The following is a 54656-nucleotide window of genomic DNA, read 5'->3' as shown; positions in this document are numbered from 1 at the left end:
ATCGGCACGCATCGACTGGGCAATGGCGAAGATGCCGCCATTATCCTTTGCCGATCCGACCGCGAGGCCGGTATTGATCCGTGTCTGGACCTGTTCCAATTCCATATTGGTCTTGTTCAGGTTTTGCAGGGCGATCATTGCGCCCGCATTCGTGTTGATAGTAGCCATTTCTTGGCCTTTCCCTTTCTGGTCATGTCGCCGGCATTTTGCCGGCCTTTTATCCGGTCACGGGGTTTGCCCGTTCACCGAATTCCCACCCTTCCGCTGGACTAGCGGAAGTATCCGAGGATCGCTGACGGTGCCGAATTGGCGATGGACAGCGCCTGAATCCCCAGCTGCTGCTTGACCTGCAGCGATTGGAGACGGGCACTTTCCTTGGCCAGGTCCGCATCAACGAGATTGCCGATGCCCTTTTCGAGCGCATCAGAGAGCTTGCCGACAAACGTCTTGTGGATTTCCAGCGACTTGGAGCCGGTGCCGAGGCGCGCCAGAGACGCGTTCAGATTGTCCAGAGACGTAGCGATTGCCGTAGCTTGTGTGCTAGCAGCCGCAGCCGTCCCGAAGGACGCCGTTGCCGCAACTGTCACAACGCCACCGCCAAGCGACAGGTTTTCATCCAGCACCGTGATGGTGTTGGAGCCGTCCGCATTGGCGAGAGCCGAGATGCTGGCGACGGAGTTGTCGATCAGATTGGTGCCGTTGAACTCGGCGTTCGACACGATGGTGCTGATCTGATCCCGCAGCGCCTTGAAATCTTCGTTCAGAGCGGTACGCGACGCTGTATCGAGGGAAGAATCCGCACCCGCAAGGGCCTTTTCCTTCATTTCGATCAGGATGTCGGAGATCGCTTCACCGGCGGCCAGAGCGACATCGACCGTCGAAACGGCGAGATCGATCGAATTGCCGACAGCGCGATAGCCTGCCACATCAGCCCGCATGGACTGTGCGATGGCGTAGATGCCGCCATTATCCTTGGCAGAAGATACCGCGAGACCGGTATTGATCCGCGTCTGAACCTGCTCAAGCTCCGAATTGGTCTTGTTCAGGTTCTGCAGAGCGACCATCGCGCCCGCATTGGTATTGATAGTAGCCATTTCTTGGCCCTTTCCATTCTGGTTTCAAAAGCCGGCGTTTTGCCAGCCCGTTTATCCGGTGAGGCGCTTCTGCCCCTCACCGAATTCTGCTATCCCGCTGAATTAGCGGAAATATCCGAGGATCGCCGACGGTGCCGAATTGGCGATGGACAGCGCCTGGATCCCCAGCTGCTGCTTGACCTGCAGCGATTGGAGACGGGCGCTTTCCTTGGCCAGGTCCGCGTCGACGAGGTTGCCGATGCCCTTTTCGAGCGCATCGGAAAGCTTGCTGATGAAGGTGTTGTGGATTTCCAGCGACTTGGAGCCGGTCCCGAGGCGTGCCAGAGAGGCATTGAGATTGTCCAGCGAGGTGCCGATCTGGCTGGCAATATTGTCGGCCTGGGTGGCGGTCGCGAAAGAGGAGGTGGCGGAGATGGTCAGCTGCGTGCCCGTCAGCGACAGGTCTTCCGCCTGCACGGTTATGGTGTTGGAGCCATCGGCATTCGCAAGGGCGGTGATATCACCCGCACCATTGGAAATCAGATTGGTGCCGTTGAATTCGGCATTGGCGACAATCGTGGCGATCTGATCGCGCAGCGCCGTGAAATCCGCATTGAGGGCGGTCCGCGATGCGGCGTCCAGGGATGAGTCCGCTCCGGCCAGCGCCTTTTCCTTCATTTCGATCAGAATGTCGGAGATGGCTTCGCCGGCCGCGAGTGCCACATCGACAGTGGACTGGGCGAGATCGATCGAATTTCCGACAGCGCGATAGCCTGCCACATCAGCCCGCATGGACTGGGCGATGGCATAGATGCCGCCATTGTCTTTTGCCGAGGAAATCTGGAGCCCGGTATTGATCCGGGTCTGGACCTGCTCAAGCTCCATATTGGTCTTGTTCAGGTTTTGCAGGGCGATCATCGCACCCGCATTGGTATTGATGGTAGCAGCCACTTCTTGGCCCTCCCTTTCTGGTCGTTCAACCGGCATTTTGCCAGCAGGGACTTCTGTCCCGGTCACGTACCAGCAAGGGCGGGGCCAGAAAGGTTGCAGCCAGATTAGGAAATTACCTTAGTGATTGTAATTATTGAGAATAATATTCTTGCACTGAAAACGAATCGAATTCGGACCAGGAAATTTTTGCCGGGCAAGGGCGATTTCCGCGGGCAATTCCTGCCGGGCGGTCAAAGATTCCCGGCGTTTAACCGATTCAAATGATTCAAAAAAATACGGGGCCGCTCCGTGGTGGAAAGCGGCCCCGTTTCTTCTTACTGGAAGAAGGAGAGAATCGCTTGCGGCCGCTGATTGGCAATACCCAGCGCCTGGATCCCCAGCTGTTGCTTGACCTGCAACGACTGAAGACGGGCGCTTTCTTTTGCCAGATCCGCATCCACAAGATTTCCGATCCCGGTTTCCAGCGCATCGGTCAGCTTGCTGACAAAGGTGGTGTGAATACCCAGAGCCTTTGACTGCGTGCCGAGCCGTGCGAGGGCAGCATTGACGTTATCGAGCGAGGTCCCGAGCTGGCTGGCGATATTGTCGGCCTGCGTCGCCGTAGCATATGACGCATTGGACGCGATCGTAATCAGCGCACTCCCGGCCCCCAGAGCGAAGTTTTCATCCTGCACCGTGATCGTGTTCGACCCGTCTGCATTCGCCAGCGCGGTGATCTGCGCCGTCGAATTGTTGAGAAGATTGGTCCCGTTGAATTCGGCATTGGCAACAATCGTCTTGATCTGGTCCCGCAGCGCCGTGAAATCTGCATTCAGGGCGGTCCGCGAGGCCGTATCAAGCGATGTGTCAGCCGCAGCCAGTGCCTTCTCCTTCATCTCGATGATGAGATCGGAGATCGCCTCGCCTGCCGCGAGCGCAACATCCACAGCGGATACGGCCCGGTTCAGCGAGTCGGTGACGGCGCCATAGCCGCTCACCTGCGAGCGCATCCTCTGGGCAATGGCATAGATACCGCCATTGTCTTTCGCACCGGCCACTTCGAGGCCGGTATTGATGCGCGACTGGGATTCCTCAAGCTGCATATTGGTCTTGTTCAGATTCTGCAGGGCAATCATCGCACCTGCGTTGGTGTTGACTGAAAGAGTCATTATTGGGGTTCCTCCGTTCTGGAAGTGAATTGACCCCGCATTTTGCGGCGTCTCCAGGACGTTTTGTCCTGCGTGCGAAGGCGCAAGATTCGCGCCATGCGGACGCGCGGATGGCACAGGCTTTTCTTCATTATTTCAGGTGCTTGAAGTTTTTCGGCGGGCAGCCCGGCAAGAAATGTCGGGTGACTGGGCGGCAATCTGTGCCGGACCGGCAGCTCTCGCCTAGCCGGGGTTTGCATACTGCCCACGCTCTTTCGTACCGAGCGTGGGCAGAGGTGTTGCTTCCGAAGCCGCGTCAGTCGTTGGCTGATGCCTTGCTACGCCAGTGTTTCGTGTTGATGCCCGCAAAGAGTAGCCACAGCGCCAACACCCATTCAAACAGAGCGCCCGGCACGAAGAAGAGCATGACCTGCTCTGCCAGAGCCGGATACAATACAATCGCCCCGGCCAGAGTGCCGATCACTGTATAGGTCAGCATGCCCCAGGCGGACAGCCAGCGCGGGATAAAGCGGGAACGGAAAAACAGGGCAAAGAAAATGACGCCGCCAAGGGCCATCGGCATCAGCAAGAGATAGAGCGCCGAGCCGTAAATATCGCGCAGGAACATCACGAGGGCATTTTGCTCTTCGCCCGAGAAACCCGCACCCAGTTCGGGATTTACCACCGCGGCAAAGGCCGCATACTTGAAGATGATGAAGGTTGCGCCCATGGCGGCTTCGATCAGCCGGCAGAAAGCGGCAATCATGGCCCCGCCCTGGCTAACCGATTTCAAAACGACATACATCGCGGCGGCCGAAACACAAACAAAGGTATACATCACCGCCTCGGCCAGAAAGCCCGTACGGAACAGAAATTCGAGTGACTGCAACGCGGCGCTTTCATCTGCCAGCGCGCTGAGTGAAGGGATAGGCCCGAAGGTGATGTATAGGCCGGCCAGCGTATAGATGACGTAAGACAAGCCGGCCAGCCGAGCCATGCGGCGGGCGGTTTTTTCGGTGTGTGGAGTAAACATGGCGGGAGCGCCTCCTTCAAACAATCAGTGATACAGACCGGAATTGATCGCGGCCGTCTGAGAATGGAGGCGGTCTGGCTGGCTGTCGTCCGAATGGGGCCATTCGGACATCCCAAAGGTGCTGAATACGGGCTAGGCCGCGTCGAGCGCGCGGGCGCTGTGAGGGTTTTCGCGATACGTGCTCGGCGGTGAGCCAACATGTTTCTTGAAGGCAGCATTAAAAGTTGATCGCGAGTTGAAGCCGACCTCCAGAGCAATCTCGAGGATGGAGAGATCGGTCTCCTTCAGTAATCGCCGGGCTTCGCTGGCCCGATGACTGTTCACAAAGTCAAAGAAATTGACGCCGAGATGCTGGGAGAGGGTTTCGGAAATGTGGTTCTTGGTCACGCCCGTAATGTCGGAGAGCGCGCGCAGTGACAGATCACTGTCCGCATAAAGCCGGTTCGTATTCAGGGCTCTGATCAGCTTTGCGGCCGTCCGGCTCATGCGTTCATCGGACAGGATCGGACGCCGGGTCTGCGCTCTGGACGCTCGCTCGAAAAGCAGATCCGGTTGCTGCAGACCGAGATAGGCGAAGGCGGCGATGGCGAATGTCTCAATGTAAGCCAGCGCCAGATTGAACGCCGGGATCGACGTCCCGGTCACCCAAAGCACCTGCTTGATCGCGAAGAACACCCAGGCCACAGCGAAGACGAACAGAATGGCGCGGAGCCAGTCGAGGGATTTGCGTTCAATATTCGCAAACTGCTCCATCATCGTCCGCCGGTGACGCATCTGGAGCCTCAGGGCAGCAATCAGATAAAGGGCCGTGAAGCCGATAAAGACCACAAGAGACGCCGTGCAGGTGAATATCGCCATTCTGAAATGGACCGGATTCCGGGTCGCGGGATCCACCAGAGCGAGCTTTTCCTCCGCGCTCAGTCCTCCGAAGGGAAGCCAAACAAGAATGATCAGCACCGGCCCGAGGAGCCACATCCAGTCGAGGCGGCCAAAGCGCGGTTTTTCCGGCGAAACCAATGCGCGGGTATAGAAAAAGACAGCTGGCCCCAAGGCCATCTTGATCACGGAATCCACTCCGACAAGGTGCGGTGCGAGCTCATACGCGCCCGAAATGAGGAGTAGCTGGCCGAGCACATGTATGAGGAGCGCCAGCAGAACCGCGCCAAAGAAAAAGATACGGTCACGACGTTGACCGGAATAGGTCAAGGCCTGGACAAACGCAAAACCGATAGACCCGGCTGCGATGGCGTAGGCGATGGTCAAGAAAGTGTCGGACATGACGGCCAGTTTTCAACGGATTACGGCTCAGGGCAATTGGCAATTACCCACCTTCGTATTCTTGCTCAAAATACCGGATTGCGATTAGCTCATCTCGCATGCGCGATACGATAGGCGTCCAATGCGTGGGTCAGGGCCGCAAGCGATTCATCGGTTCGCTCGGAAACATTCGCGCCAAACAGCGACATCATCACCGTATTGTTGACCATATTGTTCAGGAACTCGCCGTTAGACCGCATGCTGGCGAGATCGCACTCTGTCACCCGAATTTCCATGAGCCGCGAGGCGCGCAGGTCTTCCGGCGATAAACCGCCTTCCGGTTGAGAAACCCTTTGGTGGATGAGAGCAGAATAATTGAGGCTGAGATCGACCGTCTTGCTGCTGAGTTCCCGGGCCACATCTCGCCGGGCCTGCCTTTCCTGTATGAAAGTCGATATAGCGGCGCTCAGTGCCGGATCGCGGATGAATTGACGGTCGCCGGAAGAACTCAGTTCTTCGAGCGCGGGGAGACCAGAAGGATCGTAATTGATCAGATTGGACACAATGATAAAGGCGCATTCGTCCCGGCTGAGCTCGGTTGCGCTCGACTCCGGCCTCAGCTTTTCGAGGACGGTCGCATTTATTACACGGTTGTTTGCATCTCTGCTCGCGATGATGGTGCGCTCTGTCCGGAGGGCTTCGATATCAGCGTAAAGCCGGTCCACAAAAGCCTGCTCTTCGGCCCGCAGCCGCTGATCGACCGCCCATGCATTGATCTGAAAACCGACCACAATACCAGCAATAACAATGACGAACTCCAGCACGACGGCATAGTAGTTCTGCTCACGAATTGCTTTCGATATATTTCCAAGGATCATCTTGTGTCCCCCATTCACGCCAGCCGCTTAGACCGTATCTTCAACGGTAAGGCAAATCGGGTTCGCTTTTTCAAATGCGTGTCGGACGTCGCCAACCACCAATTGCGAAAGCCCTACCCCGCGACAGGTTGCGGTGCGGGCTGGGACTGGGGCTGAAGCCCCTGCATGATGGTCTTGTTGATCTCGATCAATATGTCGATGTCTGCCCCTTCCCGCATGACGGCGGAAGAGTGTTTGGAAACGAAAATCGACAGCGAGATGATGGCGGCGCGCAGGCCTTCGGGCAGCTTGTTGTCCGGCTCCGCGCAATCAATGGCAAAGGCACTCCAGACCCGGCGGTTCCAGTCGAGCGCTTCAGAACGGGTCTTCATGTCCAGCAGATCGGCCTCGGCGGCCTTGATCAGGGCGCGGGTGACCTGCGCGAACAGACGGTATTCCGTCGAACGCGGATCCTCGGCGCGCGTTGCCGCGTTCTGATAAGCGGAAAGAGCCACTATTTCAGCCTCTCGTCTTCGTATTCAATCAGCTTGCGGCAGCGGATCAGCGCCTTGTAATGCTCGCCCGCCATCACATCGCGGGACACCGAAACGCATTGCTGCAGGACTTCCGGCGAGGCGATCGCATTCATGAATTCGGTCATGCGCAGGACGAATTCGTCATAGGCCTTGTCGTCAGGCTTGTCGGACAGATACATCAGCATGATGGGGAAATAAACGCGGCGGGCCGGCGTGGTGACATCGGCCTCATGCATGATGTCCTTCTCGCGCAGGACTGACGCCTTGTTCTGCAGGACCAGCGTTGCGCGGCGGTCGCCATTCTGCATGACGGCGCCATTGAGCACGAATTTCTCGCCGGGCTTGAGCGACAATTTGAGTGGCATACGCCTCCCCCTCATATCCGGGCCAACCGGCCGGTTATGCGCAGGCTAGACAGGGGGAAGTGAAAAAAGCGTTTCGAATCCTACCATTCGATGCGCTGGCCGTCCCACGCGTAGTTGCATCCACTGTCCGCGGGCCCCAATCCCCCCAGGACGGAGAGCAGTTTCCGGGCCGAGTCATCCGGCGTGAACAGTTTTCCTTCCGGCACGCCGCGCTGGAATGGCTGTGACAATCCGGTATCGACCGTGCCGGGGTGCAGCGCCACACAGATGGCCTGCTTGCGCTTGCGCTCAAGCTCGATGGCGAAATTGCGGATCAGCATGTTGAGTGCAGCTTTCGAAGCGCGATAGCTGTGCCAGCCGCCCAGCCGGTTATCGCCAATCGAGCCGACGCGGGCGGACAGCGCCGCGAAGATGGCGGGTACGCCCGGCGGAACAAGTTCGAGGAAATGCCGGGCAATCAGCGCCGGACCGATCGTGTTGACGGCGAAGACTTGCGCCATGGCGGCGGCGTCCAGTTCGCGCCAGCTGCGCTCGGGTCCGAATTCAGCCGTGTGCAAGAGGCCGGTGGCGATCACGGCAAGGTGGACCGGACCGCTTTCTCCGATCCGGTCAGCTGCGGCGGCAATGCTGTTCTCATCGGTGAGGTTGAAGCGGAAATCATGCCGCTTGCGGTCCGTACCGCTGCCCGTGCGGGATCCGGCCCAGACCTCGCCGCAGCGTGGATCTTCGGCGAGCGCGGCAGTCATGGCCGCGCCGATTCCGCCGCTGGCCCCGAAGACCACGGCGCGGTAATTTTCCGGCAGATTTTCCAGCATGACACCTCACCGCTTTTACCCTTGGTGCGAAGTAGCGCGCGTTAACCCGGCATCAAGCGAAGCAGGCCTTTCTGGGCGGGATTTGTGAGAGCCGGAGCGCATAATGCCTGAACTGAAGCTTGAAGACCTGCTGGCCCAGCCCGAAGAAGCCGCCAAGCGCGACCTGGCCGATGCGGCGGCGGTGGATACGGGCCCGGACTTCAAGAGTGCGATCGAGCGTGCCAGTCCGGCGGAGCGCAAGAAATTGCGCAAGATGGCGGAAATTCTGAAACGTGCCGTCAAGCTGGCGCATTCCGGTCATGGCGCGCAAGCGGCCAAGCTGGCCATGCGGGCGCTGGATTTGGACCCGGAAAGCGCGCTGGCGAACCATGTGATGGGCGTGGCGCTGGACGAGCTCGGCCGGCTGTCCCTGGCGCTCGATTTCTACGAAAGGGCGCTGAACGCGGATCCCAATTCCCCGGACATCTATCAGTCCCTCGCGATGACGGCGTGGAAGCTGGACATGCTGCCGGTGGCCGAAAAATTCCTGCGGATTTTCCTGCGCATGCAGCCGGGAAATATCGATGGCACGATCAATCTGGCCGGTATTCTGCGCGATCAGGGCCAGTTCGATAATGCGGTCGAACTTCTGCGCACCACGATCTATGCCAATCCGGAGCATTATGATCTCTGGAATGCGCTGGGCACGGTGCTGATCGAATCCGGCGATCCGGTGCAGGCGGCGACCTTTTACCAGGAGAGTCTGCGGATCAATCCGGAGTTTGCACGGGCCTGGAACAATCTCGCCTATGCGCATGATCTGGTCGGGGATTCGCGCGCCTCCATCGACGCCTTCGACAAGGCGCTGGACGCGGCGACCAGCCGCAAGGACCACGCCATCATGCGCCATGGCCGGGCGCTCTCCTATCTCGGCGCTGGCGATCTGGAGCGCGGCTGGGCGGAATATGCCGTCCGCCTCGACCCTGATTACAAGGACGCGACGCTGTTTGAAATCAGCCTGCCGCGCTGGGACGGGACCGATCCGGCGCAACTGAAAGGCAAGACGGTGGTGATGGTCGGCGAACAGGGGCTCGGGGACGAGGTCATGTTCATGAACACCACAAGGGATGTGATCGACGCCATCGGCCCGGAAGGCGAGTTGCGCATCGCCTGCGAAAAACGCCTGCTGCCACTGTTCCGCCGCAGCTTTCCCGATCTGATGATCGAGGCCCATGCCTCGGCGCGTGTGGAAGGCCGTGACTGGCGTGTGGCGGAAAGTGTGATCAAGGACAAGCCGCCGGCCGATCTGTGGTTTCCGATGGGCAATGCGGCGCGCGCTTTCCGGCAATCGCTTGAGGCCTTCCCTGCCGAACCGGGCTTTCTGACCGCCGATCCCGAACAGGTCGCGCACTGGCAGGCAGAGCTGGCCAGGCTGGGCGGCGGGCTGAAGGTCGGCCTGCTCTGGAAATCACTGAAAATGACCGCCAAGCGGCAGAAATATTTCTCCGCCTTCGAGACCTGGAGGCCGGTACTGGAAATGCCCGGCATCACGCTGCTCAATCTGCAATATGGCGATGTCGAGGAGGATCTGGCACGCGCGGAAAAAGACTTCGGCGTCAAAATCCATCAGCCCGCCGATATCGATCTGAAGATGGATCTCGATGGCGTGGCCGCACTCGGCAAGGCGCTGGATGTGACCCTGGGGCCGATGAATGCGACCGCCAATCTGACCTGCGCCGTGGGCGGTGAGGCGCTGATCGTGACGCCCACCGCACAGGGCTGGTCAAAACTGGGCAGTGACGGCCTGCCCTGGTATCCCACGGCCCGCCTCTTCCACGGCGCCACCTTCGGCGACTGGGCGACCCCGATGAAAGCGATTGCCGCAGCGCTGGCCGGCCGGGCGAAACAGGCGAAAGCGGCGTGAAGGGGCTGACAACCTGCCGCCGGCGCCGCGGGGATGATGTCATGCCCGCCCCGGCCCTCGCAGCTCTGATTTGCCTGATGTCTAAAAGCGGGACCTAGTTTTCCACGCCATTGTCGTCCTGCCGCGTGGCGACGTAGCGCCACACGCCTTCGATCGTCGGGCCGTTGATGTAATGGTGATCCTGGGACACGACGAAGCGATCCTCGGTGATGTCCGAAAATGTCAATGTGGTCTCGAATGCACCGAATTGATCCCGGCTGGAAGGCCAGGTTTCCACCATGCGGCCGTCCTGCCATATAGCGACGCCGCCTGCATTGGTCTGCGCGCCGGCCGGCACCCAGGACACGGCCCAGTTCTCGTTAGCGGTATCGTAGGTCCGCATGGCCGAACCGGTAAAGCCCGTGCCATTCTCGAATTCAATGCGCATATCGGCCTGCAGGGTCTGACCTTCGTGGATGGTGTAGACATTCATGACACCAGAACCCGGCATCAATGATTGATCCGGCTGCATGGTCGCCGCTTCCAGATCCCAGTCGCCGAGCAGGAAATCATACTGGTCAGTCGGTGATGGCAGCGTTTGCGCATCATCGCTGAATGCCGGGACGGAAAGAATGGTAGCGGCGGCGAAGATGCCGATGGTTTTCAAAACGGGCTTCATACTGCAATCCTCTTCAATGTACGGCACGGCCTGAATGTTATCCAAAATGATCATAGACCTACGCCCCCTGGCCCCGGAGCATCTGCCCGTTTTGAAAGCATATTCCAGCGCCTGGCCCAACATGAAATCAGGCCCGCCTCCATCACATGTCCGTGAGGGCCCGGCTCCTCTCCTGCTTTGACCGGCCAACCTGCCGCCAACGTCAACGGCAGCCACAGCTTTACGTGCTTTTTCACCGCCCTATGCTTCCGGATCAGACAATGGGAGCCCGGTTTCATGCGTTTTGAAGGCACAGACAGCTATGTTGCGGATGGCGAATTGCAGGCAGCGGTCAATGCGGCCATCGCGCTGGAGCGGCCCTTGCTGGTCAAGGGCGAGCCCGGCACCGGCAAGACGGAGCTGGCGCGGCAGGTGGCGCAGGCGACCGGCGCGAAGCTGATCGAATGGCATGTGAAATCGACCACCAAGGCGCAGCAGGGCCTGTATGAATATGACGCCGTCTCGCGCCTGCGCGACAGCCAGCTGGGCGATGAGCGCTTCAACGATATTTCCAACTATATCCGGAAGGGCAAGCTGTGGGAGGCGTTTACCGCCGACGAGCGCCCCGTCCTCCTGATTGACGAGATCGACAAGGCGGATATCGAGTTTCCCAACGATCTCCTGCTCGAGCTCGACCGGATGGAATTCCATGTCTACGAGACCGGCGAGACCATCCGGGCCGAAAAACGCCCCATCGTCATCATCACCTCGAACAATGAGAAGGAATTGCCGGACGCCTTCCTGCGCCGCTGTTTCTTCCACTATATCGCCTTTCCTGACGAGGCGACCATGCGCGAGATCGTGCAGGTTCACTTCCCGGATCTGAAAAGCCGGCTGTTGTCGGAAGCGCTGAAGACCTTTTTCGAGATCCGTGAGGTTCCGGGCCTGAAGAAGAAGCCCTCGACCTCCGAATTGCTGGACTGGCTGAAACTCCTGCTGGTCGAGGATATCGATCCGGATCTTCTGGCCGAAAAAGATCCGAACAAGCTCATCCCGCCACTGCATGGCGCGCTGTTGAAGAATGAGCAGGATGTGATGCTGTTTGAAAAACTGGCCTTCATGCACCGGCGGCAACAGCGCGGCCCCTCCGGGCCTTCAGGGCCGAGCGGGCCTACGGGGCCGATGGCCTAGCCCACCAGATCATCAAGATCGGCGTTCAGAACTGTGGCGATCCGGCGCAAGGCGGCCACGCCGGGCTGGCGCTTTCCCGTCTCGATCTGGCTGATATAGGCGCGGCTGAGATGAGCCTGACGGGCCAGGTCCGCCGCTGCAATTCCGCGATACTTCCGCCAGACCCGGACCGGCGTCTCCCCGGCGACGAGCCGCCGGACCATATCGGATGGCAGCAATTCCTCCTCGCCGGAGGCCAGACGCTGCCGGATGCGTTGCCCTTCTGCGATATCGGCGGCTTCGACCAGGGCTTCGTATTCTTCCAGAGCCAGCATCACCATGGTGCCGCCATCCGGGGTGTTGATCGTCTGCATCGCCCTCTCCTATTCGTACACGCTGCCGCGCGAGCCAATTTTCAGAACGGCCAGAACCGCCCCCTGATCGTCCATGATCACCCGCCAGTCTCCCACACGAAGCCGGATGAAGTCGCTTCCCTGCAGCCGCTTCACATTGTTTGCCAGACTCTCCGGATCAATGGCGAACTGGTCGACTTTCGCCATAATCCGCAAAGCATCCGGCCGCGGCATCTTCCGCAACACTTTCAACGCGGATTTCGTGTAACTCACCGACCGCATGACATGATATTAGCTAATAGCTATATTTATTCAAGCTGATTGCTAATATTATCAACCCTTCTGTCCGCAGCAAGTTACGGAGTGCGGTTCGGTCTAACCCTCTGCCAGCAATTCTGCCGCCCGGGCCGCGATGATGCCGCCGAGCGTCTCGAAGTCCTTTTCGCGGGGATTGTTCTCGCGCCAGATGAGGCTGACCTTGCGGATCGCATCGGCGCTGTTGAAGGGACGTGCCTCAACGGCGCGGTCATTGCGGATCTCGCTGCGCTCATAGAGCTGCGGGAAGATCGAAACCCCCATGCCCATGCCGACCATCTGGCGCAGCCCGTCGAGGCTGGTGCCCTGATAGTCATCGAGAATGGTGGCGCCCGATTTCCGGGCGATGGCCTTGACCTGCTCGGTCAGACGGTGCCCGTCCTCCAGCGTCAGGACATCGCGGCCGGCCAGCGCCTGGGCGGTGATATGGCTCCGGCCGGCCAGCGGGTCATCATGGGCGATTCCGAGTTTCAGCGGCTCCTCGAAAAGCGGCAGGACACACAGTTTCGATCCCGGCGTCACGCCGACGGTCAGCGCAACATCGTATTGCCCGGCCTGGAGACCGTCCTCGAGCGCCTGTCCCGTGGTCTCACGGACATAAAGGCGCAGGCCCGGGTATCGCGCATGCAGGACCGGCACGACATAGGGCATGAGATAGGGGCCCAGCGTCGGCAGCGCGCCCATGCGGATCAGTCCGCCTAGGTTTTCAGCACTGGAACGGACCAGTGAATCCAGTTCCGACACGTCCGCGAGGATGCGCCGGGCCCGGATGGCGATCGCCTCTCCCACAGGGGTCAACCGCGCTCCACGCCGGTCCCGGTCGAGCAGGCGCGCGCCGAGCCGGTATTCGAGCTGGCTGATCTGCTCGCTGAGCGCTGGCTGGCTGACATGCAGTTTTTCCGCCGCCGTCCGGAACAGGCCGGTCTCGGCGATGGCGATCAGGGCGGAGAGTTGTTTGAGCGTTGGTTGGGCCATGGTTTTAAATTCGGTATTTCCGATTAATTGTCAAATTTAATTCGATTTGATTGATGTTATGGCGTCGCCCATATTAGCCGTGTCGATTGAAACCGAGTTTAAAAAAAGAAAAGGAACTCAAAATGTTTGGCCGGCTTACCGCGCTGAAATCCCGTCATGCAGCTCTGGAAAAGAAACTGTCCGAAGAACAGTCCCGTCCGCTGCCCGAAAGCCTGGAAATCGCAACGCTGAAAAAGATGAAGCTGGACGTGAAGGACCAGATTCATATTGAAAATTCCGGAAAGCAGGATCGCCTGCGCCGCCGCCGCAGGCGCCGTAACAGCTCTCTGGACTATCCTGCACTGGGCGTCTGACCCCTCGCAAAACCGCCCGGTTCCCACCCTGTCTCTCTCCCCGAGCTTCAGGGTGGTTCAGGGCCGCAAAGCACGCCCCTGTCCCTGTGCTTTGCGGCCCTTTTTCATTGCCAAAGATTCTGGTAAATTCCGCTCCTGTTATCGGGAGAGTGAGATGATTCAGCACGGCTAGATCCGTGCTTCCGGGGCCACCCGCAAGCACCAGATATTCCAGTGAACTGCCTGCTTGTGAGGTCATCTCCATGCCCCTGTCCCCCGACATTCTGCGTCCGGTCGCGGCCGCCCCGTCCATCGTTTTCCTGAAACCGCTCCTGAAGGATCATCCCAAGGCATCCGCCGGGGATTACAGCTATTTTCACAGCTTTGATGATCCGGAAGCCTTCGCCGAAAACATAAAATACGCTTTCGACTTCATCGACGACCGGCTGACCATCGGCAAGTTCTGCTCCATCGCGCACGGGGCGAGCTTCGTGCTCAATGGCGGCAATCATTTTGCCGACCGGCTGTCCACCTATCCCTTCCCGATCTTTGGCGAGGCCTTTGGCGCGCCCGACCCCGGACCCTGGCCGAACAAGGGCGGGATCACGATCGGCCATGATGTCTGGATCGGCTGGGATGCGACGATCCTGCCCGGCGTGACGGTCGGCCATGGCGCGATCATCGCCACCAAGGCCGTCGTCGCGTCTGACGTGCCGCCCTATGCCATCGTCGCGGGCAATCCGGCCAAGGTGGTGAAATACCGCCTGCCCGAGGCCGATATCGAGCGGATGCTGGCACTGGCCTGGTGGGACTGGCCGATAGAGCGGATCGCCGCAGCGTCAAACGCGCTGATGCAGCAGGATGTAACGGGACTTGAGGTGATGGCACCGTAAGCCTGTCTCCGAATTCACATGACCGCGCGCCGCTTGCCGCTAGTCTGGCACCTGTAAAAACGGGGGAGATCATGGCGAAAATTCTGGCCACTCGGCCTGTCCTGCCATCGCTGGATGTGACGGTCAGCCTGAAATTCTGGGAAGAGGCATTCGGCTGCAAAACCTGGCTCTATGACGACGGCAAATTCGGCGGTGTGCAGCGCGATGGATTTGAATTCTACTACTTCTTCACCGACCGGAAAGAGGTCTGCGAATGGACGTCCTGCCGGCTCGATGTCGATGATGTCGATGCTTTCTACAAGATGGCGAAGGCGGCCGGTTGCGTGCACCCGAATGGCGATATCGAGACCAAACCCTGGGGCTATCGTGAATTTGCGGTGCTTGATCCCTATGGGGTTCTCGCTACTTTCGGAGCAGACCTCGAAAGGACGTAATGCTCCACCAGTTCTTCACCCATTTGCGCGCGGCAAAGATCCCGGTCACCACACGGGAATATCTGACGCTTCTGGAAGCGCTGGACAAGGGCGCGGTGCGTCCGGAAATCGACCATTTCTACTCGGTCAGCCGCGCCGCGCTGGTGAAGGACGAGCGCAATTACGACAAGTTCGATGCGGTGTTCGGCCATGTCTTCAAGGGCGTGGAAGCGCTCTCCATCCTGTTTGAAACCGAGGACATCCCGGCAGAATGGCTGCGCCAGGCGATGGAAAAGCTGCTCACCCCCGAAGAGATGGAGGCGCTCGACGCCCTGTCTTTCGAGGAGCTGATGGAAACGCTGAAACAGCGGCTGGAAGAACAGGAAAAGCGCCATGAGGGCGGCTCGAAATGGATCGGCACGGGCGGCACATCGCCCTTCGGCCATGGCGGCTATAACCCGGCGGGCGTGCGCATCGGCGGCGAGTCCCGGCACAAGAAGGGTGCCAAGGTCTGGGAGCAACGCCGCTATAAAGACCTCGACGGTGAGCGCGAGCTGGGCACGCGAAACCTGAAAGTCGCTTTGCGGCGTTTACGCAAATTCTCCCGCGATTCCGCACGCGAGGAGTTTGACCTCGACCACACGATTGATGCCACCGCACGGCAGGGCTGGCTGGATGTGAAGATGCGGCCGGAACGCCGTAATGCGATCAAGGTGCTGGTGCTGTTCGATGTCGGCGGCTCAATGGATCCGTATGTGAAATCCTGCGAGGAATTATTCTCGGCGGCGCGGTCAACCTTCAAGAATCTGGAATATTATTACTTCCACAACTGCATCTATGAGGGCGTGTGGAAATCCAATTACCGCCGCCGGTCGGAGACCATTCCGACGATGGATTTGCTGCACAAATACGGCCGCGACTGGAAGATCGTGATTGTCGGCGATGCTTCCATGGCGCCCTATGAAATCACCCATGCCGGCGGTTCGGTCGAGAGCTGGAATGAAGAGGCCGGCGCGGTCTGGCTCAACCGTATCGCGGCGCAATATCCCGACCTCGTCTGGCTCAATCCGGAACCGGAAAAATGGTGGCAGCACGCCTATTCCATCCGGCTGGTGCAGGACATTATCGGCCCGCACCGCATGTTCCCCCTGACCCTGGAGGGGGTGGACAATGCGATGAAGGAGCTGGGGCGGTAGGTATCCAGGCGCTTGATCCCCTCCCCCCTGTGTGGGGAGGGGTTGGGGGTGGGGGAATACTTGCCAACCACCGCGTTGATCACCCCACCCTGACGGCTTCGCCGTCTGCCCTCCCCATCAATGGGAGGGGAAGTAGCTTCAAAAACAATCAGATGCGCAATTTCAGGCCAGTTCGATGTTCTCGTACTCCGCCGGTTCCAGGCCCAGCTCGCGCTCGACGCGGTGCACCCAGGAACGCACGGCCGGAAAATCCGCCAGATCGAACCCGCCTTCATGGGCGACGCGCGTATAGGCGACGAGCGCGACATCGGCGAGGGTCATGCGTTCACCGACGATGAAATCGCGCGCCATCAGGCGCAATTCCATCACGCCGAGTGCGCGGCGGCCCTTCTGCATCAGCATCGGGTCGATCTCGGCTTCGGGGATGTTCATGAATTTCAGCTGGGCGCGGCGCACGGCGATGGCGGGCTCGTGGGAATATTGCTCCCAGAACATCCATTCCATCATCTTGGCGCGGTCAAAGGCATCCTCCGGGATGAGCGAAGAGCCTTCGGCGAGATAGAGCATGATGGCATTGGACTGGGCGAGGACGCGGCCATCCTCGCGAACCATGCAGGGCACCTGCCCGGCGGGGTTGAGGGCCAGGAAGTCTTCTGTCCGTGTGTCACCGGCGAAGACATCCATCTCGCGCCAGTCATAATCAATGCCCATCAGATCCGCGATCCAGCGGGTTTTCAGGCAATTGCCGCTGCTCGATGCGCCGTAAAGCGTAATTTTCGACATGCCCGAATCTCCTCACTTCCGGCGGTCAGACTAACGCGGCTGCGTGCCGCAGGCCAATGACTTGGCGCTGCGCCCTGAAGGCCATAGAAGGAGAGGCTTTCAATTGCGAACCACAAGGCCGTGACATTGCCCGACGTCAAATCCCCCGAAAACTGCCAGACCATGCCTGAAGTCCGCGAAGGCGTGGACGCAATTGACCGGGAGCTGGTGCGGCTGATTGCGATCCGGACCGGCTATATGGAGGCCGCGGCGCGGATCAAGCCGGATCGGGGCGCAGTGCGCGATGAAGCGCGCAAGCAGGATGTCCTGACCAAGGTCGGGGTCGCCGCTGATGCCGCCGGCCTGCCCCGCGCCATCGCCGAACCGGTCTGGGAGACGCTGGTGGAAGCCTCGATCGCGTACGAGTTTACCGTCTGGGACAAAACGCGCGGCTAGGCCGCCAGAACGCTGTCGATTTCGGCGAACGCGGCATCGGCGGCGCGGCGGACCTCGACAACGGCGATGGGCCAGGCGGCTTGCGGGGCGTCTTCGGCGCGCTGACACGCCTCGCCCAGCTCGAACGCTCCGACCCCGCGCGCCGCGCCTTTCAGCGTATGGGCGGCGGCCTTCCAGGCGTTCATGTCGGTCGCCGCGCTCATGGCACCCAGGCAGCGTTCCGCCTGATCGCGCAGCAGGCCGACCAGCTCGGCTTCCAGCGCCGCATCACCGGCGGTGTATTGATGGAGATGGGCGCGGTCGAAGATCATGCCGCCAGTCCTTGCATCGGGTCAGAAGCCCTTGCGTCTAGCGCATAGCGGTTATGATTTCCTTGCCGGGCGTGGAAACCGTCTTGCTTTTGTCAAATCGGGGCGTATGTTCCGCGGCCTTCCAGCGGGGCCAGCCCCCGCCTGCGACGGCCATGTGCGCCTATAGCTCAGTTGGTAGAGCAGCTGACTCTTAATCAGCGGGTCCAAGGTTCGAATCCTTGTGGGCGCACCAGCCTTCGCTCTCTTCGAGAGCTTCGGCTGGGCAAGCCAGCACGTCGAATTCGAGCGAGGGCTGTCACGCCGTAGCCTTGGCGAAGGCGGACATCGCCCTATCGGCTAGCCAAATCCAACATAATCGCTCGCTATGCGAGCTCCTTTTTCATTGTTTCTGTTACGCGCGACCCGGGGGGCGTGAAACCGGGCGGATCCTGCGTTAGGATGTTACCGGAACCCTTGGCCAGAAATGGAGAGATTTGATGCGCCCTGCCCTTATGCCCCTCGCCTTTCTGCTGGCGGCCGCGCCCGCCGCGGCTCAGGATTTTACCAATGCGGGTCAACTTGATGCCGACGATGTGCTGATCGAGGAATGGGCCATCCCCCATGAAGACACCCGTCCGCGCGATCCTTTCACCGCGGACGGAGAGCGCGTCTGGTTTGTCGGCCAGCGCGGCGATTATCTCGGCTGGCTGGAACCGGCCACCGGCGAGACCGGCCGCCTCGACCTTCCGGCCGGAACCGGACCGCACAACCAGATCGTCGATGCCGAGGGTCATATCTGGATTGCCGGAAACCGTGATGCCTATATCGGGCGTTATGATCCTGACACCGGCCAGTTCATGCGCGTCGAAATGCCCAATGGCGTGCCGCGCGATCCGCACACGCTGATCATGGACCAGAGCGGACAATATCTGTGGTTTACCGCACAGGGCGCCAACAAGATCGGCCGCCTCGATGTCTCGACCTTCGAGCTCGATATTGTCGATGTGGCCACGGACAGCGCGCGGCCCTATGGCATCGAGATCGCTGCCGATGGCATGGTCTGGGTGGTATTGCTGGGCACGAACAAGATCGCCTCAGTGCATCCCGACACGCTGCAACTGACCGAATACACGCTGCCGCGCGAGGGTACACGTCCCCGGCGGATCGGCATCACGGACAATGGCTATGTCTGGTATGTCGATTATGCCGAAGGGTATGTCGGCGCTTTCGATCCGGCCACCAATGGCGTGCAGGAATGGCGCGCGCCGAATGCGGACAACAGCCGCCCCTATGGCATGGCCGTCGATGCACAAAACCGCATCTGGTTTGTCGAGACCGGGCCGGAGATCAATAATTTTGTCGGCTTCGATCCCGTCACCGAAACCTTCTTCTCGCAAACGCCGGTGCCCTCCGGCGGCGGCACGATCCGGCACATGCAGTTTTTCGAGCCCAACGGGGAAATCTGGTTCGGGGCCGATACCAATACGATCGGCCGCGCCGTGGTGATGCCGCAGGAGTGATCTGGCTGGCGCTTCTGTTCGCCGGTGACGTCTATCCCGAGGGCGCGCCCTGGGGACATGCCGGTGCGCCGGGCATGGACAGTTGTCACGCCTGCCACTGGGAGAATGCAGCAGAGGCGGCCTCGCCGCGCCTGTCACTGGACGGGCTGCCACCCCGGTTCGAGCCGGGCGAACGCTATGCGCTGACCGTCACGCTGGCGGGGGCAGGTGATACGAATGGCTTTCAGCTGGTCGCCAGCGCCGGCCGGTTCGAGGCCATAACCGCCACAACCCAGGCCAATGGCGCGTCGATCCGCTCGGTGCAGTCCGCCGGCGTCTGGCCCGTGGTCTGGATTGCCGATGAAACCGGCGCGCCGGTCCGCTTCTGGCTGGCGGTGAATGATGCCAATGGCGATGCGTCCGAGTTCGGCGACCGCATTCTTCTGCAGACATTTGAAAGCTTGCCTGACGACATCAGAATAGAGGAATGAACGATCCCGAATGAGGAGACCCGCCCGTCCTTCTGTGCGACAATGATCCGACCCATCGTGTCCTTGGAGCCGACCCCATGCAAATCGATCAACATTCGACAGCCAGATTCAGCATATCGTCGTCGGCCCTCATTTCTTTTCTCTGCATCACGTTCTTCATCACTTGGGGGCTGATCGGAGTTTACATACTCGCCCCCGAAATGGCGGCTGCCATATTCGGCGAGATCAGCGGCTCGCATCCCTTCTTTTTCCTCGCGACGTGGTCCCCGGCAATCGCGGCTTTCGTCATTCTGTTTATTTATTCAGGCTTGTCCGGCATCCGCACTTTCCTATCCCGGCTCCTGTTGTGGCGATGTTCGCTGGGTTGGGCTGCCTTCATTCTGCTTTTCCTGCCGCTGGTGTTCGTCGCGGGCTCACTGATCAAGGGCGGCCCGGTTCTGGCGCCGCTGCCACCCGAAGGGGCCGGCCCGGTCATGGCGGTCCTGTTCATGATGCTGATGCTGGGCCCGATGGAGGAGTTCGGTTGGCGCGGGGTGATGCAGCCCCTGTTGCAGCGGCACATGGCGCCGATCTGGGCGGGCCTGATCATCGGCGCAACATGGGGCTTATGGCATCTGCCCGCGTTCTTTCTGTCAAGCACGGTCTATGCCGACTGGAATTTCCTCCCTTTCTTCATCGGCAACGTGACACTTGCGGTGCTGGTCACGCCGATCTTCAACAGTGCGCGGGGCAGCCTACTGTGGCCGATGCTGTTTCACTGGCAACTTATCAACCCGTTCTGGCCCGATGCACAGCCTTGGGACACAATCATCCTCGTCGGGGTGGCCGTCATCGTTGTGTGGTGGAACCGTCGCACGATGTTCACCCGTGAAGGGGCGGCGACCGAGGTCATTCCGGGTGCGACGGCCGCAATTCCCAAAGCGGTGGAGTAATCGCATGCGCAAGGCCTTGATCGCAGCAGGTCTTCTAGCGTTGGCAATTACGACCACGCCCCTGATGGCGCAGGAGCGCGTGGATATCACAGCGCGACTGGAGGCGTTGCTAGAGGACTTCCAAGTCCGCTACGCCTTTCCGGGTGCAACCGCTGCAATTGCACTGCCTGATGGAACGGTGGTGTCAGTAGCGGTCGGCCTTGCCGATGTTGAGAATGTGAGGGCTATGACGCCCGAAACACCAATGCTCGCGGCAAGCATCGGCAAGAGCTTCGTCGCGGCGACGATTCTGGCGCTGGAAAGCGAGGGTTTGCTCTCACGGGCCGATCTGTTGTCAGCGCATCTAGGAGACCGGCCATGGTTTGACGCGCTGCCCAACGCGGATGCCATCACCATTGACCATCTCCTGCACCACACGTCTGGTCTGCCAGACCATGTGCACCTGCCCGCGTTCCAGCAGGACTGGACACAGCTCACGACGGACGAAGGCGAATTCGATCCCGACCATCTCGTGGCCTTCGTGACGGGAGAGGAACCGCTGTTCGAACCCGGTACTGCATGGGCCTACAGCGACACGGGCTATGTCCTGCTCGGGCTGGTGATCGAGGAAGCGACCAGGCGGCCCTGGCAGGACGCCGTGGTCACGCGCTTTCTGGGCCCGCTCGGCCTTACGGGAACAATGCCCTCGAGCCTTCGCGACTTGCCCGGGCTCGCCGTGGGCTATGTCGCGTCCGAAAACCCCTTCGGCATGCCCGAATGCACCGCCGACGCGGCGGGGCGGCTGCTGTGGAATCCGGTCGTAGAATCGGCAGGGGGCGGTTTTGCCTCGACATCAGCCGATCTGGCGCGCTGGGGACATCTGCTGTTCGCAGGCGCGGCCATGACACAACCTTATCTCGACCGGTTGCTGGATAGCGTACCAGTCGATCCTGATGCGCCCAGCATTCTATATGGCGCTGGTGTCGCAATTCATGAGAGCACATCGCACGGTTCGGTCTGGGGCCATGGCGGCTGGATCCCCGGCTATGTCTCAAGCCTGCGCCATTATCCCGATCACGGCGTGACAGTGGTGTTCCAGATCAACAGTGATGCCGGGATTGTTGATAACAGTACCGACCTCGTGCCCGAGCTTGAGGCCGCGCTGGCCGATCTTGCAATCGGGTCTTAACAATGACCGCGTGTGCTCTTTGGCAGCATAACGGGGCCGCTGATACGAATGGCTTTCAGCTGGTCGCCAGCGCCGGCCGGTTCGAGGCCATAACCGCCACAACCCAGGCCAATGGCGCGTCGATCCGCTCGGTGCAGTCCGCCGGCGTCTGGCCCGTGGTCTGGATTGCCGGTGACACCGGGGAGCCGGTGCGTTTCTGGCTGGCGGTGAATGATGCCAATGGCGATGCGTCCGAGTTCGGCGACCGCATTCTTCTGCGTGAGTTTGAAAGCTTGCCCTGATGCGGCTCCGGCGCTATGCCGCGCCTCCTCCCACATGCAGGACTGACTCCCATGAATATCGACGCCATCTCCATCGGTGAGAATCCGCCCGAAGATTTCAACATGATCGTGGAAGTGCCGATTGGCGGCGACCCGATCAAGTACGAGATGGACAAGGCGTCCGGCGCGGTCTTCGTCGATCGCTTCCTGCACACGCCGATGCGTTATCCGTGCAATTATGGCTTCATCCCGCACACCCTGTCGGATGATGGCGATCCGATCGACGTGCTGCTGCTCGGCTCGACCACGCTGATCCCGGGATGTGTGGTTCGCGCGCGGCCGATTGGCGTTTTGCTGATGGAAGATGAAAGCGGGCTGGACGAGAAAATCCTCGCCGCGCCGCATCACAAGCTGACGCCCTATTATGACGATGTGAAGGACTATTCCGACATCCTGCCGGCGCAGCTGGCCCGCATCACCCATTTCTTCCAGCACTACAAGGATCTCGAACCCAATAAATGGGTGAAGGTGCAGGGCTGGAAAGGTGCGGATGTCGCGCGCGAGCTGATCGTCAAGGCCATCGCGGCCGGGAAAGCCTAGGACCGGTCCTGCCCCCTCCCCCTTTCCGGCGTTTTGTCGTATCTCTTCGGGCACAAGCCATTCATCAGGAGGAAACGCGTTGAAAAAAGCCGATTATATCTGGATGGATGGCGAGATGCGCCGCTGGGAGGACTGCACGGTTCATGTGATGAGCCATGCCCTGCATTATGGCTCGTCCGTGTTTGAAGGCATCCGCGCCTATGACACGCCGGACGGGCCGGCGATCTTCCGGCTGGAGGATCATATCAAGCGCCTCTACCGCTCGGCGCGGATGTACCGGATCGAGATCCCCTATGACTTTGACACGGTATGCGAAGCCTGCTGTGCAGCGGTTCGCGACAACCAGCTGACCTCGGGCTATATCCGCCCGCTGGCCTTCCGCGGCGCCGGCTCTGTCGGGGTGACGGCGCGCGATACGCCGATCCATCTGATGATCGCGGCCTTCCCCTGGGGGGCCTATCTGGGAGAGGAGGCGCTGAAAAACGGCGTCGATGTGGCGGTGTCGAGCTGGAACCGGCTGGCGCCCAACACGATCCCGCCGGGCATGAAGGCAGGCGGCAATTATCTCTCTTCCATGCTGATCGGTTATGAGGCCAAGGATCGCGGTGTGGCCGAAGGCATCGGTCTTGGCACAGACGGCCTCCTGTCCGAAGGCTCGGGCGAGAATCTTTTCCTGATCGAGGATGGCGTGATCCGCACGCCGCCGGGGGCAGCCTCCATTCTGAAAGGCATCACCCGCGATACGGTCATCAAACTGCTGGCGGATATGGGACATGGCGTGCAGGAACAGGCCCTGCCCCGCGAAGCGCTCTATACCGCGGATGAAATCTTCTTTACCGGCACCGCCGTGGAGGTCACGCCGGTCAAGAAAGTCGATGGACTTGATGTCGGCACGGGCGATTATCCGGTCACGCGTTCTGTTCAGGAGGCGTTTTTCGGGCTTTTCTCCGGAAAGACAGAAGACAGGCGCGGCTGGCTGCGCCACGTAAAGGAGTGATCGATGAAGGTTCAGGATTATATCGCGCTGAAAGGCGAGACCTTTACATCCGACTGGTTTGACATGAGCCAGGATCGGGTGAACCGGTTCGCCGACCTGACCGTCGACCACAATTTCATCCATGTCGATGTCGAACGCTCGAAGGCGGAAACGCCATTCGGTGGCACGATCGCGCACGGTTATTTCACGCTCTCCATGCTCTCGCATCTAGGTGAGACCTGCCTGCCCGCCATTCCGCCGAAGGCGATTCCGATGAATTACGGCTTCGACAAGGTGCGGTTTTCAGCTCCCGTGCCGGTGGGCAAGCGCATCCGCGCGCATTTCAAGCTGTCGAAGGTGGAAGAACGCAAGCCGGGTCAATGGCTCAGCCACTGGGATGTGACGGTCGAGGTGGAGGGGCAGGACCAGCCCGCCATCCGTGCGCACTGGCTGACCCTGTTCATTCTGCCGGGTTGATTACCGGGTTCCAAACTCAAAAGCCGAACGAATTCCCCTCCCCCTTGATGGGGAGGGTGGACGGATCATCAGATCCGGCCGGGTGGGGTGATTGATCATCTCCACCCCCACCCGCCCTTCGGGCGACCTCCCCCATCAAGGGGGAGGGAAAAGACACTGCCGGCCTAATCTTCCGCCAGCTCCTCGGCGCGTTTTTCCAGCCGCAACAGCAAATCCGTCAGCTGCCGGATCTCTTCCGGGCTGAACCCGTCCAGCAAGGCGGCCTCATGGCGCAAGGCGACAGGCGCGACTTCGTCATAGACGCTGCGGCCGGCCGGCGTCAGCGCCAGCAGGGCAGATCGTCCATCGCTCTGATGTTTCTTGCGTTCGACCAGGCCGCGTTCAATCAGGGCGCGGACGGCGCGCGAGACCGTGACCTTGTCCATGGCTGTGGAGGCAGTGAGCGCTTGGGCGGTCAGCCGGTCGGCCCCGCCCAGCACGGCGATCACCCGCCATTGCCAGATGGAGAGGCCGAACCGGGCCTCATAGGAGCGGGCGACCCAGCGGCTGGTGCGGTTGGACGCCACAGACAGGCGGTAAGGCAGATAGGCCTCGAGCCGGAGCGTGACGTCCGCGGGCATAAACGCCTAGGCCAGAACGCCGCGGCGTTGCTGGTCAAGCTCGATGGATTCGAACAGGGCCTTGAAATTGCCCTCGCCGAAGCCCTCATTGCCCTTGCGCTGGATGATCTCGAAAAAGACCGGACCGATCACGGTCTGGGTGAAGATCTGCAGAAGCAGGCCTTCCTTGTTCTCGATATCACCGTCCAGCAGGATGCGCCGCTTTGCCAGCTCGTCCACCGGCTCACCATGGCCCGGTACGCGGGTGTCGATCAGCTCGTAATAGGTGTCCGGCGTGTCCTGGAAGATAACACCGGCCTCGCGCAGCGCATCCACCGTCTTGTAGATATTCTGCGTGGTCAGGGCGATGTGCTGAATGCCTTCACCATTGTAGTCACGCAGAAATTCGGCGATCTGGGACTTGTCGTCCTGGCTTTCATTGAGCGGGATGCGAAGCTTGCCGCAAGGGCCGGTCATGGCCTTGGAGAACAGGCCCGTCTTCTTGCCCTTGATGTCGAAATAGCGGATTTCGCGGAAGTTGAAGACGCGCTCGTAGAAGTCGGCCCAGACGGCCATCTGGCCCTGGTCGACATTGTGGGTCAGGTGGTCAAGAACTTCGAGGCCAACGCCGCCCGTATCGGTTTCGCCGGTCGGTTCGAAATCACCATAGATGTCACCCTTGGCACCGTATTTGTCGACGAGATAGAGCACTGAACCGCCAATGCCCTTGAGGGCCGGAACTTCGTCCGTATCGGTCCAGACGCCATCGCCATAGGCTTCGGCCCCGCGCTTCAGGGCTTCTTCAAAGGCGAATTTCGCGTCCTTCACCCGGAAAGCCATGGCGTTGGCGGACTGGCCGTGGAGCTTTGCGAAATCGGCAGCCTGCCCGGTCTTTTCACGATTGAGGAGGAAGGTGATATCGCCCTGCTTGAAGCGGGTGATGTCCCTGGACTTGTGCCGGGACACCGCCGCAAAGCCCATCGCGCGGAAGAGTTTTTCCAGCGCATCCGGATCCGGGCCGGTATATTCCACGAATTCGAACCCGTCGGTTCCCAGCGGATTTTCAAAAAGATCGGCCATGGTCATGCTCCTTTGATGTCGGCATACAGCGAGGGGGCGTTGCGCCCGCGCCTCGAAATCCTGCCCCCTAATGACGGAATTTAGTTACATTTGCAACTAAATTGTCGCCTCGACGCCGGGTTCGAGGGGCGGTATGCGGAAGTTTATGAACTATCTGTTTGATCCTGCGCCAGTCATTGCCATTCCTGTTGAAGGTGGTGCCGGTTTCCCGGTGAACCGCATCTTCTGCGTCGGCCAGAATTATGCCGATCATATCCGCGAGATGGGCGGTACGGACACCAGCGTCGAGCCGGTCCTGTTCATGAAACCGGCCAGCGCGCTGACATCCGGTCCGGATGTGCCTTTCCCGCCGGTGACCACCGATCTGCACCATGAGGTGGAGATGGTGGCCGCTCTCGGCCCGGACGGCGTGATCGCGGCGGGCGTCGGGATTGATCTCACGCGGCGCGATCTGCAGGCGATGGCCAAGAAGCGCGGTGGTCCCTGGGAAATCGGCAAGGCGTTCGACAATGGTGCGGTGATCGGGCCGCTGCGCCCGGGGCCGCCGCCCGAAAGCGGAGCCATACGGCTCAGCGTCAACGGGACCGTCAGACAGAATGGCGACCTTAATCAGATGAACCGGTCCCTGCCCGAGCTCCTGGCCCTTATCGGCAAGTATTTCACGCTGCAGCCCGGCGATCTGGTGTTCACCGGCACGCCCTCGGGCGTCGGTCCCCTGCTGCCCGGCGATACCGTCGAGGCCACGATTGAGGGGCTGCCGCCCCTGACCTTCCGCATGACTGACCGAAAGGCCTGATCAAATGACCCTGCTGCATGGATACTGGCGCTCGGGCACGAGTTACCGCTTGCGCATCGCGATGAATTTCAAAGGCCTCGATTATGACCAGGTACCGGTCAATCTGAAGGCGGGTGATCAACGCGGGGACGCCTACAGGGCGCTCAATCCGCAAGGGCTTGTCCCGCTGCTGGAGATTGACGGCGCGCGGCTGATCCAGTCACCGGCGATTCTGGAATATCTGGAAGAGACCCATCCGGAACCGCCGCTTCTGCCCGGCACACCGGCCGAGCGGGCCCGGATCCGGGCCTATGCCGCCGTCATCGGCTGCGACATTCATCCGATTCAGAATTTGCGCATCCTGCAATATCTGCGCACCGGATTCGGACAGGATGGTGATGGCGTGACGGCCTGGTGCCAGCGCTGGATCGGGGATGGATTTGCGGCTCTGGAAAAGATGACCGAGGCCGACAATCGCGCAGGGCCCTATCTTTGGGGTCCCCAGCCAACGATGGCGGACGTCTATCTGGTGCCGCAAATGTATAATGCGCGGCGCTTCGGCCTGGCGCTGGACGCTTTCCCCCGTCTTGTGGCGGCTGATGAAGCCGCGCGTGCCCATCCGGCTTTCGAGGCGGCCCGGCCGGAGAACCAGCCGGACGCACCCGAAGACGAACGCTAGCCGCCCGGCGGCCCCGCGGCCGGCACCGCATCCCGGGATTTCAGGATCGGCTGCAGGCGTCCATAGGTCAGCGAGCGCCACAGCCATTCAAACGGGCCGAAGCGGAAAAGGCTGAGCCAGAGCACCGAGAAGATGAGCTGGCCGACCCAGACCGTCACCACCAGCTGGGCCTGCTCCACGCGTTCCAGTGTGCCGAACCAGCCCAGCCCCGGCGGGCCGACAAACAGATAGGTCATGATCAGGGTCTGGCTCAGATAGTTGGTGAAGGCCATGCGTCCGGCAGCGGTAAACGGATAAAGGATCAGTTTGAACGCGCTGATCTTGCTGAGCAGCATCACCACCGAGGCATAGCCGAAAGAGACAAAGAGGCTGGCGACATAGTTTGCCCCCTGATGCTTCCACATATGCGCGAGGTCGAAATTGTCCGCAATCGCGGCATTTCCGGCCCAGCCGGCAATCGGCAATCCAACACCCAGACCGATGGCCGCACACAACAGATATATGGGCATTGACCAGCGGGCGGTGAGAAATCCCGACTTGAACAGGGCCATACCGATCAGCATCAGGCCGAAAGTACGGGCACCGAAAAAGATCAGCCCCATGACCTGACCCAGGGCGGCAAAGCCGGCATTGTAAGGCAACCGGTCGATGAAGCCCGCCTGATAAAGCGCTACCGTGTCCTGCAAATCTTCCGCGGATGGCGCCATTCCCATGGCGACAGGGTCGATCTCGCCGGGAATGAGATTGAAGGTGGAGAATATCCCGATGAAAATCAGCCCGTTGATCGCGATTGCGAACAGGCCCCAGAATAAGAGTTTTGCAACCGGCAGTCCCCGAAGCAGCACCGCCACCATGCCGACCAGCGCGTAGGCCACGAGGATATCACCGAACCAGAAGATGTAGGCGTGGACGAGGCCAAACGCCAAAAGCCACAGCATGCGCGGGTAGTGCTGGCGTGTTCCCTGACTGCGGTCGTCGCCGAGCATCAGGGCGATACCGGCGCCGAACAGGGTCGAGAATATGGTGATGAATTTCACCTCGAAAAATGTGAATGCGATCCACCAGACTGTCTGGTTGGCTCCGGTGAAATCCATGTGTGCGAGCGGATACTGATAGGCGTTGGCGTGCATGGCGAACGCCTGGATATTCATCATCAGAATTCCGAGCACAGCAACGCCGCGCAGCGTGTCGATAGACGAAAAGCGTTCCAGCTTCGGTGCCGCAGCTGTCATGTTGGTTCCCCTGTCCTGTCTTATGGGCATTCTTACCAATATTTCACGTCCCGAAACGGGATTGTGAATTGAATTGTCCCCCTGTTTCAAGCCATAGAGCATGTTTATAGAGGCGATAGATGATTTTTTCGGTGCGAGGGACCGATGTTGCAATTCCTGATGATGCTGATCGAATGGGTGGCGGGCGGTGCCATGATGTTGCTGGGGCTGAGCTATACCGCTCCGGAAGCCTGTGACATGTCCATCGACCTGATCGCGGTCCACTATGTCGAGGACGTCGAGGCAGCGGCTCCGGCCGAGGCCGGTTGTGCCTCCTTCGAGGCCGGCGAAGAGACCGACACGCGGGTTTTCCGCATCTGATTCCGGCAGAACCGACTCGCGCCCTTCGAATAATGAAAAAGCTGCGCTAAGAAGGCAGACCCCGTCGTGATTGCGGGATTTTTTGCATGCAAGGATGATGGCGCACACCATGGCCGATACCGAAACCCGCGAGCGGACCCCTTCCAGCGAAGCGCTGATGGCATCTTTCTCGGAGCCGCACAGCCAGGGCGATGTGGATCATGACCGGCGCTTGCGGGCTCCGGCGGGGCTGCCGCCGGCACGCCGCCATGGCTGGTATATTTTCTTCGGGTTTACCGCCGCACTGATCTGGGCGGCCGGGACCGTGGCCTATCTGACCGCCTATGCCGGCGTCGATCTGACCAATCCGCTGGCGGCCCACACGCCGGCGCAGCTGGCGGGACTGGCGATATTTGCGCTCGGGCCGGCCCTGCTCTTCATCATGGCGGCCCTGATCATCCGTGAATTGCGCCAGACGGTTGACCGGACCCGCGGTGTCGAATCCGCCCTGGCGCGGCTGGCAGCACCGGCGGAAGCCGCCGAAGCGGAAGTGCGCAGCCTGTCCGGCGCGATTACCGGTGAAATCGACCGCATCAATTCCTCGCTGGAAAGCGCCCTCGCCCGTCTTGCCGCGATGGAAGAGGTCATCCGCCATCATGCCGACACGCTGGAACAATCGGCCGGAGATGCCCGCGACCGGGCCGAATATCTTCTGCAATCCCTGCGCAGTGAGCGCGAACGCCTGCAGGAGGTGTCGGATTCCATGGACGACAAGGCGGCACTGATCGCGGCGGCGATTACCGACCAGTCCCGCATGGTGGCGGCGGCCGCAGAGCTGGCCGGTGAAACGGCGAGTGATGCCGAGAAGAAATTGCGTGACAGCGTGGAGGCGCTTTCGGGTGCCGGCAATCTGATTTCCGACAGCGCGCAATCGGCCGCGGGCAAAATGGATGCGCGCGTTGCTGAATTGCGTGAAATATCCTCCCTGCTGGATGAGCGCACAAGCGAACTGGAATCCGCCTATCAACGCCACAAGGAGCGCCTCGGTGAAGCCGGTGAAGGCCTGCGCAAGGAGCAGGAGAAAATCGCCGCCGCGCTGGATTTCCATCGCGCCGAGCTGGACGTGATGGCGAAGACGGCGCGCGAGGGCGCCGACGCCCTCAATGACGCAGCGAAGCTGGGGGCCGGCACGTTCAGCGACACCGTCGATGCCGCTCTGGAGCGTGCCCGGAAAATGGCCGACCAGGTGCGGCAGGAATCCGAGAAGGCAGGCGATGCCCATCGCGAGGCGCTGGAAGCCCTGCAGGCTGCCGCAGAGAATGCCGGAGCTGCATCGGAGGCTGCGACAGCCGCGCTCGACCAGCAAACGCGGATGGTGTCGTCCCGTATCGAGGAGATCAACGAGAAGGCCTTCGACGCCGCCCGCAAGGCCGATGAAAGTTTCGAGGCGCGCCTCAAGGAAGCTGAAAAACTGACCTCACGGGCCGCGCTGGCCGCTGATGAAGCGTCGGAGTCGGTCAAGCGGCGTCTCGCCTCCGTGCTGGAGTCCGCGCGCGAAGAATCCCGGACCATTGAGCGCGAGATCGAAAAACTGACCGACAAGCTGGCAGAATTGCCCGCCGCCGCCCAGTTGCGGGCGCAAGAAGCCTCCGATGCGCTGCGCCGCGGTCTGGAGGGTCTCAATGCGGCGGCGATGGCGGCGGCCGAGGAAGCCCAGGAATTTGATTCCGCCTTCCAGTCCCGCATTCGTCAGAATTACGAATTGCTCAGTGACTTCATGCTGAAAATGGGATCGGTCGCGGGTGGCCGCCGGGCGCTTGATCTGCCGGGCAATGAAGTGCCCAATCCGCTGTCTGGCCGAAAGGCGAAGGCAGATCCGGAGGCTGACGAAACCCCTGCGAAACAACCGGACACGCCCAAGCGCGATACGATTTCCTTCCCGGAAAAGGGCCGCGCCGGGGAACCCGGCTGGCGCTGGAAGGATCTTCTGTCCAATATGCCGGGTAGTGAAGACGACTCCCGCCGCAATGAAGACGACTAGAGTCCGGACCTTCTAGTGTTCGTGGTCCGCGTCGTGATGTTGCGCGACCTGCTCGGCTGTCCATTGCGCGACATCCGCCGCGGCTTCCTGTGACGCCGCATCAAACGCCGCAACAATATCGCCAATGCGGGGAGAGCGGGCCACAGCCTGGGCCCCGATCGCCTCGACAGCGATCAGCCGGCGGTCGCTCATCCGGATAAGGCGGGACCGTATGCGGACCACGGCCGTCGGAGCTGCGTCCGGGCCGTTCAGGTAATTGGCCTCGAAGGACCGCAATTCCGTGGCCAGCTCGAATTCGGCACGCACACCATCTTCGGGCCGCGACGCAATGAGGGAAGGTTCGAATGCGTCCATGGACTCCACGATCAGATCCTGGACCAGCCGGGGAACCGGCGTGATCCACTCCGCCCCTTCGGCAAACACGAGTTCACCACGCTGTTGCGACAGGGCGATCTGGGCTCCGGACAGGGCGCGCGGCGTCAACGGCCGCTGGACTCCGACAATCACAGCTTCATTTCTCAATTCACCGGACGGCTCCGGTGTGGAGAGCCGGTAGACGGTGGCCGGTGTGTTTTCCGGCAGAAGGCTGACACAGCCCGCCAGCAGGACTGACGTGCCCATGAGAGCCACGGTTATGGATTTGCGGATCATTGCGGCACCTCTACTGTCCGGCGTTGTTCTCCGGAGATGAATCCGGTCGGATTATCCTCGATGTCCAGGGCGATGCGGTCGAGCGTACCGATCAGGCGGCGCAGGTCCTCCATGGTGCGGGTCAGTTCGTCGGTTCCCTCACCGGCCAGACGCTCGATGGCGGGCTGCAGTGTGGTCATCAATTCCTGAGCCTGCCGGCCCGCGAGATCGATTTCGAGAGCGGCCCGCGACACGTCCACAGACGCTTGTGTGAGTTCATTATTTGCCAGCCGGCTGGCATCCTGGCCAAATGTCTCCAGCGACCGCGCTGCGGCGCCGACATCGACAGCCGTAGCCTCCAGGGTCCGGATGGTGGACCGCAAATCATCCACAAGGGCATCCTCGCCCGCGAGCCGTTCCGTGATCTCTTCAAGATTCTGGATCGTCGCCGCGACCCGTTCTAGATTGGCCTCGCTGAGCAGCTGGGTCATCTGAACCAGCGCCTGACGGGCCGCCTCAAGCGCATCCTCGCCGCCCGCCACCAGGGATTCAATCTGTGCCTGTTCAGCATAGATGCGCGGCGGGTCCCCCCGGGTTGTGCCTTGCAGGCGCTGGGCCTCTGCCGTGCCGCCCGATATCTGGACATAGGACAGGCCGGTCAGCCCCTGTGGTTCGAGCTGGGCACTGGAATCCACGCGCACGGGTGTTTCTGCCAGGAGGCGGATACGCGCGATCACCCGGTTGGGGTTCTGCGGATCCAGACCGATGTCCGTCACCTCGCCGACCTGGATCCCGTTGAACCGGACCTCGCTCGCCTGACGTAGCCCGCGGACCGGCCCGTCAAAAACAACGTCATAATAGGCATAGTCGCGGTCGAATGTGGTCTGCCCCAGCCAGAGCGCGAAAAACCCGCCGGCGAGGATCAGAAAGACAGCGAAAAAGCCGACGAGGGCGTGATGGGCTTTGGTCTCCATGGCCTAGCCTCCTTGTGCGGCGGCGGCCATGCGCCCCCGCGGTCCGTGAAAGTATTCCTGAATCCAGGGATGCGGATTCTGTTCCAGCTCGCTGATCGGCGCAACCGCCGCCACACGTTTGTCTGCCAGCACCGCCACGCGGTCACAAATCGTATACAGGCTGTCGAGGTCGTGCGTGACCATAAACACAGTCAGGCCCAGCGTTGCACTCAGATCCTTGATCAGCATGTCGAACGCCGCGGCGCCGATCGGGTCGAGGCCGGCCGTGGGCTCGTCGAGGAAAAGTATGTCGGGATCCAGGGCCAGCGCGCGCGCCAGGCCGGCGCGCTTTTTCATACCGCCGGAGAGCTCGGCCGGAAATTTCGGTCCTGCCTCCGGGCCGAGGCCGGACAGCGCGATCTTCATATCGGCGATTTCCGACATCAGCCGTTTGGGCATGCTGACATGTTCGCGCAGCGGCGCCATGACATTTTCCCGGACAGTCAGCGATGAGAACAGCGCGCCATGTTGAAACAGCACACCCCAGCTGGATTCAAGTTCGCGGCGGTCGCTCTCCGACATGGATCCCAGCCGCTGGCCGTTGAAGAATATCTCGCCGGCATCCGGCCGCTTCAGTCCGATAATCGTATTCATCAGCACCGACTTGCCGGACCCCGAACCGCCGACCAGGCCCAGCACCTCGCCGCGCCTTACAGACAGGTCCAGGCCATCGTGAACAACGTGCCGTCCGAAGGCCGTCCTGAGACCCCGGACCTCGATGATGATGTCCTCGCTCATATATCGAGCTCCAGATACATCATGGCGAACAGGGCATCGACGACGATGACCATGAAGATGGACTGCACCACCGAAGCGGTGACGCGGCGGCCCAGCGATTCCACATCACCGCCAACCTGCATGCCCTGCTTGCAGCCGATAATGGCAATGATCAGGCCGAAGACCGGGGCTTTCGACATGCCGACCCAGAAATGGCTCCAGTCGATGGTTTCATGCATGCGGGCGATGAAAAATCCCGGCGAAATGTCCAGCGTCGCCCAGCTGACCATCATGCCCCCGAACAGGCCGGCCATCATGGCGCCGAAGGTCAGCAAGGGGGCCATGAGGACGCAGGCGACGACGCGCGGCACGACCAGGGCTTCATAGGGATCGAGGCCCAGCACTTTCATGGCATCGATTTCCTGTTGCATTTTCATCGAGCCGATCGCTGCCGTGAACGCCGAATCCGAGCGCCCCGCCAGCATGATGGCCGTGATCAGCACGCCGAATTCGCGCAGCACCGCAATACCCACCAGTTCGACCGTGAATACCGATGCGCCGAATGTTTCCAGCAGGTTGGCTCCCATGAAGGCCACCACCGCACCGATGAAGAAGGTCAGGACGGCAACGATAGGCAGCGCATTCACACCCGCTTCTTCCATCACATAGACGGTCGGCGTTACCCGGAAGCGGTGCGGGCGTAACATCAGCGAGAAAAACGTCGTCAGCGTGCGGCCAAAAAATGCGAATGTCTCAAGGGTTTCATTACCAAAGGCTTCCAGCCCCTTGCCGATGCGTTCGAAGGCCCGGACGAAACCATAGCGCTCCTCCGGAAGATCGGGATCGCAGTCGATGACGCGCTCCAGAATTTCACCGATCAGCCGCCGTGCTGTCGGATGATCGCCGCGATAGTGCCAGTCTGCATTCGGTGTGCTGCATTGATGCACAATCCGTCCCAGCAGAAAGGCGCCGGACGTATCAATCCTGCCGAGGCGGCCAAGGTCGATGACAATCAGGCCGGCATCATATCCGGACTCGAGACGCTCGACCTCGGAATAGATGGCCGCGATGGAATGAACGACCCAGTCGCCGATGGGTTCGACGACAATCTTCTGTCCTTCCTCCCGGACATTGATGTCTGCGGCACTTCCCGATGGCATGGATTCGACCCCTTCGGCACCAGTCTTAGGTGATTCAGTCCGGCTTAGGGAGTGCGGACGCGCAACAGTTGCCAGGCGCAGATTCCGCCCAGAGCCGCCGGGATCGCCATGAAGGCAAATCCTGCCCCTGCGAAATGGTCGTAGATGAGCCCGGAAACAGCACTCATCACCGCAAGCGCGATGCCGCCCGACAAGGCCGAATTGGCCGCCTGTGTACTGGCCTGAAGCCCGTCAGGGGCGTGGTCGGCCGCAAACCTGAGAAACCCCAGATAGGCCGCGGCAAAGGTCAGGGCATGCGTGATTTGCAGAATGAATAGCAATGCCAGAGGCGGCGAAAAAGCCGTCAGCGTCCACCGCAGCATGGCTGCGCCTGCCGCGATCATCATCAAATGGGCGGGCTGAAAGCGGGACAGATGCCGCGCCGACAGGGTCAGAAAGACAATCTCCGCCAGAACGCCGGTCGACCAGAGAGCACCGACGGTCTGCGGGGGGATGCCGTCTGCCTGCCAGCTGATGGCGGAAAACGCGTAATAGAATGCATGGCTGCTCTGGATCAGCGCCGAAGCGGCCAGGGCGAGGATGAAAGGCCGGGACAGGAGCAGGCGCAGAGGCGCGCGCTCCGTTCCGGCGGCCGGTTTGACGCGCTCGCCGACGGGCAGGAAATGCGCGGTGGCCACGGTCAGCGCCGCGCCTGCGGTCATCCAGACCAGTGCGGCCTCGCCGCCGAATTGCCCGATCAGCGCGCCGGCCGCCAGATTGGCCAGGATGAAAGTGGCCGAGCCGACAGCCCGGGCCGGGCCGAATGCAAACCCTTCCTTGCGTGACGACCATGAGGCAAAGGCGTCTACCAGGGGGATCTGGCCGCTGAAAATCGCCCCGGCCAAAGCCGAAACGATTGTCAGAAGCACAACATCGCGGAAGGGAGCCATCAGGAGGAAGCCTGCCAGCCCCGCCCAGGCAAAGCCGACCACGGCATCGCGGCGGCGGCTGGATCCGTCCATCCAGCTGGCCCCTAGGGGTGCCAGTACCGTGCGGCCGATCATGCTGCCGGCAAGAGCAATCCCGATCAGTTCGGGCGAGAGTCCGCGGGATTCCAGCCAGACCGGCAGATAGGGCAGAAAGGCACCGAATGCGAAGTAGAATGCGCCATAATGCGCCGCAAAGCGGACCCCCGCCGGATGAATGATCCGCCCGTTCATGGGCGCGGCGATACCCTGTCTGCATTCAAATGGAAAGTCTGTTGCAATCGCGGCTTTGCAGTGCAGCAAAGCGCGGCTAGGTTCGCCAACCCGAAAAGGTGAACAGTGTTCATGGACCGAGCTCTTGCCGATATTGCACCGGAATCGCCACTGGCCGGACGGCCGGAAGGCGAAACGCTGGCACTGCATCCGCGCCGGGTTTTGCTGACCGGCTACCGGTCGCATCCCCATGTCGGCGGACAGGGTGTTTATCTGCGTGAACTCGCCATCGGCCTGCGCGATCTCGGGCATGATGTGACCATCGCGTCCGGCCCGCCCTATCCGGATGTGCCGGGAGGTGTGGAACTGGTCGAATTTCCGGCCCTCAACCTGTTCGAGGAAAAAAACGCCTTTCTGGCGCTGCGTCCGGCGCACCTGCTGTCGAAGGCTGACCGGTCGGAATGGCTGGCGCACAATACCGGCGCGTTCGGCGAATTGCTGGCCTTCAGCTACCGCCTGCAGGCCTGGCTGAAGGATCAGTCCGGGCGGTTCGATGTCCTGCACGACAACCAGACCCTGATGCCGCCCTTTATCGGCATTTCGCGCACCCTGCCGGTGGTCGCCACGATACACCATCCGGTGGCGATTGATCGCGGCTTTGCCATCGATGGCGTTTCCAGATGGTGGGAAAAACTGCTCACCCGCCGCTGGTACGGCTTTACCGACCGTCAGGCGAAAACCGTGCGGCAATTGCCGCATCTGCTGGCGGTTTCAGACGCGGCGCGCGACAGCCATTCCGCGCATTACGGCATGCAGGCCAAACAGGCTGTGGTCAGTTTCAACGGGATTGACCATGATGTTTTCTGCCCGGATGCCGGCACACGCCGGGAAACCCGGCTGATTGCGGCCACCGCCAGCGCCGACGTGCCGATCAAGGGGCTGGATGTCCTGATGCAGGCCTTCGTGCCGCTGGCACAGCAATTCCCGTCGCTGAAGCTGGAGCTGATCGGCCAGCTGCGGGAAGGACGGGCAAAACAAATTCTCCAGAAGGCAGGGCTGCTGAACCGGGTCAGCGCGCGATCCGGTGTCAGCCGCGAGGAGATCGCCGATCTTTATCGCCGCGCCAGCGTCGTGGTCTGTCCGGCCCGGTTCGAGGGGTTCGGCTTCCCGGCCGCCGAGGCGATGGCCTGCGGCGCGCCCGTCGTCGCCAGCGATGGCGGGGCCTTGCCGGAAGTGGTGGGCGAGGCTGGCAGCATTGTGCCGGCCGGGGATGCCGTGGCCCTGGAGACAGCGGTCCGGGCGGTCTTGAACCAGCCCGATATGGCGCGCGAAATGAGCGAGGCCGGAGCCCGCCGGGCCCGCTCTGTCTTTTGCTGGCGGAATCACGCTCTCGCCGCGAGCGCGCTTTACGAGAAAGCGATTGCTGCGTGCTGACCATTGATTTCAAACGTCTGGACCTGCGCGATGGCGACCGGGTTCTGGATCTCGGCTGCGGCCGCGGCCGTCATACGCATGCGCTCTACTGGCATGATGCGCCGGTGCATGTCATCGGGCTGGACCTTTCCGAAGCGGATGTGATGGCGACGCTGAAAAGCTTTGCTGATCTTCCGCCTCCCGATGACTCTCCGCTGCGGATCGGCACACTGGCGGCCGGTAATGCCCAGCGCCTGCCCTTTCCCGACGATTCCTTCGATGCTGTCATCTGCTCGGAAGTACTGGAACATGTCGACGATCCGGACACTGCGATGGCCGAGATCACCCGCGTGACAAAGCCGGGCGGACGCGTCGCCCTGTCCGTGCCGCGCTACTGGCCGGAATGGATTTGCTGGAAGCTGTCCAGCGGTTACCGGTCAACGCCCGGCGGGCATGTCCGCATTTTCCGGCATGATCAATTGCACGCCACGGCACGGCGCAGCGGCCTGCGCAAGACCGCGCATCACTGGGCGCATGCCCTGCACAGCCCGTACTGGTGGCTGCAGTGCGCGGTCTGGGACATCCGCAACGACCATGGACTGGTCAACGCCTACCGGCGGTTTCTGGAATGGGATTTGCTCGAAGCGCCCTGGATCACCCGCACGCTCGAACGCCTGCTCAATCCGGTCATGGGAAAGAGCCTCGTCATGTATTTTGTGAAGCCGGTATGAGCCAGATCATAAACCTTTCGGCTGCCGCCAACCGGATCGAAGCCCTGCAACAGCCGGACGGCGCCATCACCTGGATTGATGCCGGGCTCTGGGACCCCTGGAATCACGGCGAGAGTGCAATGGCGCTGGCCGTTGCCGGACGGGCAGACAGTTGCGCGCGCGCGCTGGAAGCCCTGTTTGACCGCCAGGAATCCGATGGCGGCTGGACCGGCGAGCTGGGCGCCGGCGTGCCTCTGGACGAGACCAACCGGCGGCTCGTGGTGGACAAGCCGGCGACCGCACGGGACACCAATTTCACCGGCTATGCGGCGGTCACCGTCTTGCGCAGCGCCCTCGCCCTGAATGAACCCGGCTGGCTGGACCGCTATGCCGGACCGGTACGGCGGGCCATGCAGTTCGTCCTCTCCTGCCAGACACCGGAAGGCGATATCGTCTGGCGCAAGCCTGATGCGGGAGAAGCCCTCGACAATGTGGATTCGCTGCGGGCGGGCAATGCCTGCCTCTACAAGAGCCTGGAATGTGCCCTCCGGCTCGAAACCGCTCTGGCCGGCGAGCTTCGGGATCTGACGGAAGCGCGCGCACGGCTTGCCGAAGCGCTGCACGACAAGGACTGGCGGTTTGACCGAAAATCCACCGACCGGCGGCGCTATGCCATGGACTGGTATTATCCGGTGCTGTCCGGCGTTCATTCGCGCGAGGAATCGCAGCGGCGGCTGGAGGCGGGCTGGTCACGCTATGTGGTCGAGGGACTGGGCTCGCGCTGCGTCGCTGATGAACCCTGGGTCACGGCCGCCGAAACGGCCGAGCTGGCCCTCGCCTGCCAGGCGGTGGGCTGGACCGGCAAGGCGCGCAAGCTGATTACCGATCTGGCGCCGCTGGCAGCCCGCTCCGGCGGATACTGGATGGGCTGGCAATTCGAAGAAGAAATCCTCTGGCCTTACGAGCGTCCGGCGTGGACCTCCGCCGCGGTCATTCTGGCGGCCGATGCCATCGAGCATCTCTCGCCCGGCTCTGATCTTCTGGTGACGCCGCTCAAGGCGGTCAGTCCGGCCCGGCGCGGCGCAACACCTCCAGCGTCCTGATCCGCTCGACGGGCTCGAAATCGCCGGATTCAACCGCCTGTTTCCAGATTTCATAAGGCGGGCGTCCGCCCTCTGCGGGATCCGGAAAAACATCGTGGATGGCGAGGAAACCGCCCGGCGCGACTTTCGGGGCCCAGCCATCATAATCGGCCTGGGCAGCCGGCATGGAATGTCCGCCATCAATGAAAACAAAGCCCAGTGGCGTTGACCAGTAAGGTGCGATCGCGGCGGATTTCCCAACCAGCGCAATGACATGATCTTCCAGCCCGGCGGCATGAATGGTGCGGCGGAAAACCGGCAGCGTGTCCACCGTCCCGACGATGTCGTCATAAAGCTCCGGATCGAAATATTCCTCGCCCGGTTGGTGCTCCTCGGAGCCGCGATGATGATCGATGGAAAACAACAGCGTGCCGGCCTCGCGGGCCGCGGTGCCCAGATAAAGCGCCGACTTGCCGCAATATCCGCCGATCTCGAGAAACGGACCCAACCGGCTTGTGCCGACCGCATAGCGCGTCAGCGCAGCACCTTCATCAGGGTGGAGAAACCCTTTGACGTCTTCGGGATTCATGGTGCGGTCAGCTGCCTGTCGCGTTGCGCAATTCGCGGCGGCGCGACATCAGGCCATCAGCGGCATTGCCGAGCCGCTCGGAGGCCAGTTCTAATGATCCGATTGCTGCGTCCAGTTGTCCGTCACCCGAGTCATTAATGGTCCGGAAGAGTGCAAGGGCCTGACGGACATCGGTCAGCGCATATTCCAGCGCGCCCAGATCATCGCTGAGGCTGTTGGCGGTCAGGCCGCCGGCTTCAGCAACGGTTTCGCCGTCGCGTGCCAGATTATAGGTCAGGGTCGACGCCTCCGCGAGATCGCGGCGGGCGGTTTCGATGATCATGTCAGGGCCGGCATCGTTGAGCCCGGCCGCCTCATAATAGACTTCCACGGGTGTCGGGCGATCAGAATTGCCGCGGCCAAACATCAGCATTCCCGTCAGGCGTTGCACGGCAGCGCCATGGGCTTCCGCAACCCATCCGGCCTCATGGAATCTGGCGTCCAGGGCGGCCGCATTCTGACGCAAATCCAGTTGGGCTTGAGGCAATTGCCGGTCACCGGAGACAAATCCGGCCGGTCCCGAGGGGGTTGCAACGCACGCTGACAGGCCCACGAGGCAGGCGCAAATCAATCCGGTACGAAACATCATGTACACAACCCATATTGCTGCAGCGGCAGAATGTGCGCCCCTGTGACCAACAAACCATTGTCAGCCCTTGCCCCGCCGTTACTCTGCGGCAAGAACACCCTGTCAATCAAGGTAAATCACAGAGGTTAGCCCTTTGCAAAAAAACGCTTCCCGCCGCGCCCTGTTCCCGCCCATCGAACCCCATCGTCACTTCCGCCTTGATGTGTCCGGAGGGCACAGTCTCTATGTCGAGGAATGCGGACGGGAAGACGGCCTGCCGGTGATTGCCTTGCACGGCGGGCCCGGCGGCGGGGCAAGCCCGATGATGCGGCGGTTTTTTGACCCGGAGAAATACCGGATTGTCCTGTTCGATCAGCGCGGCTGCGGGCGTTCGACGCCTCATGCCTCGCTGGAAAACAACACGACATGGGATCTGGTGAAAGATATTGAAGCCATTCGTGAAGCGCTCGGGATCGAAAAATGGGTGGTTTTCGGTGGCTCCTGGGGGTCGACCCTGTCGCTGGCCTACGCCCAGACCCATGCGGACCGGGCCATGGCCCTGGTGCTGCGCGGCGTTTTTCTGTGCACTCAGGCCGAGCTTGACTGGTTCTATCGCGATGGCGCCAACCGGATTTTTCCCGATGCATGGGCTGATCTTGTTTCCCGTCTTGATGAACAGGAAAAGCAGGACGTTCTGGCCGCCTATCACGCCCGGCTGATGCAGGACGAGGTCCAGGCCCGGCTGGAGGATGCCATCGCCTGGGCTGACTGGGAGAATTCCCTGATTTCCTTTGCGTCTCCGGAACCCTCATCACGCAGCAACCCGGCACGGGCGGACGCCATTTCGCGGATCGAAACCCATTATTTCGTGAACCGGGGCTTTTTCGAGGGCAACAATCAATTGCTCGAAAACATGGACCGCATCCGGCACATTCCGGGCTATATCGCGCAGGGCCGCTATGATGTGATCACACCGCCCGCAGCGGCCTGGACCATCGCCAAGGCCTGGAATGGAAATGCCCGGCTGGAGTTTGTCTCCGATGCCGGGCATTCCGCCGGTGAGCCGGGGACGGTGGACGCGCTGGTGCGCGCCACCGACGATATTGTCCGGCGGTTTGGTTAGCTGCCGAACAGCAAGACCGAAAGGCCCCATCCGAACTTGGCGTCCAGACCCAGGACAAGAATCAGGGTCAGGGCAATGGGAGCAAAGAACCGCAGGACGAAACGGAAGAACCCGAAAAGCAGCGGGGATGCGTGTGACAATTGGGCGTGCGCGATTTTGCGGTCCACAACCCAGCCCATGAAGATCGCCATCAGCAAGCCGGCGAGCGGCAAGGCGATGGAGCTCGACAGGAAATCAAGCAAATCGAAGAAGGGGAAGGAGAAGGCCACCCCTGCGCCGACCAGCCAGATAAAGCCGCCAAAAGTCCAGGCGATCGTGCTCTTGTGGAAGCTGGAGTTTTCCTCGATCCACGCGACGACGGCCTGAAGAAGCGAGATTGACGATGTCAGCGCTGCGATCAGGGCCAGGATGAAGAAGGCGCCGCCGACAATATTGCCGCCCGGCATCTGGGCGAACGCCGCCGGCAATGCCTGGAAGAAGAGCCCCGGACCGGCTGCCGGCTCGATCGAGAAGGCAAAGACGAAGGGGAAGATGGCAAGGCCGGCAATCAGCGCAACGCCTGAATCGGCGGCGGAAATAATGCCCGCTGACTGACCAATATTGGCGTTCTTGTCGAGATAGGAGCCGTAAGTGATCATGATGGCCGAGCCCAGGCCGATGGAGAAAAAGGCCTGCCCGACCGCCTCGAGGAAAGTCTGGCCATTCACTTCAGAAAAATCGACGGCAAAGAGGTAGCCAATGGCGGCCCCCATATCGCCTGCAATCCCGGCATAAACGACCATGCCCAGCAACATGGTGAAGAAGATCGGCATCAGGATGGATGCGGCGCGTTCAATGCCGCCGGTCACGCCCTGCGCCACGACAAGCACGGTCAGCACCATGAATGCGGTATGCCAGCCGAGTACGTTATAACTGTCGGCAGAGAAGGTTCCGAACGCCGCCTCGACCACTTCCGGAGCCTGGCCGGCAAATTCGCCCGAGAACATCTTGAAAATATATGCGGCCACCCAGCCGGCCACGACCGAATAGAAACAGAGTACCAGAATGCCGCCAATCAGGCCGACAAGGCCGGTGACCGCCCAGAGCCGTGAGGAGCCATTGTCCATGGCCACTTTCTGGACAGATCCGATGGCGCTTTTCTGGCCGTAGCGACCCACGGACAATTCCGCCATCAGGATCGGGAAGCCGATCAACAGGATACAGGCGAGATAGATGAGGATGAAGGCGGCGCCGCCATTTTCACCGGCCGTGTACGGAAAGCGCCAGAAATTTCCCAGCCCGACCGACGAACCAATGGCCGCCATCAGGAATCCAAAACGTGACGACCAGTGTGCATGAGCCGCAGCGGCCATGGCAATTCTCCCCAGAAATGCAGCGGAAATCCCCGCCTGAACCGGCGCGGACCCTTCCCCATCCTGACGCAAGGGTCAAGAATTTCTAGCCGTTATCCGAAGAGACCTGCTCCGCGTGGCGGTTCGGCATTGCGATGAATATGGGCGCCCAGAATCAGGCCGAATCCGAAGAGCACCGCCATCATCACGGTGCCGCCATAGGAGATGAGCGGCAGAGGCACGCCGACCACCGGCAACAGGCCGGTCACCATGCCGATATTGATGAAGACATAGAGGGCGAATGTGGTGGCGATCCCCATGACGGTAAGACGCAGAAAGGTTGACTTGCACGCCGCCGCGATGGCGACGGTATTGGCCAGCACCAGCGCATAGATTCCGATCACGGCGAGCCCGCCCACCAGGCCGAATTCCTCGCCCAGAATGGTGAAGATGAAATCGGTCTGCTTTTCCGGCAGGAAATTGAGCTGGGTCTGCGTGCCTTCCACAAATCCCCGCCCGGTCAGTCCGCCGGAGCCCAGCGCGATTTTTGACTGCAGGATGTGATAGCCTGCGCCCAGCGGATCGGCTTCCGGATTGAGGAAGGTGAAAATCCGCCGCCGCTGATAATCCTCCAGTCCGAAGCGCAGGAATGCGGGGATAATGAAGGCCGCGGCAATGGCACCGCCAATGATGATGCGCCAGCTCAGCCCGGCCAGAAAAACAAGCGCCGCGCCGGTTACCAGCACCAGAACCGCCGTGCCCAGATCGGGCTGATGCAGGATCAGTGCGGCAGGCGCGCCGATCAGGAAGGCCGGTACCAGCAGGCCGAAGGCTGAATTGATCTTTTCCGGCGGCAGGTCGTGATAAAAGCGCGCCAGGGCCAGCACCACCGCGATCTTCATGATTTCAGAAGGCTGCATGCGGACCGGGCCGATATCGAGCCAGCGCTGTGCGCCATTGACGCTTTCACCGAAAAACTCGACCCCCACCAGAAGCGAGAGCGCGCCGAGATAGATCGGATAGGCCATGCCCATCCAGAAGCGGGGTGGAAAGAGTGCCACGACCAGCATGATGGCGATGCCGAGGAGGAATCGGATGAAGTGGCGGCTGGCCCAGGGATTCCAGGCTCCCTCGGCCGCCGAATACAGCATGCCCACGCCCACCGCACCGAGCAGGAGAAGCAGAAGCACGACGCTCCAGTTCAGCTCGAACAGCTTTTCCTGGAAGGTGCGCGGGACGGTTTCGCGAAAGACGGCCATCAGGTCGGCTGGCTCCCGGTTGAATTCTGCACAAAGGGTCCGGCCGCCGACGGATCGCGTTCGATCAGCAGGCGCAGGACATCACGGGCGGGGCGGGCAGCCGCCCGGGATCCGCCACCGCCATGCTCGACCACGGTGGCGACCGCATAGCGGGGGCGGTCTGCAGGCGCATAACAGACGAACATGCCGTGATCGCGCAGGCGCCAGGGCAATTCATCCTGCGTGCGGACGCCCGCTTCGCGCTCTGCGGCAGAGATGGAATAGACCTGGGCCGATCCGGTCTTGCCGGCCATTTCCACACCCTCAACGCCCAGGCCGCCAAGCGTGTAATACGAGGTGCCGCCCGGCTCGTGCACGACGGCGCGCAGGGCATCACGGACAATATCGAGATGGGCGGGGTCCTGAACCAGTTCCTGGCCCTGGTCCGCCGGTTGATCGAGATAGAGGCGCGGGCTGACGGAGCGGCCGGAAGCGAGACGCGCCGTCATCACCGCCATTTGCAGCGGTGAGGCCAGCATGAAGCCCTGCCCGATCGCCGTGATCAGCGTTTCGCCCTGCGACCAGCGCTGGCCATAGCGCGAGAGCTTCCACTGCTCGTCGGGCACAATGCCCCGCGAAACACCGGCAAGGCCGATTTCGGGCGCAGAACCGAGGCCGAACTGGCGTGCCGCGCTGGCAATCCGGTCGATGCCAAGGCGTTGCGCCATCTCGTAGAAGAACACATCGCAGGAGGTCTTCACGGCATCGCGGAGATTGACCCGGCCATGGCCCTGACGGCGCCAGCAGTGAAACTCGCGATTTCCCAGCTGTATGCTGCCCGTACAGGTTACGCGTTCGGTGGTGTTGACGACACCGGCCTCGAGCGCGGCCAGCGCCACAACCGCCTTGAAGGTCGAGGCGGGCGGATAGGTGCCCTGCAGCGCCTTGTTGTAGAGCGGGCGGTATTCATTCTGGTTGAGCGCGTTGAAATCGGTTTGCGAAATACCGGTGACGAACAGATTCGGATCAAAGCCCGGCGTGGAGGCCAGCGCCAGGAGGTCGCCGCTTTCCACGTCCATGGCCACGACGGCGGCACTCTCGCCATCCAGCCGCTCATAGGCGAAGCGCTGAATATCGGCATCAATGGTCAGGCGGACATCTTCACCCGGCGTTGCGGGGTTGGACTGTTCGGGCAATTCGCGGATGACCCGCCCGAAGGCATTGACCTCGACCTTGAGCGATCCGGCGGACCCGCGCAGCGTGTCCTCGCGGGCGGCTTCCGCGCCCGTGCGTCCGATCCGGAAGCCGGGATGGCGAAGCAGCGGATCATCTCCGGCATCGGCTTCTGCGGCGGGTTGGACATAGCCAAGGATATGGGCGAAGGCCGGGCCTGAAGGGTAGTCGCGGATTTCGGCGACTTCGGGAATAATGCCGGGCAGGTCCGGGGTTTGCAGATTAATGGCGGCGAAATTGCCCCAATCGAGATCGTCCCGGATCGTGACCGGGCGGAAACGCGGGGCGCGCTGGACATTGCGCAATATCCGCTCGCGTTGCTCCGGCGTGATCTCGATAATATTGCCCAGGCGGCCGAGCGCCTCTTCCACATCGCCGGCCTGCTCGGGGATCATCACCACACGATAGCTGTCCCGGTTATCCGCAACCGGAACGCCAAAGCGATCCAGAATGCGGCCGCGGGAGGGCGGGGTCAGCAGGAAGTTGAACTGGTTGTCTTCCGACAGGACCCGATAGCGCTCGGTCTCGATCACCTGGAGCTGATAGAGGCGGGCGCCGAGCGCGGTAAACACAGCTGCTCCGCCCGCTCCCATCATCAGGGCGCGGCGGGTGAATTTCAGCTGCTGTTCCTGGCGATCCGACTTCATGACATCAGGACCCGAACGTGCCGCGCAAGCTGCGGCGGCGGACAAAGATCACGGCAAACAGGGGGAACATCAAGGCGGAGGCAACGCCTTCGATCAACAGAGGCCGGATTGGCGCCGGTTGCCCGATGGCCAGACTTCCGGCGGCCCAGGCGACGGGGATGGCAATGGCGAGGACGACCAGGAATCGGACCCAGACCGGACCGAATTCTCGGGTCGGGCCATCCTCGTCGCGTGACCGCGCAATCGTCAGCGAGACCAGATAGGCCAGTGCCCAGACGCCGAGCACACCTCCGGTCAGCACATCATTCAGGATACCGACAACGAAAATTACGATGGGCGGGATGAAGCGCGGCCTGACGGTCGACCAGATGAACAAGGTCATCAGCGGCAACATCGGCATCAGATCCGGCCCGTTCGCGATGCGGAGCGGTGCGGCGTAGAAAGCCAGCGCCAGGATCAGGCTGATCACGGTCCACACCATCAGGCCATAGGGCGGCCGGGTATCCACTGGCGATCTCATGGCTCACCTCCGGCGGAAGTTTCCTCGGCACTCGCCGGTGCTGGCAGCCCCCCAGCGTCGCCGGCGTCTGCCGTGGCATCCGCCACGGGCATTTCCTCTTCCGCAGGCCTGTCAGGTTCCGGCGGCAAGACCGGTTCGAACGGGAACACCCAGACAAAATCAACCGGGGCCTGATCGGAATAGAGGCGGACGCGCCAGCGCCCCTGACGGTCACGTTGCGCCTGACCGACCGGAAGGCCACGCGGCATGATGCCATCATCTCCCGAGGTCACGATCCGGTCGCCATCCTCAAGGTCGGCATTGCGCGTCAGAAAGTCGAGGCGCGGATATTCCGAATTGTCTCCGACCAGGACGGCCCGGGCATTCGAGCGGTCCGCCATGACCGGAATGCGGCTATTGAGGTCGGTCAACAGCAGCACGCGGGATGACACATTGCCGGTTTCCACCACACGGCCGATCAGGCCATAGACGTTGAGGACGGGGTCTCCGGAACCGACGCCCTGGCGGGTTCCGGCCCCGATCAGGCGCGACTGCACGAAGGGTCCGTCCGGATCCCCGAGCGTCCAGGCGCCGATGCGATTCTGTGTGGCCGGCGATTCCACATTCAGGGCCTGCTCGTAGACTTCGCGCTGATCCCGCAATTGCAAGGCCAGATCGCGCCAGTAGCGGGTCTCGTTGAGGCGCTGGCGGAGATCGGCATTTTCCTCGGCCAGGCGCGCCTGATTACGCCAATAGGGGCCGATATTGCTGAGGCCGCGGACCGGTGCCGCGGCCAGGTCGAGCACCGGAGCCGACAGATCGGTGATCCCGGCCCTGAGACTGGCAAGCGCAGGCGAGCGCGCTTGCGGCCGGTCAAACGCAATCAGAACAATGGATATGAGAAAGAGCGCCACCGTAAAGGTGCGCGAAAAGCGGACTCCGCTTTCATCATTGCGCCTGGAAGATCCGCCGATCGCCAAGGCGACACTCCTTTTGACTGGTGCCCGGGGCTATACTGCTTCGGACAGGATAGGCCGCCAAAGCCTAAGGTTTTCTACCGCTTTCCCGCAGCCCATCACCACACAGGACAGGGGCTCGTCTGCCAGGCTGACCGGAAGACCTGTGCGCTCGCGCAATTCGGTATCCAGATTGCGCAGCAGCGCGCCGCCGCCGGTCAGGACAATGCCCTTGTCGACGATGTCCGCGGCCAGTTCGGGCGGAGTCGCCTCCAGGGCCTGTTTGACGGCCTCCACGATCTGTTCCACGGGTTCGGACAGGGCATCGGCAATCATGGCTTCGGTGACGGCGATTTCACGCGGCACGCCATTCATCAGATCGCGGCCCTTGATTTCAAGGGACAGCCCCTCGCCTTTCGGCGGCGGCATGGCGGATCCGATTTCCTTCTTGATGCGCTCGGCCGAGGTTTCGCCGATCAGCAAGTTCGCCGAACGGCGGATATAATTGATGATGGCTTCATCCATCTTGTCGCCGCCAACCCGCACGGAGCGCGAATAGACGATGCCCGACAGGGACATCACGGCCACTTCCGTGGTGCCGCCGCCGATATCGACGATCATGGAACCGGTCGGCTCGTCGATCGGAAGCCCTGCCCCCACAGCCGCCGCCATTGGCTCATCAATCAGGAAGACCTTGCGCGCGCCGGCCAGCCGGGCCGATTCATGAATCGCCCGGCGTTCAACTGCGGTGGCCCCGGACGGCACGCAGATGACGACCTGCGGCGACACGAAGCTCTGCCGGTTGTGCACCTTGCGGACGAAATAGCGGATCATCTCCTCGGCGACATCGAAATCCGCGATCACACCGTCCCGCATCGGGCGGATGGCTTCAACATTGCCGGGCGTCTTGCCCAGCATCATCTTGGCTTCCGCGCCGACCGCCTGGACGTGTTTTCGGCCTTTTTCGATCTTGTAGGCGACCACCGACGGCTCGTTCAGCACCACACCCCTGCCCTTGACATAGACAAGTGTGTTGGCCGTTCCGAGGTCGATGGCAATATCAGCAGAGAGCAGTCCGAAGAGACTATTGAACATGGGCGCGCGTTCATGTTGCGATCACCTGTCAGGCGATCAAATTTTCAAGAAATACCCTTGTGCGATGGTGCAGCGCGGAATGCAAGCGCGGCAATGCAGCCACAGGTCAAGTCTCTTCGTCGGTTTCCTCATGCGCCGGCAAACGGCGGCGTGCCGCCAGCATTATGGTGAGCCAGACGCCGAGCGCGACGACCAGGAGTCCGGCGGCATAAAGCAGGTTTTCGCCCGACAGCGCGGTGAGCAGGCTCTGTCCGGTCAGGCCAACGACCAGGATTTTGGGCGCCGTGCCCAGCATCGCGCCCAGAATAAACGCCCAGTAAGGGGTTTTCGACGCGCCAAAGGCCATATTGACGACAATGAATGGGCCTGACGGCACAATACGCACAAGGGCGCTGGCAATCAGCCCGTTGCGGCCGACAAATCCGGCGGCGCGATTCATCCAGTCGCCGCCAAACCGTTCCAGCAGGCCGGCCCCGAAGCTGCGTCCCATCCAGAAATTGACGGAGGCCGAGCAAGCGGTTGCGATCCAGGCATAGGCAAAGCCATAGACCGGACCGAAGGCCAGCATCGTGGCCGCCATCAATACAAATTGCGGCGCACCGAAAAAGGACAGGATGATGTAAATGATGATGGTGAGCGGCAGCGCATACCACTGGCTGGCCGCCGCTTCGAACACCTGGCCCAGATTTTCGGTGCTGGCATCCAGAAACAGGCGGCCGAACAAGAACACCATGGCGACCGAGACCAGCAGGCCCAGAGACACCACGACCGCGCGTTGCGCCCGGACGTCCATATTCAGAATGAAATGTAGAAAGCGCTTCATTGCGTGGGCGGCCCGGCTATTTCGCGGACCCCCATATCACGCCCAAAAACTGGATCAATCCTTATCGCCGCTGAGGCGCGCAGCAGGATCGCGCTCGCCATTGGCGATACGCGCCAGTTTCGAACGCTGGCGGGCGAGCACGGCCAGTTGCTGGTCCAGCACCTTCAGGATTTCGCGGGCCTCCTGCTCGTCGATTTCGCCCGGCGAACGCTCTGTCTCGCTGAGGGAATCCATCAGCGCCGTAATATTGCGCGCGTGCTTACGGCTGGCTTCCCCGGCCAGCGACAGCCAGTTGTCATCATCCGACTGGTCCAGAGGCATGAAAATGCCCCCCGCCAGATAGGCGAGATCCTTGGCCGCGGATGTGGCACCGGTGGCTTCCGTCAGCCGCGCAACACGGGAATAGGAAATCTCGTTGGTGGCATCCGGATCGGCGAGCGCATAGACGCGCGTGCGGGACAATTCCAGCAACTCCATGACCGCCGGAACGCCGCCCGCTTCCTCGAACAGCGCCGCAACCACTGACTTGGGATCCCCGTATGGCCGTTCCTTGACCGGCTTGAATGCCATCGACTCGCGCTCCGTTGATGTTGCAACCGCGCAAACCTAGTCAATTACCGCCCCGTGGCAAGCAATCAGGGCTATTCTTCAGTACCGGATTCAGCCGGCCGGTTGGTGACGCCGGTGTCGAGCACATAGCGCCAGCCGTCTGCCTCAAGCCGCCAGGCCGATACATAATTACCGGTTGCGGACGGTTCAGAGGCACGGTCACCATCCGGATGATAGCTCCAGTCGCCATAGGTGACCGCGAAATCGCCAGCCTCCCCGGCATAGCCGCCGCGCGGCTCCCAGTGCAGCAAACCGGCTGCGCCCTCGCGGGACGCAAAGATCGCATCCGGCCCGACAATGTCGTCTATATTCGGCTGGATCAGACGCGCATCCGCGGTCGCGTAATAGCGAAACCCTTCGGCGATACCGTGCTCTGCGGCATAGGCCGCAAAATCGCGATCCGCCTGCATCGCCCCCGCCACGGCCTGATCGGCAGACTGCATCATCGACAGGGCCAGCACGCTGGCTGAAATCAAAGACAGGCTCATACGCCCCTCCATTTTTCCACGGACCGGATTATCCGCCGGACGGGCGCAGACGGGAAATCACGTCTTCGTCAGATATCGGAGCAGGCGGGCCGGCAAGCCGGTGCCATTGCGGCATCTGGTTGCGGAACCAGGTCATTTGCCGTTTGGCATAGCGCCGTGTGTCCTGCTTGGCTTGGGCAATGGCCGCCGGCTCGTCCGTTTTGCCTGCTAGCAAGGAGATCAGGGGTGGCACGCCGAGCGCCTTCATGGCGGGCAGGGTGCGGTCCAGCCCGCGCGCCGCAAGGCGGCGAACCTCGTCCAGAGCCCCCCGTTCCATCATTGCGTCAAAGCGGGCCTCGATATGCTGATAGAGCCATTGCCGGTCCGGTTCGATGACAAGCCCGGTCCAGCCGCCTGCGGGCAGCAAGGGCACTGTATTTGCCTGGAAAGCCGATATCGGCTGACCGGTTTCGAGGCCGATCTCGACCACACGGCGGAGCCTTTGCAGATCGGCCGGCTTGATCCGCCCGGCCGCCTCCGGATCGAAGGCCAGCGCCTGTTCGCGCAAGGCGTCTGCGCCCTGAGCCTCTATGTCGTCAGCGGACTGGCGCGTATGGTCAGATATCTCCGGCATGGCGGCGAGGCCCTTGACCAGCGCATTGAAATACAGACCGGTGCCGCCCACGATAATGGGCCGACGGCCCCGGCTGCGAATGGCTGCGATCCGATCCATGGCCGCCGCTGCCCACCATCCGGTCGAGGCCCGTTCTGCCGCATCGACCGTTCCGAACAGATGGTGCGGAATACCGCCCTGCTCTTCCGTGCCGGGACGGGCCGACAGGATGTCCAGATCGGCATAGATCTGCATGGAATCCGCATTGATGATCTCACCGTCCAGGGCGCGGGCCAGCCGCACCGCCAGCGCGGTCTTTCCGGAGGCAGTCGGTCCGGCCAGCAATATGACGGGTGGCGCGTCTGTGTTCACCGGCGGATGGACTGGAAAACGAACTGGCCGCCGCGGTTGAGCTGGAACAATGCCACCTCCCCGTCCTCGAACCCGCTGAGCACGCTGACAGCCTCGGCCAGCGTCTCGACCGGCGTATAGGCAATTTCGGTAATGACATCGCCCGGGCGCGCCTTGGCGGCCGCATCACTGAGCGGATCAACCGCCACGATCAGAACCCCCTCGGCATCGGGATGCACCCTGAAGCGCCGGCGCGAAGCCGTGTCCAGCTCGGCCATGGTCAGCCCGAACATCACGGTTTCACCGGATTCCACGGTGGGTGCCGGGCGGACCGTCCGGTCTTCGGGGCGTTCCTCGGTCAATTGCCTCACGGTCGCGATAACGGTCAGAGGCTGGCCGCGCCGCTGGATCTGCATGCGGACCTGACGCCCGACCTCTGTTTCCGCCACAAGCCGGGAGAACATGCGGTCATCGGCGACATCAAACGAGTCATAGCGAAGCACGAGATCGCCCTCCCGCAGTCCGGCATCTGCTGCCGGTCCATCCGGGACGATGCGGCTGACCAGCGCGCCGCGCGGTGAAGCGAGACCGAGACTCTCGGCCAGGTCGGAATCGACATTCTGAACGCTGAGACCCAGCCAGCCGCGGCGGGTTTCGCCAAATTCGATCAACTGCCCGACGACACGCTCGACAATAGCGGACGGAATGGAAAAGCTGATACCGACACTGGCCCCGGTCGGCGAATAGATCAGCGTGTTCACGCCGATGACATCACCGTCGAGATTGAATAGCGGGCCGCCGGAATTGCCCGTATTGATGGCCACATCAGACTGTATGTAATCGTCATACCGCCCACCGACATCGCGGCCGCGCGCCGACACCACGCCGGCTGTCAGAGAGCCGCCGAGCCCGAAAGGATTGCCGATGGCGATGACCCAGTCGCCGACCCGGGCGGTATCGGAATCGCCAAAGGCAACATATGGAAAATTCTCGTTCGCCGACTGGATCTGCAGTACGGCGAGATCGGTCACCGGATCGCGGCCAATCAGGGTGGTCGGCAGGGTCCGCCCGTCCGCCAGCGTGACCTCGATTTCATCCCCGTTCTCGATGACATGATTGTTGGTCACAACGGTGCCGCTGGGATCGATAATGAAGCCGGATCCCAATGAATTGGCGATGCGTGGCGCATCCCCGAAGAATTCATTGAATCGCTCGAGCGGCGAGCCTTCCGGGAAGTCCGGCAGATTGCCCTCGCTGTCGCCCAGACGCTGGGCGGAGGAAATATTGACCACGGCCGGTGCAAGACGGTCGTTCAGGTCCGCAAAGCCTTCAGACGGAAAGCTCTGCGCCAGCGCCGCGCCGGCCAGAAGGATGAGCGACAAAAACACGGCGAGGTAACGCATACAGGTCTCCTGAAGGGTCAGTTGCGGCACAGTCATGCCGCGAAGTGCGGCACGGGGCAAGGTGACTGACGAATTCGTCAGGATTATGTGCAGGACGTCATGTGGCACCTAGATGGCGTGCCAGGGCGACCAGGGCCACGCCCACCGCCAAAGCAAGCAGCCCGGCGATGCGCAAGGCACCGGCCGGGCTGTTCAGGACTTCGGCCATCATGCGTTTCATCGCATCCGGAGCGGCGGCATAGACAAAGCCTTCCACCGCCAGCGCCAGCCCCACACCCAGAAGGATGTAGATCAGCATGACCGCGCTCTAATTGTCCCCATTCTCCGCGCTGAAATACTCGAAGAATTCCGAGTCCGGCGGAACAATGATCGGCGTGCCGCTCTGGATGGCTTCTTCATAGGCCAGCATGGAGCGGTAGAAGGCAAAGAATTCCGGATCACGATTATACGCTTGCGCGTAAATCGAATTCCGTTGCGCATCACCCTCACCCCGGAGACGCTGGGCATCGGCGCGGGCTTCGGCCTCGATGATGCGGGCATCACGATCAGCTTCGGCACGGATTTCCTGCGCCACCTGCTCCCCACGTGCACGAATGCCGGCAGCTTCCTGCTCCCGCTCCGAGCGCATACGCTGGAAGACGCGTTCGGCAATCGTCGCCGGCAAATCGGCCCGGAGGATACGTACATCAATGACATCGATGCCCAGATCCTGGGTCCGCACCTGGGCTTCCACAGCCGATTGCACCCGCTCCATCAATTCGGAGCGCTGTCCAGAAATCACATCCTCCGACGGGATAGACGCGATCACGCCGCGCAGGCTGTCATTCATGATCGACCGCAAGCGGCCACGGACACCAAGCTCATCCCGAACGGTCTGGTAGAAGCGCAAGGGATCAGAAATCCGGTAACGCAGGAAGGCATCAACGACGAGCCGTTCCTGATCGGCCGCCTGGATTTCTTCCGGCTGCATGTCGAATTCGATATTGCGCTTGTCGAAATAAATCACCTGGGTGACGAACGGCATCTTGAAATGCAGGCCGGCATTGTCGGCCCCCATTTCATTGACCACGCCGACGGGGTTGCCGAATTGCAGGATCAGGGCGCTCTGACGCTCATTGACGACAAACACGCTCTGGGACAGCACAATCGCGCCGCCGATCGCGATCACGATGATCAGTGTGGATATTAGACGGCCCATTACTGACCTCCCTGCGTACGGTTGCGGCCAAGCTGGTCAAGCGGCAGATACGGGACCGCTCCGCCTTGCTCGTCCAGGATGATCAGCTCGGAATTACCGAGCACCCGTTCCATGGTTTCCAGATACATGCGCCGGCGTGTGACATCCGGTGCCGCAGCATATTCCTCGTAGATCGCCACAAAGCGGTCGGCATCACCCTGCGCTTCGGCAATCACCGAGTCGCGATAGGCGGTCGCCGCCTGGATGGTCTGGGCCGCTGTACCGCGGGCTTCCGGAATGACCCGGTTGGCATGCGCGGTGGCGTTCAGCCTCACCCGTTCGGCATCCTGCGCCGCAGAATCGACATCCCGGAAGGCGTCGATCACCGATTGCGGGGCCTGGGCGCGCTCGAGGTTGACCTGCAGCACCTGAATGCCCGCTTCATACTCATCCAGCGTCTCCTGCATCACCTGCCGCGTGCGTTGGGACACTTCTGCGCGGGCCGTTGTGATGATCGGGACCAGATCCGAGGTTCCCGCAACTTCCCGCATCGCACTCTCGGCGACGGCACGGACAGCCGCTTCGGGGTCGCGGACATTGAAAACGAAATTGTCGATATTCGCGGTATCGACGCGCCACTGCACCTCGAAAGCGATGTCGACGATATTCTCGTCGCGCGTCAGCATCTGGCTTTCGGCGATATTGTTATTACCGATGGAAATCGTGCGGGTTTCGGTGACATTGGGCCGCTCGACCGTTTCAATCGGCCAGGGCAGTTTCAGATTCAGGCCCGGCGGTGCGGTGCGCACATATTCGCCGAAGCGCATGACCACGCCGACTTCCGAGGGTTGCACCTGATAGACGGACTGGCCCGGCCAGATGATCACACCAAAACCGATCGCCGCGGCAATCAGGATGGCCCCGAATATGCCGCTGCCCTTGCCGCCCGACTTTCCTCCGCCGGAGCCGCCAGATCCGCCGCTGCCGCCGAAAAGGCCGCGCAATCCGTTCTGGAGCTTGCCGACGAGTTCATCGAGATCCGGGGGTTCCTGACCGCTACGGCCACCACCGCCGCCGCCATTCTGTCCCCAGGGATTGTTCCGGTTCCTGTCGCCATTGCCGCCGGAGCCCCAAG

General features: G+C 61.5%; 63 protein-coding genes and 1 tRNA gene (2 of these 64 only partly in view). 24 read left to right on the top strand and 40 right to left on the bottom strand.

What is annotated here, in order from left to right; all coding sequences use genetic code 11:
- From DBR16_RS03920 to DBR16_RS03875, 10 genes are all read right to left on the bottom strand, one after another.
- On the bottom strand, positions 1 to 168 hold the 5' end (the start) of the coding sequence (locus tag DBR16_RS03920; protein WP_109259901.1) for a flagellin. The gene continues 657 nt to the left of window position 1, outside the view; 168 of the gene's 825 nt are visible here — the first part of the coding sequence; its start codon is at positions 166 to 168; the stop codon falls past the left edge of the window.
- Positions 169 to 269: 101 nt separating this feature from the next.
- On the bottom strand, positions 270 to 1094 hold the full coding sequence (locus DBR16_RS03915) for a flagellin (RefSeq protein WP_109259900.1): 825 nt from the start codon (positions 1092 to 1094) through the stop codon (positions 270 to 272).
- Between the two features lie 102 nt (positions 1095 to 1196).
- Positions 1197 to 2060, bottom strand: a complete 864-nt coding sequence (locus tag DBR16_RS03910; RefSeq protein ID WP_109259899.1) for a flagellin — start codon at positions 2058 to 2060, stop codon at positions 1197 to 1199.
- Positions 2061 to 2338: 278 nt separating this feature from the next.
- Positions 2339 to 3172 (bottom strand): flagellin, encoded by an 834-nt coding sequence (locus DBR16_RS03905; protein WP_109259898.1) that lies wholly within the window; start codon positions 3170 to 3172, stop codon positions 2339 to 2341.
- Positions 3173 to 3467: 295 nt separating this feature from the next.
- Positions 3468 to 4184: a DUF4386 domain-containing protein gene (locus tag DBR16_RS03900; RefSeq protein ID WP_109259897.1), complete on the bottom strand. Its 717-nt coding sequence runs from the start codon at positions 4182 to 4184 to the stop codon at positions 3468 to 3470.
- A gap of 132 nt (positions 4185 to 4316) precedes the next feature.
- Positions 4317 to 5462, bottom strand: coding sequence for a helix-turn-helix transcriptional regulator (locus tag DBR16_RS03895; protein WP_109259896.1), 1146 nt, complete (start codon positions 5460 to 5462; stop codon positions 4317 to 4319).
- An 89-nt stretch (positions 5463 to 5551) separates the two neighbouring features.
- Positions 5552 to 6319, bottom strand: coding sequence for a hypothetical protein (locus DBR16_RS03890; protein ID WP_109259895.1), 768 nt, complete (start codon positions 6317 to 6319; stop codon positions 5552 to 5554).
- Between the two features lie 113 nt (positions 6320 to 6432).
- Entirely contained in the window at positions 6433 to 6813 is a 381-nt protein-coding gene (flaF, locus tag DBR16_RS03885) for a flagellar biosynthesis regulator FlaF (RefSeq protein ID WP_109259894.1), read from the bottom strand.
- A complete protein-coding gene (gene flbT / locus DBR16_RS03880) occupies positions 6813 to 7199 on the bottom strand; it encodes a flagellar biosynthesis repressor FlbT (protein WP_109259893.1) in 387 nt (128 codons plus the stop codon). The genes flaF and flbT overlap by 1 nt, the downstream gene beginning before the upstream one ends.
- A gap of 80 nt (positions 7200 to 7279) precedes the next feature.
- On the bottom strand, positions 7280 to 8014 hold the full coding sequence (locus DBR16_RS03875; protein ID WP_109259892.1) for an SDR family NAD(P)-dependent oxidoreductase: 735 nt from the start codon (positions 8012 to 8014) through the stop codon (positions 7280 to 7282).
- 103 nt (positions 8015 to 8117) lie between these two features.
- On the opposite strand from DBR16_RS03875, the gene DBR16_RS03870 reads away from it, so the two are divergent.
- Positions 8118 to 9917, top strand: coding sequence for a tetratricopeptide repeat protein (locus DBR16_RS03870; RefSeq protein WP_109259891.1), 1800 nt, complete (start codon positions 8118 to 8120; stop codon positions 9915 to 9917).
- A 94-nt stretch (positions 9918 to 10011) separates the two neighbouring features.
- Here DBR16_RS03870 and DBR16_RS03865 read toward each other — a convergent pair whose 3' ends face one another.
- Entirely contained in the window at positions 10012 to 10575 is a 564-nt protein-coding gene (locus DBR16_RS03865) for a DUF1579 family protein (RefSeq protein ID WP_161539400.1), read from the bottom strand.
- Between the two features lie 276 nt (positions 10576 to 10851).
- On the opposite strand from DBR16_RS03865, the gene DBR16_RS03860 reads away from it, so the two are divergent.
- Entirely contained in the window at positions 10852 to 11745 is an 894-nt protein-coding gene (locus tag DBR16_RS03860; RefSeq protein ID WP_109259889.1) for an AAA family ATPase, read from the top strand.
- On the opposite strand, the gene DBR16_RS03855 is transcribed toward DBR16_RS03860, so the two are convergent.
- The 3 genes from DBR16_RS03855 to DBR16_RS03845 form a co-directional block, all read right to left on the bottom strand.
- A complete protein-coding gene (locus DBR16_RS03855; RefSeq protein ID WP_109259888.1) occupies positions 11742 to 12098 on the bottom strand; it encodes a helix-turn-helix domain-containing protein in 357 nt (118 codons plus the stop codon). The genes DBR16_RS03860 and DBR16_RS03855 overlap by 4 nt on opposite strands.
- Positions 12099 to 12107: 9 nt before the next feature.
- A complete protein-coding gene (locus tag DBR16_RS03850) occupies positions 12108 to 12359 on the bottom strand; it encodes a type II toxin-antitoxin system RelE family toxin (protein WP_109259887.1) in 252 nt (83 codons plus the stop codon).
- Positions 12360 to 12452: 93 nt separating this feature from the next.
- Positions 12453 to 13367 carry a hydrogen peroxide-inducible genes activator gene (locus tag DBR16_RS03845; protein WP_109259886.1) on the bottom strand — a complete coding sequence of 305 codons (915 nt, stop codon included), beginning with the start codon at positions 13365 to 13367 and terminating at the stop codon, positions 12453 to 12455.
- Between the two features lie 122 nt (positions 13368 to 13489).
- Here DBR16_RS03845 and DBR16_RS03840 point away from each other — a divergent pair, with 122 nt between their 5' ends.
- The 4 genes from DBR16_RS03840 to DBR16_RS03825 all read left to right on the top strand — a co-directional run bounded on the left by DBR16_RS03840 (position 13490) and on the right by DBR16_RS03825 (position 16201).
- The gene (locus DBR16_RS03840) at positions 13490 to 13720 is read left to right on the top strand and encodes a YdcH family protein (RefSeq protein ID WP_109259885.1); all 231 of its coding nucleotides are present in this window, start codon (positions 13490 to 13492) and stop codon (positions 13718 to 13720) included.
- A 242-nt stretch (positions 13721 to 13962) separates the two neighbouring features.
- Entirely contained in the window at positions 13963 to 14592 is a 630-nt protein-coding gene (locus DBR16_RS03835) for a CatB-related O-acetyltransferase (protein WP_109259884.1), read from the top strand.
- 71 nt (positions 14593 to 14663) lie between these two features.
- A complete protein-coding gene (locus DBR16_RS03830) occupies positions 14664 to 15026 on the top strand; it encodes a VOC family protein (RefSeq protein ID WP_109259883.1) in 363 nt (120 codons plus the stop codon).
- Entirely contained in the window at positions 15026 to 16201 is a 1176-nt protein-coding gene (locus tag DBR16_RS03825; protein WP_109259882.1) for a vWA domain-containing protein, read from the top strand. The genes DBR16_RS03830 and DBR16_RS03825 overlap by 1 nt, the downstream gene beginning before the upstream one ends.
- 162 nt (positions 16202 to 16363) lie before the next feature.
- On the opposite strand, the gene DBR16_RS03820 is transcribed toward DBR16_RS03825, so the two are convergent.
- The gene (locus DBR16_RS03820; RefSeq protein WP_109259881.1) at positions 16364 to 16984 is read right to left on the bottom strand and encodes a glutathione S-transferase family protein; all 621 of its coding nucleotides are present in this window, start codon (positions 16982 to 16984) and stop codon (positions 16364 to 16366) included.
- Positions 16985 to 17146: 162 nt separating this feature from the next.
- On the opposite strand from DBR16_RS03820, the gene DBR16_RS03815 reads away from it, so the two are divergent.
- Positions 17147 to 17419 (top strand): chorismate mutase, encoded by a 273-nt coding sequence (locus DBR16_RS03815; RefSeq protein ID WP_109259880.1) that lies wholly within the window; start codon positions 17147 to 17149, stop codon positions 17417 to 17419.
- On the opposite strand, the gene DBR16_RS03810 is transcribed toward DBR16_RS03815, so the two are convergent.
- Positions 17416 to 17730 (bottom strand): Hpt domain-containing protein, encoded by a 315-nt coding sequence (locus tag DBR16_RS03810; protein WP_109259879.1) that lies wholly within the window; start codon positions 17728 to 17730, stop codon positions 17416 to 17418. The two genes, DBR16_RS03815 and DBR16_RS03810, sit on opposite strands and share 4 nt — an antisense overlap.
- 156 nt (positions 17731 to 17886) lie before the next feature.
- Between DBR16_RS03810 and DBR16_RS03805 the strand changes: the two genes are divergently transcribed.
- The 9 genes from DBR16_RS03805 (at position 17887) to DBR16_RS03765 (ending at position 24112) form a co-directional block, all read left to right on the top strand.
- Positions 17887 to 17962 (top strand) — tRNA-Lys (locus DBR16_RS03805).
- 244 nt (positions 17963 to 18206) lie between these two features.
- Entirely contained in the window at positions 18207 to 19229 is a 1023-nt protein-coding gene (locus DBR16_RS03800) for a Vgb family protein (RefSeq protein ID WP_125184492.1), read from the top strand.
- Positions 19226 to 19699, top strand: a complete 474-nt coding sequence (locus DBR16_RS03795; RefSeq protein WP_109259877.1) for a choice-of-anchor V domain-containing protein — start codon at positions 19226 to 19228, stop codon at positions 19697 to 19699. The genes DBR16_RS03800 and DBR16_RS03795 overlap by 4 nt, the downstream gene beginning before the upstream one ends.
- A gap of 77 nt (positions 19700 to 19776) precedes the next feature.
- Positions 19777 to 20631 (top strand): type II CAAX endopeptidase family protein, encoded by an 855-nt coding sequence (locus tag DBR16_RS03790; protein ID WP_109259876.1) that lies wholly within the window; start codon positions 19777 to 19779, stop codon positions 20629 to 20631.
- A 40-nt stretch (positions 20632 to 20671) separates the two neighbouring features.
- A complete protein-coding gene (locus tag DBR16_RS03785; protein ID WP_233347561.1) occupies positions 20672 to 21799 on the top strand; it encodes a serine hydrolase domain-containing protein in 1128 nt (375 codons plus the stop codon).
- Positions 21800 to 21801: 2 nt separating this feature from the next.
- Positions 21802 to 22080 (top strand): hypothetical protein, encoded by a 279-nt coding sequence (locus DBR16_RS03780; RefSeq protein WP_109259874.1) that lies wholly within the window; start codon positions 21802 to 21804, stop codon positions 22078 to 22080.
- Between the two features lie 51 nt (positions 22081 to 22131).
- Entirely contained in the window at positions 22132 to 22659 is a 528-nt protein-coding gene (gene ppa / locus DBR16_RS03775; protein ID WP_109259873.1) for an inorganic diphosphatase, read from the top strand.
- A gap of 79 nt (positions 22660 to 22738) precedes the next feature.
- Positions 22739 to 23656: a branched-chain amino acid transaminase gene (locus DBR16_RS03770; RefSeq protein WP_109259872.1), complete on the top strand. Its 918-nt coding sequence runs from the start codon at positions 22739 to 22741 to the stop codon at positions 23654 to 23656.
- Between the two features lie 3 nt (positions 23657 to 23659).
- Complete coding sequence (locus DBR16_RS03765; RefSeq protein ID WP_109259871.1) at positions 23660 to 24112, top strand: MaoC family dehydratase; 453 nt, start codon at positions 23660 to 23662, stop codon at positions 24110 to 24112.
- A 164-nt stretch (positions 24113 to 24276) separates the two neighbouring features.
- Here DBR16_RS03765 and DBR16_RS03760 read toward each other — a convergent pair whose 3' ends face one another.
- Positions 24277 to 24732, bottom strand: a complete 456-nt coding sequence (locus tag DBR16_RS03760; RefSeq protein WP_109259870.1) for a MarR family winged helix-turn-helix transcriptional regulator — start codon at positions 24730 to 24732, stop codon at positions 24277 to 24279.
- 6 nt (positions 24733 to 24738) lie between these two features.
- Complete coding sequence (hppD, locus tag DBR16_RS03755) at positions 24739 to 25791, bottom strand: 4-hydroxyphenylpyruvate dioxygenase (RefSeq protein WP_109260045.1); 1053 nt, start codon at positions 25789 to 25791, stop codon at positions 24739 to 24741.
- Between the two features lie 133 nt (positions 25792 to 25924).
- Between hppD and DBR16_RS03750 the strand changes: the two genes are divergently transcribed.
- Both DBR16_RS03750 and maiA read left to right on the top strand, forming a co-directional pair.
- Positions 25925 to 26587, top strand: a complete 663-nt coding sequence (locus tag DBR16_RS03750; RefSeq protein ID WP_233347560.1) for a fumarylacetoacetate hydrolase family protein — start codon at positions 25925 to 25927, stop codon at positions 26585 to 26587.
- 4 nt (positions 26588 to 26591) lie between these two features.
- Positions 26592 to 27245, top strand: a complete 654-nt coding sequence (gene maiA, locus DBR16_RS03745) for a maleylacetoacetate isomerase (protein ID WP_109259868.1) — start codon at positions 26592 to 26594, stop codon at positions 27243 to 27245.
- Here the strand turns inward: maiA and DBR16_RS03740 are convergent.
- Entirely contained in the window at positions 27242 to 28477 is a 1236-nt protein-coding gene (locus DBR16_RS03740; RefSeq protein WP_161539399.1) for a DUF418 domain-containing protein, read from the bottom strand. The genes maiA and DBR16_RS03740 overlap by 4 nt on opposite strands.
- A gap of 144 nt (positions 28478 to 28621) precedes the next feature.
- Here DBR16_RS03740 and DBR16_RS13965 point away from each other — a divergent pair, with 144 nt between their 5' ends.
- Together DBR16_RS13965 and DBR16_RS03735 are read left to right on the top strand one after the other, a co-directional pair.
- The gene (locus tag DBR16_RS13965; protein WP_161539398.1) at positions 28622 to 28837 is read left to right on the top strand and encodes a hypothetical protein; all 216 of its coding nucleotides are present in this window, start codon (positions 28622 to 28624) and stop codon (positions 28835 to 28837) included.
- 109 nt (positions 28838 to 28946) lie between these two features.
- The gene (locus DBR16_RS03735) at positions 28947 to 30857 is read left to right on the top strand and encodes a coiled-coil domain-containing protein (RefSeq protein ID WP_109259866.1); all 1911 of its coding nucleotides are present in this window, start codon (positions 28947 to 28949) and stop codon (positions 30855 to 30857) included.
- A gap of 12 nt (positions 30858 to 30869) precedes the next feature.
- Here DBR16_RS03735 and DBR16_RS03730 read toward each other — a convergent pair whose 3' ends face one another.
- Genes DBR16_RS03730 through DBR16_RS03710 form a run of 5 tightly spaced genes read right to left on the bottom strand, consistent with a single transcriptional unit; the run spans position 30870 to position 35576 of the window.
- On the bottom strand, positions 30870 to 31508 hold the full coding sequence (locus DBR16_RS03730) for an ABC-type transport auxiliary lipoprotein family protein (RefSeq protein ID WP_109259865.1): 639 nt from the start codon (positions 31506 to 31508) through the stop codon (positions 30870 to 30872).
- On the bottom strand, positions 31505 to 32461 hold the full coding sequence (locus DBR16_RS03725) for an MlaD family protein (RefSeq protein ID WP_109259864.1): 957 nt from the start codon (positions 32459 to 32461) through the stop codon (positions 31505 to 31507). Before DBR16_RS03725 ends, DBR16_RS03730 begins: the two co-directional genes overlap by 4 nt.
- Positions 32462 to 32464: 3 nt before the next feature.
- Positions 32465 to 33238, bottom strand: a complete 774-nt coding sequence (locus tag DBR16_RS03720) for an ABC transporter ATP-binding protein (RefSeq protein WP_109259863.1) — start codon at positions 33236 to 33238, stop codon at positions 32465 to 32467.
- Positions 33235 to 34377, bottom strand: a complete 1143-nt coding sequence (locus DBR16_RS03715; RefSeq protein WP_109259862.1) for an ABC transporter permease — start codon at positions 34375 to 34377, stop codon at positions 33235 to 33237. The genes DBR16_RS03720 and DBR16_RS03715 overlap by 4 nt, the downstream gene beginning before the upstream one ends.
- Before the next feature lie 44 nt (positions 34378 to 34421).
- Complete coding sequence (locus DBR16_RS03710; RefSeq protein ID WP_109259861.1) at positions 34422 to 35576, bottom strand: MFS transporter; 1155 nt, start codon at positions 35574 to 35576, stop codon at positions 34422 to 34424.
- 111 nt (positions 35577 to 35687) lie between these two features.
- Here DBR16_RS03710 and DBR16_RS03705 point away from each other — a divergent pair, with 111 nt between their 5' ends.
- From DBR16_RS03705 to DBR16_RS03695, 3 genes are read left to right on the top strand one after another with little or no spacing between them, the layout of a single operon-like run.
- Positions 35688 to 36989 (top strand): glycosyltransferase family 4 protein, encoded by a 1302-nt coding sequence (locus DBR16_RS03705; RefSeq protein ID WP_109259860.1) that lies wholly within the window; start codon positions 35688 to 35690, stop codon positions 36987 to 36989.
- Positions 36983 to 37699, top strand: a complete 717-nt coding sequence (locus DBR16_RS03700; RefSeq protein ID WP_233347559.1) for a class I SAM-dependent methyltransferase — start codon at positions 36983 to 36985, stop codon at positions 37697 to 37699. The genes DBR16_RS03705 and DBR16_RS03700 overlap by 7 nt, the downstream gene beginning before the upstream one ends.
- A complete protein-coding gene (locus tag DBR16_RS03695) occupies positions 37696 to 38781 on the top strand; it encodes a prenyltransferase/squalene oxidase repeat-containing protein (RefSeq protein ID WP_109259859.1) in 1086 nt (361 codons plus the stop codon). The genes DBR16_RS03700 and DBR16_RS03695 overlap by 4 nt, the downstream gene beginning before the upstream one ends.
- Here DBR16_RS03695 and DBR16_RS03690 read toward each other — a convergent pair.
- Complete coding sequence (locus tag DBR16_RS03690) at positions 38741 to 39349, bottom strand: class I SAM-dependent methyltransferase (protein ID WP_109259858.1); 609 nt, start codon at positions 39347 to 39349, stop codon at positions 38741 to 38743. The two genes, DBR16_RS03695 and DBR16_RS03690, sit on opposite strands and share 41 nt — an antisense overlap.
- A 7-nt stretch (positions 39350 to 39356) precedes the next feature.
- Positions 39357 to 39977, bottom strand: a complete 621-nt coding sequence (locus DBR16_RS03685; RefSeq protein WP_109259857.1) for a hypothetical protein — start codon at positions 39975 to 39977, stop codon at positions 39357 to 39359.
- Between the two features lie 133 nt (positions 39978 to 40110).
- Between DBR16_RS03685 and pip the strand changes: the two genes are divergently transcribed.
- On the top strand, positions 40111 to 41079 hold the full coding sequence (gene pip, locus DBR16_RS03680) for a prolyl aminopeptidase (protein ID WP_109259856.1): 969 nt from the start codon (positions 40111 to 40113) through the stop codon (positions 41077 to 41079).
- On the opposite strand, the gene DBR16_RS03675 is transcribed toward pip, so the two are convergent.
- The 14 genes from DBR16_RS03675 to hflK form a co-directional block, all read right to left on the bottom strand.
- Complete coding sequence (locus DBR16_RS03675; RefSeq protein WP_233347558.1) at positions 41076 to 42431, bottom strand: sodium-dependent transporter; 1356 nt, start codon at positions 42429 to 42431, stop codon at positions 41076 to 41078. The genes pip and DBR16_RS03675 overlap by 4 nt on opposite strands.
- Positions 42432 to 42523: 92 nt before the next feature.
- On the bottom strand, positions 42524 to 43669 hold the full coding sequence (gene rodA / locus DBR16_RS03670) for a rod shape-determining protein RodA (RefSeq protein ID WP_109259855.1): 1146 nt from the start codon (positions 43667 to 43669) through the stop codon (positions 42524 to 42526).
- Positions 43669 to 45528 (bottom strand): penicillin-binding protein 2, encoded by a 1860-nt coding sequence (mrdA, locus tag DBR16_RS03665; protein WP_109259854.1) that lies wholly within the window; start codon positions 45526 to 45528, stop codon positions 43669 to 43671. Before mrdA ends, rodA begins: the two co-directional genes overlap by 1 nt.
- A gap of 4 nt (positions 45529 to 45532) precedes the next feature.
- Entirely contained in the window at positions 45533 to 46048 is a 516-nt protein-coding gene (mreD, locus tag DBR16_RS03660) for a rod shape-determining protein MreD (RefSeq protein WP_109259853.1), read from the bottom strand.
- Positions 46045 to 47007 carry a rod shape-determining protein MreC gene (mreC, locus tag DBR16_RS03655; protein WP_109259852.1) on the bottom strand — a complete coding sequence of 321 codons (963 nt, stop codon included), beginning with the start codon at positions 47005 to 47007 and terminating at the stop codon, positions 46045 to 46047. Before mreC ends, mreD begins: the two co-directional genes overlap by 4 nt.
- Positions 47008 to 47037: 30 nt before the next feature.
- Complete coding sequence (locus tag DBR16_RS03650) at positions 47038 to 48078, bottom strand: rod shape-determining protein (RefSeq protein WP_109259851.1); 1041 nt, start codon at positions 48076 to 48078, stop codon at positions 47038 to 47040.
- Positions 48079 to 48184: 106 nt separating this feature from the next.
- The gene (locus DBR16_RS03645) at positions 48185 to 48901 is read right to left on the bottom strand and encodes a TVP38/TMEM64 family protein (protein ID WP_109259850.1); all 717 of its coding nucleotides are present in this window, start codon (positions 48899 to 48901) and stop codon (positions 48185 to 48187) included.
- Between the two features lie 54 nt (positions 48902 to 48955).
- Positions 48956 to 49471: a hypothetical protein gene (locus tag DBR16_RS03640; protein WP_109259849.1), complete on the bottom strand. Its 516-nt coding sequence runs from the start codon at positions 49469 to 49471 to the stop codon at positions 48956 to 48958.
- 71 nt (positions 49472 to 49542) lie between these two features.
- Positions 49543 to 49998 carry a YybH family protein gene (locus DBR16_RS03635; RefSeq protein ID WP_109259848.1) on the bottom strand — a complete coding sequence of 152 codons (456 nt, stop codon included), beginning with the start codon at positions 49996 to 49998 and terminating at the stop codon, positions 49543 to 49545.
- A 28-nt stretch (positions 49999 to 50026) separates the two neighbouring features.
- Entirely contained in the window at positions 50027 to 50962 is a 936-nt protein-coding gene (gene miaA, locus DBR16_RS03630) for a tRNA (adenosine(37)-N6)-dimethylallyltransferase MiaA (RefSeq protein WP_109259847.1), read from the bottom strand.
- Positions 50959 to 52344, bottom strand: a complete 1386-nt coding sequence (locus tag DBR16_RS03625; protein WP_109259846.1) for a Do family serine endopeptidase — start codon at positions 52342 to 52344, stop codon at positions 50959 to 50961. The genes miaA and DBR16_RS03625 overlap by 4 nt, the downstream gene beginning before the upstream one ends.
- 97 nt (positions 52345 to 52441) lie before the next feature.
- Complete coding sequence (locus DBR16_RS03620) at positions 52442 to 52642, bottom strand: DUF2065 domain-containing protein (RefSeq protein WP_109259845.1); 201 nt, start codon at positions 52640 to 52642, stop codon at positions 52442 to 52444.
- Between the two features lie 9 nt (positions 52643 to 52651).
- Positions 52652 to 53542: a protease modulator HflC gene (hflC, locus tag DBR16_RS03615; RefSeq protein ID WP_109259844.1), complete on the bottom strand. Its 891-nt coding sequence runs from the start codon at positions 53540 to 53542 to the stop codon at positions 52652 to 52654.
- Positions 53542 to 54656, bottom strand: partial view of an FtsH protease activity modulator HflK gene (gene hflK, locus DBR16_RS03610; RefSeq protein ID WP_109259843.1) — the 3' portion only. 40 nt of this gene lie beyond the right edge of the window; only the last 1115 of its 1155 coding nucleotides appear in the window; its start codon lies beyond the right edge, outside the window; its stop codon occupies positions 53542 to 53544. Before hflK ends, hflC begins: the two co-directional genes overlap by 1 nt.

The sequence above is a fragment of the Hyphobacterium indicum genome (assembly GCF_003129605.1).
In the GTDB taxonomy this organism is placed as follows: domain Bacteria; phylum Pseudomonadota; class Alphaproteobacteria; order Caulobacterales; family Maricaulaceae; genus Hyphobacterium; species Hyphobacterium indicum.
This window is presented reverse-complemented; position numbering and strand designations above follow the sequence as displayed.

Excerpts from the sequence above, each read along its gene's own strand:
- DBR16_RS03915 (WP_109259900.1), bottom strand. The coding sequence starts at position 1,094 with ATGGCTACTATCAATACCAATGCGGGCGCGATGGTCGCTCTGCAGAAC.
- DBR16_RS03910 (WP_109259899.1), bottom strand. The coding sequence starts at position 2,060 with ATGCCGGTTGAACGACCAGAAAGGGAGGGCCAAGAAGTGGCTGCTACC.
- DBR16_RS03905 (WP_109259898.1), bottom strand. The coding sequence starts at position 3,172 with ATGACTCTTTCAGTCAACACCAACGCAGGTGCGATGATTGCCCTGCAG.
- DBR16_RS03900 (WP_109259897.1), bottom strand. The coding sequence starts at position 4,184 with ATGTTTACTCCACACACCGAAAAAACCGCCCGCCGCATGGCTCGGCTG.
- DBR16_RS03895 (WP_109259896.1), bottom strand. The coding sequence starts at position 5,462 with ATGTCCGACACTTTCTTGACCATCGCCTACGCCATCGCAGCCGGGTCT.
- DBR16_RS03890 (WP_109259895.1), bottom strand. The coding sequence starts at position 6,319 with ATGATCCTTGGAAATATATCGAAAGCAATTCGTGAGCAGAACTACTAT.
- flbT (WP_109259893.1), bottom strand. The coding sequence starts at position 7,199 with ATGCCACTCAAATTGTCGCTCAAGCCCGGCGAGAAATTCGTGCTCAAT.
- DBR16_RS03875 (WP_109259892.1), bottom strand. The coding sequence starts at position 8,014 with ATGCTGGAAAATCTGCCGGAAAATTACCGCGCCGTGGTCTTCGGGGCC.
- DBR16_RS03870 (WP_109259891.1), top strand. The coding sequence starts at position 8,118 with ATGCCTGAACTGAAGCTTGAAGACCTGCTGGCCCAGCCCGAAGAAGCC.
- DBR16_RS03865 (WP_161539400.1), bottom strand. The coding sequence starts at position 10,575 with ATGAAGCCCGTTTTGAAAACCATCGGCATCTTCGCCGCCGCTACCATT.
- DBR16_RS03860 (WP_109259889.1), top strand. The coding sequence starts at position 10,852 with ATGCGTTTTGAAGGCACAGACAGCTATGTTGCGGATGGCGAATTGCAG.
- DBR16_RS03855 (WP_109259888.1), bottom strand. The coding sequence starts at position 12,098 with ATGCAGACGATCAACACCCCGGATGGCGGCACCATGGTGATGCTGGCT.
- DBR16_RS03850 (WP_109259887.1), bottom strand. The coding sequence starts at position 12,359 with ATGCGGTCGGTGAGTTACACGAAATCCGCGTTGAAAGTGTTGCGGAAG.
- DBR16_RS03845 (WP_109259886.1), bottom strand. The coding sequence starts at position 13,367 with ATGGCCCAACCAACGCTCAAACAACTCTCCGCCCTGATCGCCATCGCC.
- DBR16_RS03840 (WP_109259885.1), top strand. The coding sequence starts at position 13,490 with ATGTTTGGCCGGCTTACCGCGCTGAAATCCCGTCATGCAGCTCTGGAA.
- DBR16_RS03835 (WP_109259884.1), top strand. The coding sequence starts at position 13,963 with ATGCCCCTGTCCCCCGACATTCTGCGTCCGGTCGCGGCCGCCCCGTCC.
- DBR16_RS03830 (WP_109259883.1), top strand. The coding sequence starts at position 14,664 with ATGGCGAAAATTCTGGCCACTCGGCCTGTCCTGCCATCGCTGGATGTG.
- DBR16_RS03825 (WP_109259882.1), top strand. The coding sequence starts at position 15,026 with ATGCTCCACCAGTTCTTCACCCATTTGCGCGCGGCAAAGATCCCGGTC.
- DBR16_RS03820 (WP_109259881.1), bottom strand. The coding sequence starts at position 16,984 with ATGTCGAAAATTACGCTTTACGGCGCATCGAGCAGCGGCAATTGCCTG.
- DBR16_RS03815 (WP_109259880.1), top strand. The coding sequence starts at position 17,147 with ATGCCTGAAGTCCGCGAAGGCGTGGACGCAATTGACCGGGAGCTGGTG.
- DBR16_RS03810 (WP_109259879.1), bottom strand. The coding sequence starts at position 17,730 with ATGATCTTCGACCGCGCCCATCTCCATCAATACACCGCCGGTGATGCG.
- DBR16_RS03800 (WP_125184492.1), top strand. The coding sequence starts at position 18,207 with ATGCGCCCTGCCCTTATGCCCCTCGCCTTTCTGCTGGCGGCCGCGCCC.
- DBR16_RS03790 (WP_109259876.1), top strand. The coding sequence starts at position 19,777 with ATGCAAATCGATCAACATTCGACAGCCAGATTCAGCATATCGTCGTCG.
- DBR16_RS03780 (WP_109259874.1), top strand. The coding sequence starts at position 21,802 with ATGACCGCGTGTGCTCTTTGGCAGCATAACGGGGCCGCTGATACGAAT.
- ppa (WP_109259873.1), top strand. The coding sequence starts at position 22,132 with ATGAATATCGACGCCATCTCCATCGGTGAGAATCCGCCCGAAGATTTC.
- DBR16_RS03765 (WP_109259871.1), top strand. The coding sequence starts at position 23,660 with ATGAAGGTTCAGGATTATATCGCGCTGAAAGGCGAGACCTTTACATCC.
- DBR16_RS03760 (WP_109259870.1), bottom strand. The coding sequence starts at position 24,732 with ATGCCCGCGGACGTCACGCTCCGGCTCGAGGCCTATCTGCCTTACCGC.
- hppD (WP_109260045.1), bottom strand. The coding sequence starts at position 25,791 with ATGGCCGATCTTTTTGAAAATCCGCTGGGAACCGACGGGTTCGAATTC.
- DBR16_RS03750 (WP_233347560.1), top strand. The coding sequence starts at position 25,925 with ATGCGGAAGTTTATGAACTATCTGTTTGATCCTGCGCCAGTCATTGCC.
- maiA (WP_109259868.1), top strand. The coding sequence starts at position 26,592 with ATGACCCTGCTGCATGGATACTGGCGCTCGGGCACGAGTTACCGCTTG.
- DBR16_RS03740 (WP_161539399.1), bottom strand. The coding sequence starts at position 28,477 with ATGACAGCTGCGGCACCGAAGCTGGAACGCTTTTCGTCTATCGACACG.
- DBR16_RS13965 (WP_161539398.1), top strand. The coding sequence starts at position 28,622 with ATGTTGCAATTCCTGATGATGCTGATCGAATGGGTGGCGGGCGGTGCC.
- DBR16_RS03735 (WP_109259866.1), top strand. The coding sequence starts at position 28,947 with ATGGCCGATACCGAAACCCGCGAGCGGACCCCTTCCAGCGAAGCGCTG.
- DBR16_RS03730 (WP_109259865.1), bottom strand. The coding sequence starts at position 31,508 with ATGATCCGCAAATCCATAACCGTGGCTCTCATGGGCACGTCAGTCCTG.
- DBR16_RS03725 (WP_109259864.1), bottom strand. The coding sequence starts at position 32,461 with ATGGAGACCAAAGCCCATCACGCCCTCGTCGGCTTTTTCGCTGTCTTT.
- DBR16_RS03720 (WP_109259863.1), bottom strand. The coding sequence starts at position 33,238 with ATGAGCGAGGACATCATCATCGAGGTCCGGGGTCTCAGGACGGCCTTC.
- DBR16_RS03715 (WP_109259862.1), bottom strand. The coding sequence starts at position 34,377 with ATGCCATCGGGAAGTGCCGCAGACATCAATGTCCGGGAGGAAGGACAG.
- DBR16_RS03710 (WP_109259861.1), bottom strand. The coding sequence starts at position 35,576 with ATGAACGGGCGGATCATTCATCCGGCGGGGGTCCGCTTTGCGGCGCAT.
- DBR16_RS03705 (WP_109259860.1), top strand. The coding sequence starts at position 35,688 with ATGGACCGAGCTCTTGCCGATATTGCACCGGAATCGCCACTGGCCGGA.
- DBR16_RS03695 (WP_109259859.1), top strand. The coding sequence starts at position 37,696 with ATGAGCCAGATCATAAACCTTTCGGCTGCCGCCAACCGGATCGAAGCC.
- DBR16_RS03690 (WP_109259858.1), bottom strand. The coding sequence starts at position 39,349 with ATGAATCCCGAAGACGTCAAAGGGTTTCTCCACCCTGATGAAGGTGCT.
- DBR16_RS03685 (WP_109259857.1), bottom strand. The coding sequence starts at position 39,977 with ATGATGTTTCGTACCGGATTGATTTGCGCCTGCCTCGTGGGCCTGTCA.
- DBR16_RS03675 (WP_233347558.1), bottom strand. The coding sequence starts at position 42,431 with ATGGCCGCTGCGGCTCATGCACACTGGTCGTCACGTTTTGGATTCCTG.
- rodA (WP_109259855.1), bottom strand. The coding sequence starts at position 43,669 with ATGGCCGTCTTTCGCGAAACCGTCCCGCGCACCTTCCAGGAAAAGCTG.
- mrdA (WP_109259854.1), bottom strand. The coding sequence starts at position 45,528 with ATGAAGTCGGATCGCCAGGAACAGCAGCTGAAATTCACCCGCCGCGCC.
- mreD (WP_109259853.1), bottom strand. The coding sequence starts at position 46,048 with ATGAGATCGCCAGTGGATACCCGGCCGCCCTATGGCCTGATGGTGTGG.
- DBR16_RS03650 (WP_109259851.1), bottom strand. The coding sequence starts at position 48,078 with ATGTTCAATAGTCTCTTCGGACTGCTCTCTGCTGATATTGCCATCGAC.
- DBR16_RS03645 (WP_109259850.1), bottom strand. The coding sequence starts at position 48,901 with ATGAAGCGCTTTCTACATTTCATTCTGAATATGGACGTCCGGGCGCAA.
- DBR16_RS03640 (WP_109259849.1), bottom strand. The coding sequence starts at position 49,471 with ATGGCATTCAAGCCGGTCAAGGAACGGCCATACGGGGATCCCAAGTCA.
- DBR16_RS03635 (WP_109259848.1), bottom strand. The coding sequence starts at position 49,998 with ATGAGCCTGTCTTTGATTTCAGCCAGCGTGCTGGCCCTGTCGATGATG.
- DBR16_RS03625 (WP_109259846.1), bottom strand. The coding sequence starts at position 52,344 with ATGCGTTACCTCGCCGTGTTTTTGTCGCTCATCCTTCTGGCCGGCGCG.
- DBR16_RS03620 (WP_109259845.1), bottom strand. The coding sequence starts at position 52,642 with ATGCTGATCTACATCCTTCTGGGTGTGGGGCTGGCGCTGGCGGTGGAA.
- hflC (WP_109259844.1), bottom strand. The coding sequence starts at position 53,542 with ATGGGCCGTCTAATATCCACACTGATCATCGTGATCGCGATCGGCGGC.